Annotated in this window: 57 protein-coding genes (1 of these 57 running past the window's edge); 35 read left to right on the top strand and 22 right to left on the bottom strand. The window is 64.2% G+C overall.

Translation table 11 applies throughout. The annotated features are described in order from the left end of the window. The 4 genes from HUX88_RS14250 to HUX88_RS14235 all read left to right on the top strand — a co-directional run. A protein-coding gene (locus HUX88_RS14250) for a carbon-nitrogen hydrolase family protein (RefSeq protein ID WP_176362204.1) crosses the window boundary here: on the top strand, positions 1-99 show its final stretch. Its footprint begins 642 nt before the window's first position; 99 of the gene's 741 nt are visible here — the last part of the coding sequence; its start codon lies beyond the left edge, outside the window; it ends in the stop codon at positions 97-99. Positions 100-165: 66 nt separating this feature from the next. Beyond that, positions 166-1,086 (top strand): hypothetical protein, encoded by a 921-nt coding sequence (locus HUX88_RS14245; RefSeq protein ID WP_217916331.1) that lies wholly within the window; start codon positions 166-168, stop codon positions 1,084-1,086. Beyond that, positions 1,083-1,517 carry a GNAT family N-acetyltransferase gene (locus HUX88_RS14240; RefSeq protein WP_176362202.1) on the top strand — a complete coding sequence of 145 codons (435 nt, stop codon included), beginning with the start codon at positions 1,083-1,085 and terminating at the stop codon, positions 1,515-1,517. The genes HUX88_RS14245 and HUX88_RS14240 overlap by 4 nt, the downstream gene beginning before the upstream one ends. Positions 1,518-1,528: 11 nt before the next feature. Continuing rightward, entirely contained in the window at positions 1,529-2,011 is a 483-nt protein-coding gene (locus HUX88_RS14235) for an SRPBCC family protein (protein ID WP_117010762.1), read from the top strand. Between the two features lie 24 nt (positions 2,012-2,035). Here HUX88_RS14235 and HUX88_RS14230 read toward each other — a convergent pair whose 3' ends face one another. The 3 genes from HUX88_RS14230 to HUX88_RS14220 are packed head-to-tail and all read right to left on the bottom strand — an operon-like array spanning position 2,036 to position 4,075. Further along, positions 2,036-2,779, bottom strand: coding sequence for an NRDE family protein (locus HUX88_RS14230; protein WP_176362201.1), 744 nt, complete (start codon positions 2,777-2,779; stop codon positions 2,036-2,038). Further along, positions 2,770-3,057: a DUF4936 family protein gene (locus HUX88_RS14225; RefSeq protein ID WP_117010758.1), complete on the bottom strand. Its 288-nt coding sequence runs from the start codon at positions 3,055-3,057 to the stop codon at positions 2,770-2,772. The genes HUX88_RS14230 and HUX88_RS14225 overlap by 10 nt, the downstream gene beginning before the upstream one ends. A gap of 1 nt (position 3,058) precedes the next feature. Next, entirely contained in the window at positions 3,059-4,075 is a 1,017-nt protein-coding gene (locus tag HUX88_RS14220; protein ID WP_117010757.1) for a folate-binding protein YgfZ, read from the bottom strand. 156 nt (positions 4,076-4,231) lie between these two features. On the opposite strand from HUX88_RS14220, the gene mltG reads away from it, so the two are divergent. From mltG to HUX88_RS14195, 5 genes are read left to right on the top strand one after another with little or no spacing between them, the layout of a single operon-like run. Continuing rightward, entirely contained in the window at positions 4,232-5,221 is a 990-nt protein-coding gene (gene mltG, locus HUX88_RS14215) for an endolytic transglycosylase MltG (RefSeq protein WP_176362200.1), read from the top strand. A gap of 14 nt (positions 5,222-5,235) precedes the next feature. Further along, positions 5,236-5,856: a dTMP kinase gene (gene tmk / locus HUX88_RS14210; RefSeq protein ID WP_176362199.1), complete on the top strand. Its 621-nt coding sequence runs from the start codon at positions 5,236-5,238 to the stop codon at positions 5,854-5,856. 5 nt (positions 5,857-5,861) lie between these two features. Next, positions 5,862-6,893 carry a DNA polymerase III subunit delta' gene (locus HUX88_RS14205; RefSeq protein ID WP_176362198.1) on the top strand — a complete coding sequence of 344 codons (1,032 nt, stop codon included), beginning with the start codon at positions 5,862-5,864 and terminating at the stop codon, positions 6,891-6,893. 10 nt (positions 6,894-6,903) lie between these two features. Continuing rightward, positions 6,904-7,284: a PilZ domain-containing protein gene (locus HUX88_RS14200; RefSeq protein ID WP_176362197.1), complete on the top strand. Its 381-nt coding sequence runs from the start codon at positions 6,904-6,906 to the stop codon at positions 7,282-7,284. Positions 7,285-7,303: 19 nt separating this feature from the next. Further along, positions 7,304-7,825 (top strand): GNAT family N-acetyltransferase, encoded by a 522-nt coding sequence (locus tag HUX88_RS14195; RefSeq protein ID WP_176362196.1) that lies wholly within the window; start codon positions 7,304-7,306, stop codon positions 7,823-7,825. A gap of 3 nt (positions 7,826-7,828) precedes the next feature. Here the strand turns inward: HUX88_RS14195 and HUX88_RS14190 are convergent, their stop codons facing one another. Continuing rightward, positions 7,829-8,830: an alpha/beta fold hydrolase gene (locus HUX88_RS14190; protein WP_176362195.1), complete on the bottom strand. Its 1,002-nt coding sequence runs from the start codon at positions 8,828-8,830 to the stop codon at positions 7,829-7,831. 68 nt (positions 8,831-8,898) lie between these two features. Between HUX88_RS14190 and HUX88_RS14185 the strand changes: the two genes are divergently transcribed. The 4 genes from HUX88_RS14185 (at position 8,899) to HUX88_RS14170 (ending at position 11,725) form a co-directional block, all read left to right on the top strand. Beyond that, entirely contained in the window at positions 8,899-9,678 is a 780-nt protein-coding gene (locus HUX88_RS14185) for a TatD family hydrolase (protein ID WP_117011464.1), read from the top strand. Between the two features lie 7 nt (positions 9,679-9,685). Continuing rightward, positions 9,686-10,357 (top strand): ankyrin repeat domain-containing protein, encoded by a 672-nt coding sequence (locus tag HUX88_RS14180; protein ID WP_117010746.1) that lies wholly within the window; start codon positions 9,686-9,688, stop codon positions 10,355-10,357. Between the two features lie 136 nt (positions 10,358-10,493). Beyond that, the gene (locus HUX88_RS14175) at positions 10,494-11,417 is read left to right on the top strand and encodes a methyltransferase domain-containing protein (protein ID WP_117010744.1); all 924 of its coding nucleotides are present in this window, start codon (positions 10,494-10,496) and stop codon (positions 11,415-11,417) included. A gap of 59 nt (positions 11,418-11,476) precedes the next feature. Continuing rightward, positions 11,477-11,725, top strand: coding sequence for a hypothetical protein (locus HUX88_RS14170; protein WP_117010742.1), 249 nt, complete (start codon positions 11,477-11,479; stop codon positions 11,723-11,725). Positions 11,726-11,735: 10 nt separating this feature from the next. Here HUX88_RS14170 and HUX88_RS14165 read toward each other — a convergent pair whose 3' ends face one another. Continuing rightward, positions 11,736-13,463, bottom strand: a complete 1,728-nt coding sequence (locus HUX88_RS14165; RefSeq protein ID WP_176362194.1) for a tetratricopeptide repeat protein — start codon at positions 13,461-13,463, stop codon at positions 11,736-11,738. A gap of 130 nt (positions 13,464-13,593) precedes the next feature. Between HUX88_RS14165 and HUX88_RS14160 the strand changes: the two genes are divergently transcribed. Then, positions 13,594-13,794: a hypothetical protein gene (locus HUX88_RS14160; RefSeq protein ID WP_117010739.1), complete on the top strand. Its 201-nt coding sequence runs from the start codon at positions 13,594-13,596 to the stop codon at positions 13,792-13,794. 18 nt (positions 13,795-13,812) lie between these two features. On the opposite strand, the gene HUX88_RS14155 is transcribed toward HUX88_RS14160, so the two are convergent. From HUX88_RS14155 to HUX88_RS14140, 4 genes are read right to left on the bottom strand one after another with little or no spacing between them, the layout of a single operon-like run. Beyond that, positions 13,813-14,472: a glutathione S-transferase family protein gene (locus HUX88_RS14155; RefSeq protein ID WP_176362193.1), complete on the bottom strand. Its 660-nt coding sequence runs from the start codon at positions 14,470-14,472 to the stop codon at positions 13,813-13,815. Positions 14,473-14,491: 19 nt separating this feature from the next. Then, complete coding sequence (locus HUX88_RS14150; RefSeq protein WP_117010735.1) at positions 14,492-14,950, bottom strand: SRPBCC family protein; 459 nt, start codon at positions 14,948-14,950, stop codon at positions 14,492-14,494. Next, entirely contained in the window at positions 14,937-15,293 is a 357-nt protein-coding gene (locus tag HUX88_RS14145) for a helix-turn-helix transcriptional regulator (protein WP_117010733.1), read from the bottom strand. The genes HUX88_RS14150 and HUX88_RS14145 overlap by 14 nt, the downstream gene beginning before the upstream one ends. A gap of 59 nt (positions 15,294-15,352) precedes the next feature. Further along, positions 15,353-16,495 (bottom strand): phospholipase A, encoded by a 1,143-nt coding sequence (locus HUX88_RS14140; RefSeq protein ID WP_176362192.1) that lies wholly within the window; start codon positions 16,493-16,495, stop codon positions 15,353-15,355. 153 nt (positions 16,496-16,648) lie between these two features. Here HUX88_RS14140 and fusA point away from each other — a divergent pair, with 153 nt between their 5' ends. Further along, positions 16,649-18,760, top strand: a complete 2,112-nt coding sequence (gene fusA / locus HUX88_RS14135) for an elongation factor G (protein WP_176362191.1) — start codon at positions 16,649-16,651, stop codon at positions 18,758-18,760. Here fusA and HUX88_RS14130 read toward each other — a convergent pair whose 3' ends face one another. After that, positions 18,761-19,252 (bottom strand): hypothetical protein, encoded by a 492-nt coding sequence (locus HUX88_RS14130; RefSeq protein WP_117010729.1) that lies wholly within the window; start codon positions 19,250-19,252, stop codon positions 18,761-18,763. 129 nt (positions 19,253-19,381) lie between these two features. On the opposite strand from HUX88_RS14130, the gene HUX88_RS14125 reads away from it, so the two are divergent. Continuing rightward, a complete protein-coding gene (locus HUX88_RS14125) occupies positions 19,382-20,191 on the top strand; it encodes a M48 family metallopeptidase (protein WP_117010727.1) in 810 nt (269 codons plus the stop codon). Here HUX88_RS14125 and HUX88_RS14120 read toward each other — a convergent pair. From HUX88_RS14120 to HUX88_RS14100, 5 genes are all read right to left on the bottom strand, one after another. Continuing rightward, positions 20,160-20,969 (bottom strand): sterol desaturase family protein, encoded by an 810-nt coding sequence (locus HUX88_RS14120; protein ID WP_229219350.1) that lies wholly within the window; start codon positions 20,967-20,969, stop codon positions 20,160-20,162. The two genes, HUX88_RS14125 and HUX88_RS14120, sit on opposite strands and share 32 nt — an antisense overlap. Positions 20,970-21,044: 75 nt before the next feature. Beyond that, positions 21,045-21,773 (bottom strand): PEP-CTERM sorting domain-containing protein, encoded by a 729-nt coding sequence (locus HUX88_RS14115; RefSeq protein ID WP_176362190.1) that lies wholly within the window; start codon positions 21,771-21,773, stop codon positions 21,045-21,047. A gap of 206 nt (positions 21,774-21,979) precedes the next feature. Beyond that, positions 21,980-23,041 (bottom strand): acyltransferase family protein, encoded by a 1,062-nt coding sequence (locus HUX88_RS14110; protein WP_176362189.1) that lies wholly within the window; start codon positions 23,039-23,041, stop codon positions 21,980-21,982. An 11-nt stretch (positions 23,042-23,052) separates the two neighbouring features. Next, the gene (locus tag HUX88_RS14105; protein ID WP_176362188.1) at positions 23,053-24,225 is read right to left on the bottom strand and encodes a DUF5009 domain-containing protein; all 1,173 of its coding nucleotides are present in this window, start codon (positions 24,223-24,225) and stop codon (positions 23,053-23,055) included. Beyond that, a complete protein-coding gene (locus HUX88_RS14100) occupies positions 24,212-26,950 on the bottom strand; it encodes a TonB-dependent receptor (protein WP_176362187.1) in 2,739 nt (912 codons plus the stop codon). The genes HUX88_RS14105 and HUX88_RS14100 overlap by 14 nt, the downstream gene beginning before the upstream one ends. Before the next feature lie 165 nt (positions 26,951-27,115). Here HUX88_RS14100 and HUX88_RS14095 point away from each other — a divergent pair, with 165 nt between their 5' ends. The 3 genes from HUX88_RS14095 to HUX88_RS14085 are packed head-to-tail and all read left to right on the top strand — an operon-like array spanning position 27,116 to position 30,591. Continuing rightward, positions 27,116-27,772, top strand: a complete 657-nt coding sequence (locus HUX88_RS14095) for a response regulator transcription factor (RefSeq protein WP_161083362.1) — start codon at positions 27,116-27,118, stop codon at positions 27,770-27,772. Next, positions 27,769-29,145, top strand: coding sequence for an ATP-binding protein (locus HUX88_RS14090; protein ID WP_176362186.1), 1,377 nt, complete (start codon positions 27,769-27,771; stop codon positions 29,143-29,145). Before HUX88_RS14095 ends, HUX88_RS14090 begins: the two co-directional genes overlap by 4 nt. Positions 29,146-29,196: 51 nt before the next feature. Beyond that, positions 29,197-30,591: a DUF2799 domain-containing protein gene (locus HUX88_RS14085; RefSeq protein ID WP_176362185.1), complete on the top strand. Its 1,395-nt coding sequence runs from the start codon at positions 29,197-29,199 to the stop codon at positions 30,589-30,591. 6 nt (positions 30,592-30,597) lie between these two features. Here the strand turns inward: HUX88_RS14085 and HUX88_RS14080 are convergent, their stop codons facing one another. Next, positions 30,598-32,274, bottom strand: a complete 1,677-nt coding sequence (locus tag HUX88_RS14080) for a protease pro-enzyme activation domain-containing protein (RefSeq protein ID WP_176362184.1) — start codon at positions 32,272-32,274, stop codon at positions 30,598-30,600. A gap of 168 nt (positions 32,275-32,442) precedes the next feature. On the opposite strand from HUX88_RS14080, the gene HUX88_RS14075 reads away from it, so the two are divergent. Together HUX88_RS14075 and HUX88_RS14070 are read left to right on the top strand one after the other, a co-directional pair. Beyond that, positions 32,443-33,027, top strand: a complete 585-nt coding sequence (locus HUX88_RS14075; RefSeq protein ID WP_229219349.1) for a sigma-70 family RNA polymerase sigma factor — start codon at positions 32,443-32,445, stop codon at positions 33,025-33,027. After that, the gene (locus tag HUX88_RS14070; RefSeq protein WP_176362182.1) at positions 33,024-33,911 is read left to right on the top strand and encodes a hypothetical protein; all 888 of its coding nucleotides are present in this window, start codon (positions 33,024-33,026) and stop codon (positions 33,909-33,911) included. Before HUX88_RS14075 ends, HUX88_RS14070 begins: the two co-directional genes overlap by 4 nt. Here HUX88_RS14070 and HUX88_RS14065 read toward each other — a convergent pair. After that, positions 33,904-36,789: a VIT domain-containing protein gene (locus HUX88_RS14065; protein WP_176362181.1), complete on the bottom strand. Its 2,886-nt coding sequence runs from the start codon at positions 36,787-36,789 to the stop codon at positions 33,904-33,906. The two genes, HUX88_RS14070 and HUX88_RS14065, sit on opposite strands and share 8 nt — an antisense overlap. A 165-nt stretch (positions 36,790-36,954) precedes the next feature. On the opposite strand from HUX88_RS14065, the gene HUX88_RS14060 reads away from it, so the two are divergent. The 10 genes from HUX88_RS14060 (at position 36,955) to HUX88_RS14015 (ending at position 45,186) form a co-directional block, all read left to right on the top strand. Further along, entirely contained in the window at positions 36,955-37,905 is a 951-nt protein-coding gene (locus tag HUX88_RS14060) for a phosphate acetyltransferase (protein WP_176362180.1), read from the top strand. Positions 37,906-37,909: 4 nt separating this feature from the next. Next, positions 37,910-39,100 (top strand): acetate/propionate family kinase, encoded by a 1,191-nt coding sequence (locus tag HUX88_RS14055; protein ID WP_176362179.1) that lies wholly within the window; start codon positions 37,910-37,912, stop codon positions 39,098-39,100. Beyond that, positions 39,097-39,876, top strand: coding sequence for an enoyl-ACP reductase FabI (gene fabI, locus HUX88_RS14050; RefSeq protein WP_176362178.1), 780 nt, complete (start codon positions 39,097-39,099; stop codon positions 39,874-39,876). Before HUX88_RS14055 ends, fabI begins: the two co-directional genes overlap by 4 nt. A gap of 15 nt (positions 39,877-39,891) precedes the next feature. Continuing rightward, a complete protein-coding gene (locus HUX88_RS14045; RefSeq protein ID WP_117010697.1) occupies positions 39,892-40,353 on the top strand; it encodes a GNAT family N-acetyltransferase in 462 nt (153 codons plus the stop codon). Between the two features lie 108 nt (positions 40,354-40,461). Then, on the top strand, positions 40,462-40,767 hold the full coding sequence (locus HUX88_RS14040; protein ID WP_176362177.1) for a hypothetical protein: 306 nt from the start codon (positions 40,462-40,464) through the stop codon (positions 40,765-40,767). A gap of 53 nt (positions 40,768-40,820) precedes the next feature. Continuing rightward, positions 40,821-41,147: a hypothetical protein gene (locus HUX88_RS14035; protein ID WP_176362176.1), complete on the top strand. Its 327-nt coding sequence runs from the start codon at positions 40,821-40,823 to the stop codon at positions 41,145-41,147. 43 nt (positions 41,148-41,190) lie between these two features. Continuing rightward, positions 41,191-42,516: a TolC family protein gene (locus HUX88_RS14030; protein ID WP_229219348.1), complete on the top strand. Its 1,326-nt coding sequence runs from the start codon at positions 41,191-41,193 to the stop codon at positions 42,514-42,516. Continuing rightward, a complete protein-coding gene (locus tag HUX88_RS14025) occupies positions 42,513-43,904 on the top strand; it encodes a multicopper oxidase family protein (RefSeq protein ID WP_176362174.1) in 1,392 nt (463 codons plus the stop codon). Before HUX88_RS14030 ends, HUX88_RS14025 begins: the two co-directional genes overlap by 4 nt. 11 nt (positions 43,905-43,915) lie before the next feature. Continuing rightward, positions 43,916-44,287, top strand: coding sequence for a copper homeostasis periplasmic binding protein CopC (copC, locus tag HUX88_RS14020; protein ID WP_176362173.1), 372 nt, complete (start codon positions 43,916-43,918; stop codon positions 44,285-44,287). Beyond that, positions 44,287-45,186: a CopD family protein gene (locus tag HUX88_RS14015; protein WP_176362172.1), complete on the top strand. Its 900-nt coding sequence runs from the start codon at positions 44,287-44,289 to the stop codon at positions 45,184-45,186. Before copC ends, HUX88_RS14015 begins: the two co-directional genes overlap by 1 nt. Positions 45,187-45,201: 15 nt before the next feature. Here the strand turns inward: HUX88_RS14015 and HUX88_RS14010 are convergent, their stop codons facing one another. Further along, positions 45,202-48,399: a di-heme oxidoredictase family protein gene (locus tag HUX88_RS14010; RefSeq protein WP_176362171.1), complete on the bottom strand. Its 3,198-nt coding sequence runs from the start codon at positions 48,397-48,399 to the stop codon at positions 45,202-45,204. Positions 48,400-48,673: 274 nt separating this feature from the next. Here HUX88_RS14010 and HUX88_RS14005 point away from each other — a divergent pair, with 274 nt between their 5' ends. Further along, a complete protein-coding gene (locus tag HUX88_RS14005; protein WP_176362170.1) occupies positions 48,674-48,997 on the top strand; it encodes a helix-turn-helix transcriptional regulator in 324 nt (107 codons plus the stop codon). Then, complete coding sequence (locus HUX88_RS14000) at positions 48,997-49,410, top strand: SRPBCC domain-containing protein (protein ID WP_117010680.1); 414 nt, start codon at positions 48,997-48,999, stop codon at positions 49,408-49,410. The genes HUX88_RS14005 and HUX88_RS14000 overlap by 1 nt, the downstream gene beginning before the upstream one ends. A gap of 52 nt (positions 49,411-49,462) precedes the next feature. Here the strand turns inward: HUX88_RS14000 and HUX88_RS13995 are convergent, their stop codons facing one another. Further along, the gene (locus HUX88_RS13995; RefSeq protein WP_176362169.1) at positions 49,463-49,873 is read right to left on the bottom strand and encodes a hypothetical protein; all 411 of its coding nucleotides are present in this window, start codon (positions 49,871-49,873) and stop codon (positions 49,463-49,465) included. Between the two features lie 113 nt (positions 49,874-49,986). Next, on the bottom strand, positions 49,987-50,907 hold the full coding sequence (locus HUX88_RS13990) for a hypothetical protein (protein ID WP_176362168.1): 921 nt from the start codon (positions 50,905-50,907) through the stop codon (positions 49,987-49,989). A gap of 259 nt (positions 50,908-51,166) precedes the next feature. Between HUX88_RS13990 and HUX88_RS13985 the strand changes: the two genes are divergently transcribed. Both HUX88_RS13985 and HUX88_RS13980 read left to right on the top strand, forming a co-directional pair. Next, positions 51,167-53,368, top strand: coding sequence for an OsmC domain/YcaO domain-containing protein (locus HUX88_RS13985; RefSeq protein ID WP_176362167.1), 2,202 nt, complete (start codon positions 51,167-51,169; stop codon positions 53,366-53,368). Between the two features lie 22 nt (positions 53,369-53,390). After that, the gene (locus HUX88_RS13980) at positions 53,391-54,044 is read left to right on the top strand and encodes a dihydrofolate reductase family protein (protein ID WP_176362166.1); all 654 of its coding nucleotides are present in this window, start codon (positions 53,391-53,393) and stop codon (positions 54,042-54,044) included. Positions 54,045-54,641: 597 nt separating this feature from the next. Here the strand turns inward: HUX88_RS13980 and HUX88_RS13975 are convergent. Beyond that, complete coding sequence (locus HUX88_RS13975) at positions 54,642-55,085, bottom strand: hypothetical protein (protein ID WP_176362165.1); 444 nt, start codon at positions 55,083-55,085, stop codon at positions 54,642-54,644. A 44-nt stretch (positions 55,086-55,129) separates the two neighbouring features. Then, a partial coding sequence (locus tag HUX88_RS13970) for an IS3 family transposase (RefSeq protein ID WP_176362164.1) occupies positions 55,130-55,244 on the bottom strand: 115 nt, incomplete at its 5' end.

The following is a 55,244-nucleotide window of genomic DNA, read 5'->3' as shown; positions in this document are numbered from 1 at the left end:
ACCTGCATCGTCAACCCGCAAGGGACCGTGGTTGCGCGGGTTGCCGAGGGAGCCGAAGGCGTTGCCGTATTCGATATGGATTGTTTCGACGTCCGGTAATTAAGTGTGTATTTTGCGGCGGCTGCGTTATGTTAATGTCATGCTTGGTCAATTCTCCCGCCTCTCATGATATCCGCCAGAAGACTGTATTTTTTGCTGTCATTGATTGTTGCGTCCGCACTCGTCTGGAAGGGCGTCGATTTGTTGACCCGGCCTCCCGTCCAGGCCGCCCCGTCTTCCAGCTTGCCATCCACCGCCCAGCAGCGTGGCGCAGCATTGCGGGAGACCAAGGCGCCGACGGGCCATGCCGCGCCCGACGCGCCAGTCGAAGCGTCGGTCGAGGAAATGGTGCGCGACGCCGCGGGCGATCCCGAGAAGTCCCTTGCCGCCTTCAACAAGATCGACGAGTGCCTGACCCTGGAGAACGACAAGGAACTTGTCGACAGCACGGACCTGAAGATCACCCGGGAGAATGGCGGTATGCAAGTCCAGCTCCTTGCGCACAAGGCCGACGAGAAAGCGTTGCAAGCGCTGCGCCGGGAATGCGCCGGCTTGACCGGCAGGACCAGGCTGGATCGTTTTCAGCTGCTGGAGTACGCCGTCAATCAGCACGAGGCCGGGGCTTTGGCGCGCTACATCTACGCCGGCCCGCAAGGCGACCGCCACGCGCTGAAGGAGCGTCCGGACGATCCCGCCGTGATCGAGTGGCGCCGCGTTGCGCTGAAGCGACTGGACGACAGCATCGCCCAGGGCTATCTCGACGCCTTGACGCTGAATACCTCCGGCCACCTCGAGTTGGGCGTGGCGGTGGGCGCGCCCGAGCTCTACATGGAACAGCTTGCGTTCAACAAAATAGTTGGCGCCATCAATTCCACAGAAGGGCCCTACCCGAAAGAGGTGTTCGAAGGCTGGATCAAGAGCATCAGCGCCCAGCAGCGGGCCGATGCGGAGGCGCAGGCGGAGCGCATCTTCCAGGCGTGGAAGCGCCGCACGACGGCGCCGCATGCGACAATCACGCCTTCCGCAACTAGCCAAGCAAGCCGATGACCCTCACCGCCAAACACGACATCCGCACCGGAGACTGGACCACCCTCAACGCCGACGCAAAGCTGATACGCTTTGAAGTCTTCGTCGAAGAACAGAAAGTCCCCGCCGAGCTGGAGATGGACCACATGGACGCGGTCTGCCTGCACGCGGTGGCCTACGACGCGGACGGCACGCCGGTCGGCACCGGGCGCCTGCTGCCGGACGGCCACATCGGCCGCATGGCGGTGCGCCGGTCCGCGCGCGGCAGCGGCGTCGGCGGCGCCTTGCTGCAAGTGCTGATGGCGCAGGCCCGTGCCCGGGGCGACACGCAAGTGGTGCTGAGCGCGCAATCGCACGCCGCGCCGTTCTATGAGCGCCACGGCTTCGCCATCGACGGCGACGAATTTTTCGAGGCCGGCATCGCGCACATCAATATGCGGTACACCTTTTGAGGAGCACAAGCATGACGCACATCGTCGAGAATTTCGATCCCAAGCTGGACCTGGTGTTTGAACGCGATATCGATATCGCGCCGGAACTGGTGTGGGCCGCGTGGACCAAGCCGGAACATCTGGTGCATTGGTTCACGCCGTCGCCGTGGAAGACGCTGGAAGCGCATTGCGACCTGTGGCCCGGCGGCCTGTTTAGCTCCGTGATGGCGGGTCCGAACGGCGAGCGCCACGACAATCGCGGCTGCTACCTGGAGGTGGTGGAAAATCGCCGCCTGACCTGGACCGACGCGCTGGGGCCCGGCTATCGCCCGACCGGCAACGCCTTCATCACCGCCGTGGTGTCGATGGAGCCGCTGCCCAACGGCGGCACCCGCTACATCGCCTGCGCCCGCCACAAGGACGAGGCCACCGTCGAGGCGCACAAGCAGATGGGTTTCAAGGAGGGTTGGGGCAAGGCGCTCGACCAGCTGATCGCCCACATGAAGCAACTGTAAGGTCGCCAGCGGCCGGCCGCCGGCCTAGTGGATCAGCATCTCCTGCAGCGTGGCCGGAGCCTCCGCGTACAGCTTGACCACGGTCGAGGTGCGCGTGCCGTAGCCCGGGCTTTCGATGCGTACCGCCGACAGCATGCGCTCCAGGTCCAGCGGCACGCCGGTGTCGGGCAGGCGCTGGTCCGGCGCGGGCGTGGTGTCGGCCAGCATTTCGAAGTAGGCGTCGTCCGGCGCGCCCAGGCACAGCAGGCTTGCGAACTGGGCCTTGGTCTTGAGCACCTTGGGCCACGGCGCATCGAGCAGCGCGTTCGACAGGCCGTACACGCCCGGTTCCAGCGGCTTGCCGTTGCGCGGATCGGCGTCGCCACGGTTGGAGAACCAGATCAACGTGTCGCCGTCGCTCAGCACCAGGTTGAAGCCGTTGTAGGCGCCCGCGTCGGCGCGGATGGCGTCGACGTATTCCTGCGGCGTCATGCAGCCGGCCAGGAAGTCGGCCACCAGGCGGCCGCGGGAGGGCGCGTCGTCGCGGTGCTCGGACGGCGCGCGGATGTTGGTGATGGCGGCGAAGCGCGAAGCCTTGCAACCCTCGGCCGGCTGGGCGATGCCCATCCAGCTGCCGCCGGCCTGCAGGTCGCGGCCGGCGAAGATCTGCGGATGCTCGGGCCACGGCGCCGCCGGCGCGGTGGCGCGCTGGTAGTACTCATCGCGGTTGGCGGCGGCCACCAGCGGCACGGCCGGGATCACCCGCCAGGCAAAAACGATCAGGCACATGGGATTAGATCCGTAAAGACTTCGGTGTGGCGCGGGCCGGCGGTCCAGGCGGCCAGGCCGGCCTGGTCGACGGCGGCGTTCAGCGCGGCGGAGAATCCGGCCGGCGTGGCGGCGTAGACTTCCATCCATGTCTGCATGCCGTCCTTGACTTCGGGGCGGCGCTTGAGCTGGCATGCGACGGCGTGCCGTTCGCCCAGCGCGGCCTGCATCGGGACGACCGCCGCCAGCAAGGACGCCGCGTCGGCATCCTTGACCTGATAGTAAATGTAGAAGTCCATGCTAGAGGTCGAGTGGGTCCAGCACGTAGGGCATGTCGAGGAAGGTGAGCGGCACGCCGTCGGCCGAGCCGAGGCGGACCGAGGCCGCCTCGATGGCGGCCAGTTTCATTTCCACCAGCGCGTCGATGCCGCCCTTGCCGTTGGGCGCGGCGTTGACGATCATGCCGCACGGCTGTTCGGGATCGGCCGTGGCGAACACTTCCACGCCGGCCGCGGCGGCCGCGTCGGCGATGCTGACCAGGGTGGTGCGCCGCTTGAGCTTGCCCAGGTACTGGCTGCGGGCGACGATTTCTTGCCCGGGGTAGCAGCCCTTCTTGAAGTTGACACCGCCCAGCAGCTCGAAGTTGATCATCTGCGGCACGAACTGTTCCTGCGTGGCCTTGGTGATCTGCGGGATGCCGGCATGGATTTCGGACAGGTGCCAGGCGTCGGTGCGGCCCACCGACAGCTTGGCGGCCAGTTCCGGCACCACCGTCTGGGCCACCTCGGCCGACATCAGCCACTGGTAGCGCGGCGCGCCGAACACGTCGGCCACGCGGATCAGCGTGCCCAGTGGATGGTCGACCTTGGTGAACGGTTTGGCCGGCAGCGGGTCGAACCAGTTTTGCAGCGCCTCTTCGGCCATGCCGCCGCCCAGGCCGAGCGCGACCTGGCTGGCCGGCAGTTCGGTGGCGTCGCTGAGCTTGGTCTTGGCGCGCAGCACGAACATGCCCAGGCGCTTCTGGACCGGCGCCTGGATCTCACGCGGCAGTTGCAGGAAGATGGTGGTTTCGTTACGCCACATCAGGAACGAGGCCAGCAGGCGGCCCTTCGGCGAACAATACCCGGCCAGCCGGACTTCGCCCAGGCCCAGGTGCTCGACGTCGTTGGTCAGCTGATTGTGCAGGAAACTGGCGGATTCCTCGCCGTCCAGCGCGATCAGGCCCTGGTCGCCAAGCGGGGCGACAAAGCCCACGGCCAGCTGCGTGGTGGTCAGCGCCTGGGCTTGCTGTGCTAAAAGTTCATTCCAAGAAGACATAATTTCCAATAATTTGACGATTAAAGCATTATCATTACGGGCTCATTATAGTGATGTCGGACGGATCGCGTCGGATGCCGCGTAAAACGTGGCACTGGCGGACTGTGCCAAGAAGTGGCAAGCTGTGCGACTTGTTCCAACCCTACGGCTTTAACAATGGCTTTTATTAAAAAAATCATCACCCTGTGCATCTTGCTGGCGATCGCCGGCGGCGCTTATTTCATGTACTGGTCGCAGCATCCGATCATCGGCGATGAGATCGAAGCCATCGAATTCAACATCGCGCCCGGCAGCGGCGCCCATGCCGCCGGCCAGCAGATCGCCGAGGCCGGCGTGCCCATCGAGCCGGTGCTGTTCAACCTGCTCGCGCGCGTGACCGGCAAGAGCGCCAGGCTCAAGGCCGGCACCTACGAGCTCAAGCCGGGCACCACGCCGCTGCGCCTGATCGAACAGCTGGTGCGCGGCGAGTTCGCGCAGGAACAGCTGACCATCATCGAAGGCTGGACCTTCCGCCAGATGCGGGCGGCCATCGCCGCGCACAAGGGCCTGAAGCACGATACGGTCGCCATGTCGGACAAGGAAGTGATGAACGCCATCGCCTCCGAGTACAAGCAGCCCGAGGGCCTGTTCTTCCCGGATACCTATCTGTTCGCCAAGGGCGCCAGCGATTTGCAGATCTACAAGCAGGCGCACGCCATGCTGCTGAGCCGCCTGAACGAGGCCTGGGACAAGCGCGACCCCGCGCTGCCGTACAAGACGCCGTACGAGGCGCTGACCATGGCCTCCATCGTGGAGAAGGAAACCGGGCAGAAGTCCGAGCGCGGCATGATCGCGGGCGTGTTCGTCAACCGCCTGAAGCTGGGCATGTTGCTGCAGACCGACCCGACCGTGATCTACGGCATGGGCAGCAAATACGACGGCAAGATCCACAAATCGGATCTGGAGACCGACACCCCGTACAATACCTACACGCGCACCGGCCTGCCGCCGACCCCGATCGCCTTGCCGGGCGTGCAATCGCTGACGGCCGCGCTGGCCCCGGCCAAGACGCCGGCGCTGTATTTTGTCTCCAAGGGCAACGGCACCAGCCAGTTTTCAGACAATTTGACCGACCATAACCGGGCGGTGAACAAGTTTCAAAGATAAGTTTTAGGCAATTCATGACTCAACACCGCGGTAAATTCATCACCTTCGAAGGCATAGACGGCGCCGGAAAATCGACCCACATCGCCTTTGTCGGCGACTATCTCAAGGCGCGCGGCGTCGACCTGGTGAGCTCGCGTGAGCCGGGCGGCACGCCGCTGGGCGAAAAGCTGCGCGAGCTGGTGCTGCACGAGAAAATGCACCTGGAAACCGAGGCCCTGCTGATGTTCGCCAGCCGCCGCGAGCACATCGCGCAGGTGATCGAGCCGGCGCTGCATCGCGGCGCCTGGGCCATTTCCGACCGTTTCACCGACGCCAGCTTCGCCTACCAGGGCGGCGGGCGCGGCATGGACCTGGCCAAGCTGGAGGCGCTGGAGCACTGGGTGCATCCGCATTTGCAACCGGACCTGACGCTGCTGTTCGACGTGCCGCTGGAAGTGGCGCGCGCGCGGCTGGACGCCACCCGTTCGCTGGACAAGTTCGAGCAGGAGAAGGCCGATTTCTTCGCCTCCACCCGCAACGAGTACCTGCGCCGCGCGACGCAATTCCCGGCCCGTTTCCGTGTGATCGACTCGACCCAGCCCATCGCCGACATCCAGGTCGAGATCGCGGCCATCCTCGACCAATTGCTGGCATGACAACAATGAGCAATTCGATATACCCATGGCAGGAGTCGTCCTGGCAGCAGCTGCAACTGCTGCGCCAGCGCATGCCGCACGCTATCCTGTTCCATGGCGCCGCCGGGATAGGTAAGTCCGACTTCATCGAACGCTTCGCCCAGGGCCTGCTGTGCGAGGCCGTGCTGCCGGACGGCCACGCTTGCGGCCAGTGCGCGTCCTGCGGCTGGTTCTCCCAGCAAAACCACCCGGACTACCGCCGCGTGCGGCCGGAGGCGCTGGAGGACGAGCCCGTCGAAGGCGAGGAGGGCGACGGCGAAGCCAAGAAGACCGCCAAGTCGGCCAAGGCGCCGTCCAAAGAGATCAAGATCGAGCAGATCCGCAACCTGGCGGACTTCATGAACATTTCCACCCACCGCCAGGGGCTGCGGGTGGTGGTGCTGTATCCGGCAGAGGCGCTGAACATGCCGGCCTCCAACGCCTTGCTGAAGACGTTGGAGGAACCGCCTCCGGGCACGGTGTTCCTGCTGGCCTCCAACAGCCTGGACCGGCTGCTGCCGACCATCCTGTCGCGCTGCCGCAAGTTCGCGCTGCCGATGCCGAGCCACGCCGAGGCGCTGGCCTGGTTGAAGACGCAGGGCGTGCCGGACGCCGACAGTTGGTTGCGCGAGCAGGGCGGCGCGCCGCTGGCGGCCATGGCCCAGGCCGAAGTGGGCAACCGCGACGATCTGGAAGTGCTGTTGCAGCTGCTGGCCCATCCGAGCGTCGAAGGCGCGTTGAAAGTTGCCGACAAACTGCAAAAAGTGCCGTTGAGTGCACAAGTTTCTTGGTTGCAGCGCTGGCTTTATGATGTGTTTTCCTACAAACTGGCAGGTAACATCCGTTACTATCCACGCTACCAGAAGGAACTGGCCAGCCTGGCCGGCAAGATTCACGTCAGCCGCCTGCTGTCGGCCATCAAGGGCGCCAACGAGCGGCGGGCGACGGCCGACCATCCCTTGTCGCCCAAGCTGTTTCTGGAGGATATGTTGCTCGAATACGCCGCCTGCTGCGCCTGAAGGGAATTAGATGTCCGCTGCCAGTCCACTCGATCCGAACACCGTGCCCGTTGCGCGGCCGACGGTCTTGTCGCTGGCGATCAAGGAGAAGGCTGCGTTGTACGCGGCCTACATGCCTTTCCTGAAGAACGGCGGCATGTTCGTGCCGACCCAGAAGCCCTACAAAATCGGTGACGAGATCTACCTGATCCTGGCGCTGATGGACGACACCAATAAATACCCGATCGCCGGCAAGGTCGCCTGGATCACGCCGGCCGGCGCGCACAACAACAAGGCGCAGGGCGTGGGCGTGCACTTCCCCGAAGACGAAAGCGGCCAGCGCGCCCGTCAGCGCATCGAAGAAATCCTCGGCGCGGCACTGCGATCCTCGCGCGCCACGCATACGCTTTAATCCCTCACCGCTTCCCGATATGACCACAGCTTTCCGCCATCGCCTCGCCACGCTTGATGATTTGCCCACCATCGTCGCCATCTACAACAGCACCGTCGCCTCGCGCGAAGTCACGGCTGACACCGAGCCGGTGTCGGTGGAATCGCGCCTGGCCTGGTTCCATGAGCACACGCCGGAGAGGCGCCCGCTGTGGATCATCGAGCAGGTAGCCGATACGGTCGGCCAGCCTGAAGTGCTGGGCTGGATGTCGTACTCGAATTTCTACGGCCGTCCCGCGTATTCGGGCACGTCCGAGATTTCCATCTACATCGCCGAGGCCTGGCGCGGCAAGGGCATCGGCGGCTACTGCATCGCGCAGGCCATCGCCCATGCGCCGGCCATCCAGGTCCATACCTTGCTGGGCTTTATCTTCGGCCACAACAAGCCCAGCCTGGGCCTGTTCGCCAAATTCGGCTTCGAGACCTGGGCCAACCTGCCCAAGGTGGCCAACCTGGACGGCATCGAGCGCGACCTGATCATCCTGGGCAAGCGCGTCGGGTAAGCCTTATTTCAGCGCGCGGTCGACGGCCGCGCGGATCTGGCCGGTCGCGCAGACCACCGCCGAATGGCCGCAGTCGCCCTCCAGCACCGTGGCCGTGGCGCGGATGCGGCCCGCAAACGCCAGCGCCGGCGCCGGATTGACGATCAGGTCCTGGCGCGGATTGATGATGTGGACGCGCGCCTTGACCTTGCCGGCGGCGTCGTCGCCGATATCCTGGGTCAGGAAGGCGCGCATTTGCCAGCGCATGTCGTTGGCGTCGGCCGCGTCCGGATCGTCGGCGACGGTCTCGGCGATGAATTTGTCCACCTCGGCCGGTTTGGTCTGCGCCGCGCGGTAGGCCGGCGTGTCGAAGTTCAGCGAGAAGATCTGGTGGTACAGCGGCAGCTTCGGGTTCTGCTTGTACTCGCCGTTGGCGTAGTCGGCATCGGCCAGCATGGCGGCTTCCTCGGTGCGCCAGAACAGCAGGTCGTAGCTAGTCTGGCGCGGCGTGCCGGCGATCGGAACGGCCACGTCCATGTAGCCGGGATGGCTGACCATCCACTGGAAAGTCTGGGTCGCGCCCATCGAGTAGCCGACCATCGCATGGATGTGCTTGAGGCCCAGTTTTTCGGTCAGCAGGCGGTATTCGGATTCCACCATGTCGCGCACCGTGAAGGCCGGGAAGGCCGTGCCATGCTGCGCCGCGCTGTTGGACGGCGAGCAGGCCACGCCGTTGCCGATCGCGTCGACCACGATCACATAGTGGCCGGCGGTGTTGAACAAGCCTTTGGGGCCCAGCAGCGAGACCGCCTCGGCGCTCTTGCCGGTATGCCAGGGCAGGAACACGACCGCGTTCGAGCGGGCTGCGTTCAGGCTGCCGATGGTGCGGTAGCCGAGCTTGCAGTCCTTGATGACGGCGCCGCTTTCCAGGCGCACGTCGCCAAGGTCGGCATATTGCTGGGGAGGCGGTTCGGCGGCGGCAGCGGCCAGCGGCAGGGCAAGCGCGAGGGCAAGGCGGATGGACATCAGGCGGACTCTTGAATTGATTGGGAACGCCGATTCTAGGCCAGGCGCGCTTGGGTTACAATCACGGCATGTTTATCGACTCCCACTGCCACATCAATTTCCCCGAGCTGGCTGCTCGCATGCCCGAAATCCTGGCCAAGATGGCCGACAACAAGGTCACCCACGCGCTGTGCGTGTCGGTCGATTTGCCGGATTTTCCACAAGTGCTGGCGCTGGCCCACGAGTATCCGCACATCTACGCCTCGGTCGGCGTGCATCCGGATTACGAGGACACGCCCGAACCGACCGTCGAACAACTCGTGGCGCTGGCCGACGACCCGAAGATCATCGCCATCGGCGAGACGGGGCTGGATTATTTCCGCCTGCAGGGCGACCTGGAGTGGCAGCGCGAGCGCTTCCGCACCCACATCAAAGCATCAAGAATCACGCGCAAGCCCTTGATTATTCACACCCGCAGCGCCAGCGAAGACACCATCCGCATCATGCGCGAAGAGGGCGCCGGCACGGAGGCGGGCGGCGTGGCCGGCGTGATGCACTGCTTTACCGAATCGCTGGAAGTGGCGCGCGCGGCCATCGAGATGGGTTTCTACATTTCGTTCTCCGGCATCGTGACCTTCAAGAGCGCCAAGGATCTGCAGGCGGTGGCGCTGGAAGTGCCGCTGGAGCGCATCCTGATCGAGACGGATTCGCCCTACCTGGCGCCGATGCCGCATCGCGGCAAGATGAACGAGCCGGGCTTCGTGGCCCACGTCGGCGAGTACATCGCCAAGCTCAAAGGCATCCCGGTGGAGCAGGTCGCCGAACAGACGACCGCCAATTTCTTCAAACTATTCAATGTGGTAGCGTGATTTCCTAATGTCGATTCTCTCCAAACGCCGCTTGCTTCTGACGGCCATTGCCGCCACCCTGACGATCCCCGCGCTGGCGGTCGAGCAGACCGACGACGAGGTCGACCTCTTCCGCGCCATCCAGCTGGACAACGTCTCCGGCGTTAAAAAGCTGCTGGAACGCGGACTGAGCCCCAATCTGCGCGAGCCGGGCGGTGAGACCGCGCTGATTGTGGCGATGCGCTACGAGGCCTATCGCGTCGCCACCTTGCTGATGGATCAGCCCGGCATCGACCTGGAAGCCAAGGCGCCCAACGGCAATACCGCGTTGATGATGGCGGCTTTCCGTCAAAGCAAGGCCACCGTGCTGGACATGATCAAGCGCGGCGCGCAAGTCAACCAAAAGGGCTGGACCGCCTTGCACTACGCGGCGGCGGCCGGCAGCACCGAGATCACCGGCATCCTGCTGGAGCACCATGCCTACATCGACGCCGAAGCCCCATCCGGCATGACGCCGCTGATGATCGCCGCGCGCGAGGGCCAGGAAAAGGTCGTGGAGCTATTGCTGGAGCAGGGCGCCGACGCGACCCTGAAAGACGGCGGCTTCCACCAGACCGCCGCCGAGTTCGCGACCAAGGCCGACAAGCCCTGGATCACGAAAACCATCGAAGCCCACTTGGCCGCGAAGGCAAAGCGCTAACCCGCATGCAGAATTGACAACGCCCGAATTGGCGGGTTTTTGGCGCGTAGTTCCCCGCTTGGTCGGTCGGCATTGTTGACGATAATGGTTCCCATGCATTGCTCCCAGACGCAATGCTCATCAACCAAGGATATCCATGCTGAACGAACGCGAGATTGAAAGCTGCTATCTGGGGCAATTCATTCCAGTCCACTACCATCACAACATGCTGATGGACCAAAACCGCATGCACGGCTTCAAGTCGGCCATCGATTACGCGGTCAAGCCCGGCGCCAAGGTGCTGGAGCTGGGCGGCGGCACCGGCGTGCTGTCATGGTTCGCGGCGGCCAAGGCGGACAAGGTGTATTGCGTCGAGTTCAATCCCGACATGGTCAAGGAAGCGCGCAAGATGCTGGCGCTGAACCCCAACGGCGAAAAGGTCGAGGTGGTCCACGCCGACGCCTTCGAATACCTGCCGCCGGAGCCGGTCGATGTCGTCATCTGCGAGATGATCCACGTCGGCATGTTGCGCGAGAAGCAGGTGGAGGTGATCGAGTCGTTCAAGCGCCGCTATACCGAACGCTTCGGCGGCCCGCTGCCGGTGTTCCTGCCCGAGGCCGTGATCATGGCGGTCCAGCCGCTGCAGCAGGAATATGATTTCGAGGGCTTCTACGCGCCCATCGTGCAGTTCCAGGAAACCAATGTGATTTATCCCGGAACGGTGGAACTGGCGCAGCCGGCCGTGTACAGCATCATCGACTTCAACCAGCCCAACGACCTGACCTATGCGTGGCAGGGCAAGTTCGTGGTCGAGCGCAATGGTGAGATCAACGCCATGCGCTTCGTGACCAAGAACATTTTGGCCGTGGTGTCCGAGCGTTCGACCACCATCGACTGGCTCAACCACTACATGACGCTGCCGCTGGCCAATCCGGTCAAGGCGCGCGAGGGCGACGTGCTGCAAGTGAGCTTCCAGTACCGCGCCGGTGGCTCGATTCCATCGCTGCAGGCCTCGCTGCGCGCGGAGATCCTGTACGAAGCGGCGCTGCAACCGGCCAGCTACGTGCCGGCCTTCGCTTAAATAGCCCTTCACGCGGGTCGTTCCGAAGCGTATATTTCGTCTTTTGCAGAAAGAAATATATGGAAAAGATCGACCAGCGCTACCTCATCCAGCAGAACAAAATCTCCGACGGCGAGACCAAGCCGCCCGTGTTCGCCAAAGTCATGCGCAGCAAGGACGGCGTCTTCGAGGGCGTCTCCTTCATCAAGTCCAAAGAGAAGGCCTCGGTGTTGACCATCGACGAAGCCAATCAGGCGGTGGCGTGGGCCAACAACAAGAAGCCCAACGCCAAAGAGTACGTGACCAAGATTATCTGCGTCGGCCAGTAAGCAGGGCCGCCTAGCGCGTATCGAAGGTCGCTTGCACGGCCTTGTCCGGACTCGAGGGATTGAGGCTTTGCTGGCTGAGGAAGCTGCGCGCATCCTGCAAGCCGGCGTTGTACTCCACATCCTGCATGACCATCGAATTGGCGATGGTCCATTCGCGGAACACCGTGCCTGACGCCGGTTGCAGCCGCATCTCCGCCAGCACCTCGGCTTGGCCTACGCCCGCCGCCAATTTATCCAGCCAGGTTTTCGCCCAGGCCGCCAACTCGGGTTCGCGGATGTTATGCGCCATCAGCTTGAGGGCGTTGCGCGCCTTGGGCAGCTCGCCGGCATAGGCGTAGGCCAGCGCGGCCTGGCGCGCCAGCGTGTTGACCTCGTGCGCGTTCTTCCAGCCCGTGATGGCCGCCTGCAGCGTGGCCTCGTCCGGCGCGGCGCCGGCCTTCATTCCTGCCTGGTACAGCGCGGACGCCGCCTCGGCCGACTTCGGATCCAGCGTCAGCGCGCGGCTCAGGCTGGCGCGTGCGGCTTCCGTCCGGCTCAGGCGCAGCTGAGCCTCTCCCAGCAGATAAAACACTTCCGCGCCGGCCTCCGGCTTGCCCGCCGCCGAGGTCAGGTAGGGCATGGCGTCCTGCGGATTGCCCCAGTCGATCTGCGCGCGGCTGAGCACGCGCTGGACGTAGGCGTTGGCGGGATAGCGCGCGGCCGCCTCGGCGGTCCGGCGCAGCAGCGATTCGCCGGTCTTGCGGTCGGGGCAGGACTTGAGCGCCGCCTCCGTCAGCACGAATTCGCCGGACGACTCCGGCAGGGTGTCGAAGTTCATCACCGCCGCCGGCAGGGTGGGAATGTGCACCGTCAGCACCGCCTGCTTTTGCAGCCGGTAGCGCCACAACGTGGTGCTCAGCTCGCTCACCTTGAGACCGTAGGCCTGCTCGAAGGCTTCGGTGATCGGCACGTCGCGGTAGACCGCGCTCAGGTAGTCGACCATGTGCTTGCGGTTGTCGTCGGTGGACAGCATGTAGTGGGTCAGCAGCCAGGAGCGGGCGGCGAACTCCAGCTTGATGCCGGCGGTGGAGGCATAGTTCTGGCCGCGCGAGTCGTTCTGCTCCAGCACGTCCTTGTATTCCAGGCTGTAGCGGTGGCCGTTCCCCAGGAAGTCCAGGTAGCGGCCCAGGCTGGCCGGCGTGCGGCCGACCACCATCTCGGTGTCGGTGAAGCGCACGCTGGCGAAGTAGTGCGCCATGCCGTCGATGAAGGAGATCGGCGCGCGGATGTCGGTGTAGCGGTACAGGAAGTGGCGGGTGTAGGCCTCGTACAGCGCCGACAGGCCTTCCTCGTCGTCCGGGCTGAGGCGCACGCCGTAGCCCTGCACGCCCGAGGCGCAGCTGTTGTACAGGCCGATGGCGTTGGCCGGCTGCCTGACGCCCAGCGGATTCAGCGCCACCGCGCCGTCGTGATAGTAGAACGTCAGCCGCGGCTCGGCGCCGCTGGACTTGAGGAAGGGCTGGGTGTAAAGGCGCAGCATGTAGTCGAGCTTTTCAAGCTGGTTGAGCAGGTCCGCGACCTGGCTGTTGCTGGTGTTCGAATACACCACCAGGTGCTGGCTCTCGGCGCGGAACCACGGCGAGGCGTGGCGCTGGCCGGCCACCACCACGCTGGGGGCCGTCGCCGGCTGTTGCTGGGCTTGCGCGTTCATCAAAGCGGAGCTGCCGAGCAGGGCCGCCACATACCAGGGTTTGAGCATTATTTTTCCGTTTGTCCCATGAAAGGCGCGGTTGATCGCGGCTATGCGCAGCTGGTCGCACGGGAATTGCGCCCGGCCGGTCGCCAAACTACAGTGGCATTATAGATAATATTCATTCCGGGAGCGTCATATGCTGAGCTTTATTCTTTGGCTGGGTCTGCTTTTCCTGTGCTGGCCGCTGGCCTTGCTGGCGCTGGTGCTGTATCCCCTGTTCTGGCTGCTGACGCTGCCGTTCCGCCTGATCGGCATCGGCGTGGAGGGAGTGTTCGAGCTGTTGCGCGCCATCGTCATGCTGCCGGCGCGCATCCTGCGCGGCTCGCCGAGCCGCTGATGCCCGCCGGCGATCGCGTCAGTCGCGGTCCGGCGCGCCCAGCGGGAAGTGGGGACGGAACCAGCGCGCCTCGTCCACCGCGCGGGCAAACGATGGGCGCGCCAGCAACCGGGCACGGTAGGCGCGCAGCAGCGGGAACTGCGCGGCAATCGGCACGGTCCAGTCGGCGTAGAACAGGGCAGGCGCGGCGGCGCAATCGGCCAGCGTGAAATCCCGGCCTGCGGCCCAGGCCCTGTCGGCCAGATATCCTTCAAGCCAGGCGTAGGCGGCTTCCAGCTTGCCTGCCGCATAGGCAAGTCCTTCCGCCTTCTTCACCGCATCGCCCGTCAGCGCCTCGCCGACCGCGTGCTGCACCGGGCTCATCACATGCAGATCGAAAAAGCGATCCATGAAACGCGCCTCCAGTGCGGCGGCGGGATCCGCCGACAGCAGGCGCACCGGTCCGGGATGGGCGAGCTGCAGGTGCTCGATGATGATGCTGCTTTCGACGACGTTACGTTCGCCATCCACCAGCAGCGGAAATTTGCGCAGCGGCCAGCGCCGTAGCCATTCGGCCGTGTGCTGCGGCGTTTCCGGCCCGATGCTACGGAATTCGAATGGCGTCTCGTTTTCGTAAAGCGCGATCAGCACCTTCTGGGTGTATGCGGAAAACGGATGGCCGTACAGTGCGAGTGACATGGTGAGCGTCTCCGGTGGGTCAGGTCAGGTTTTGTTTGAGATAGGCTTCGAGTTTCGCCAGGTGCTGCTTGCCGCCTTCGACGGCGCCGAACTTTTCGATCACCTCGTCGCGCGATTCCTTGTTCGGGTATAGCTGGCGCAGGGTGAGGAGGGTGCCGCCGCCCACCTCCTGCAGTGTGATGCTGGCTTCGAACCAGATCCGCTTGCCGCAGCCCTGGTCATACACCAGCCTGGACGGTGGCGTAATTTCCTTGAATACCGCATGGTTGGGATAGCGGGTGCCGTCAGGCGCCACCATGTCGAACGTCCAGCTGCCGCCGACGCGGAAGTCCATGCTGACATCTTCGTTCCGGAAGCCGTCCGGCCCCCACCACCGGTTAACATGCTCGGGCTCGGTCATGGCCTTCCAGATCAGCTCCCGGCCAAAAGGCAGCTCGCGCTGCAATACCAGTTCACGTTCGGATTCATTCGTTGCCATCGTCGTTTCCTTTCTGTTTTTCCAGTGTGTGCAGATAATCCTCCAGGCGGTCCAGGCGCGACTCCCAGATCTTGCGCTGCTCGTCTATCCAGCCTGATGCCGTCTCCAGGCTCGCCTTTTCCAGACGACAGGGCCGCCATTGCGCATTCTTGCCGCGACTGATCAAGTTGGCCTTTTCCAGCACTTTCAGATGCTTGGTGATGGCGGGCATGGACATCTCGAACGGCTGCGCCAGTTCGCTCACCGTGGCTTCGCCCCTGCCTAGCCGCGCCAGCATGGCGCGTCGCGCCGGATGGGCCAGGGCGGTGAAGACCGCGTCGAGTTGATGTTCGTATTTAACCATATGGTTAAATTAACGCGAAAAGAACCGCCTGTCAATGGGTGACGGCGGCAGTGCGGGGATTAGAAGTCGACCAGGAAACCGGCGCCCACCGACTTTTGCTTGTAGTTGTAGTCGATCAGGCTTTGGCCGTAACCGTTGAATAATTGCAGGTAGCCCTTCAAGTTGGCGACCACCGGGTAGGCCCAGCCGGCCTGCAGCGCGCCGCGTCCGTTCTTGAAGTTGTGGCGCGCCATCAGCGAGAATTCATGACCGTCGCTGCGGTAGCTCAGGTTCAGGTCGCCATGTCCCAGGTAGTCGACGATGTCGATGTTGTCGTTGTCCGAGCGGGCATTGTCCAGCCGCTTCCAAATGCGCAACTGCGCGGCCAGCTTGCCGTGCTCGGCGCCCACTTCCGCATACACCCGGTTCCAGCTGCGCGACAGCGTCGATGTTTGCCCGTTCGACTGGTGCATCACGGCCAGGGTCAGGTAGCGGATGTCGAGGGCGCTGCCCAGGTTCAGGTTCAGCGGCGTGGTCAGCATCAGCTCGGGCTGGTAGTTGGTCTCGCGGAAGGGGCTGGAGGCGGCGCGGTTGTAGGCCTGCCAGAAGCTGTTCTGGGTGTAGCCGAACCACAGGTCGACCGGGGTTTTGAACGCCTGCTCGATCATCTTCATCTTGAAGCTGAGCTGGTAGGTCAGTTCCGTGTGCTGGGATTTGATGCCAGCCGGCGTGAAATTCTCAAAAGGCGCATCATTGGAGCTGGTGCTGTAATTGGCCAGCAGCAGATAGGTGTCGTGGTGCGGCCGGAAATTGAACACGCCGCGCTTGGACGAGCGGTCCAGCTCCCACCATTGCACCATGCGCGAGACGGCGTCCTCCGGCGGTATGGTGGTGATGGCGGCCACCTTGGGCGGCAGCAGCGGCGCGGCGGGCGGCTCGTCCGGCTGGGTGCTCGACGGCTGGGTCAAGGCGGTGGCCAGCTTGCTGACCTTGCCGGGATCCGGCACGCCGACCGCGGCGCCGCCGACGCTTTTCAGCGCGGGGCCGGTCTTGGCCAGGGCGTCGTAGCACGCCAGGCGGGCGCTGGCGTCCCCCAGCACGGAGCAGCGTTCGATGCGCAGCTCAAGGTCGGTGGCCGCCGGCGGCGCGGCGGATTGGGCTAAAGCCAGAGCCGGGACCAGGCCCAGGGAGAGAAGAAGAGCGTGTTTCGATGGAACAGTCATGGAGCACTTTCGGTTAAACTTGCTTGTTATTCTACAGCCTATATTAATTGCCGTTAGTCATGTCGCACGGCAGGCGCCACGGCGGCACTTGAAATCCGCCGTTATCGCCGCACGTGAGACTTCCTGCATTCACATTGCACCAAGGAGAGAATGATGACCCGCAAGACCCCCATCGAGCGTTACCGCAACATTGGCATCAGCGCGCACATCGACGCTGGCAAGACCACGACCACGGAGCGCATCCTGTTTTATACCGGCGTCAACCACAAAATCGGCGAGGTGCACAACGGCGCTGCGACGATGGACTGGATGGAGCAGGAACAGGAACGCGGGATCACCATCACCTCGGCCGCCACCACCGCCTTCTGGAAAGGCATGGCGGGCAATTTCCCCGAACACCGCATCAACATCATCGACACGCCCGGCCACGTCGACTTCACCATCGAGGTCGAGCGGTCGATGCGCGTGCTGGACGGCGCCGTCATGGTGTACGACGCGGTCGGCGGCGTGCAGCCTCAGTCGGAAACCGTGTGGCGCCAGGCGAACAAGTACGCCGTGCCGCGCATCGCCTTCATCAACAAGATGGACCGCGTCGGCGCGGACTTCTTCCGCGTGCGCGAGCAGATCGCCACGCGGCTGAAGGGCGTCGCCATTCCGATCCAGATTCCGCTGGGCGCCGAGGACAACTTCCACGGCGTGGTGGACCTGGTCAAGATGCGCGCGATTAACTGGGACGACGAGAGCCTGGGCGTCAAGTTCACCTACGAGGACATCCCCGCGCACCTGCAGGGGCTGGCCCAGGAGTGGCACGACAAGATGGTCGAGGCGGCCGCCGAAGGCTCGCCCGAGCTGCTGGAAAAATACCTGGACGGCGGCGTGCTGACCGAGGACGAGATCAAGGCCGGCCTGCGCGCGCGCACCATCCGCAACGAGATCGTGCCGATGCTTGCCGGCAGCGCCTTCAAGAACCGCGGCGTGCAGGCCATGCTGGACGCGGTGGTCGAGTACCTGCCGTCGCCGGTGGACGTGCCGGCGATCGCCGGCCATGACGAGGACGACAATCCGATCGAGCGCCATCCGACCGACAGCGATCCGTTCTCCGCGCTGGCGTTCAAGATCATGACCGACCCGTTCGTCGGCCAGCTGACCTTCTTCCGCGTGTACTCGGGCGTGGTCAATTCCGGCGACACGGTCTATAACCCGACCAAGAGCCAGAAGGAGCGCCTGGGCCGCATCCTGCAGATGCACGCCAACGAGCGCAAGGAGATCAAGGAAGTCTACGCCGGCGACATCGCGGCGGCGGTGGGCCTGAAGGGCGTGACCACCGGCGATACCTTGAGCTCGCCGGACCACGTGATCGTGCTGGAAAAGATGATCTTCCCGGAACCGGTGATCTCGCAGGCGGTCGAACCGAAGACCAAGGCCGACCAGGAAAAGATGGGCATCGCCCTGAACCGGCTGGCGCAGGAGGACCCGTCGTTCCGCGTGCACACGGACGAGGAGTCGGGCCAGACCATCATGTCCGGCATGGGCGAGCTGCACCTGGAGATCCTGGTGGACCGCATGCGGCGCGAGTTCGGCGTCGAGGCGACCGTGGGCAAGCCTCAGGTGGCGTACCGCGAAACCATCCAGCGCGCGGCCAGCGATGTGGAAGGCAAGTTCGTCAAGCAGTCCGGCGGGCGCGGGCAGTACGGCCACGTGGTGCTGACCTTGGAGCCGCTGGAGCCGGGCAAGGGCTACGAGTTCGTCGACGCCATCAAGGGCGGCGTGGTGCCGCGCGAGTTCATCCCGGCGGTCGACAAGGGCGTGCAGGAGACCTTGCGCAGCGGCGTGCTGGCCGGCTATCCGGTGGTCGACGTCAAGGTCACGCTGACCTTCGGCTCCTACCACGACGTCGACTCGAACGAGAACGCCTTCCGCATGGCCGGCTCGATGGCCTTCAAGGACGGCATGCGGCGCGCCGACCCGGTGCTGCTGGAGCCGATGATGCAGGTGGAGGTGGAGACGCCGGAAGAGTTCATGGGCAACGCCATGGGCGACCTGACGGCGCGGCGCGGCATGGTGCAGGGGATGGACGAGATCCCGGGCGGCGGCGGCAAGATCATCCGCGCGCTGGTGCCGCTGGCCGAGATGTTCGGCTACTCCACCACGCTACGTTCGCTGACGCAGGGCCGGGCCACGTACACGATGGAGTTCAAGCACTACGCGGCCGTGCCCAAGCACATCCTCGACCAGATCGCCGTCTCGTCCAAGGCGCGTCACTGATCAGTCGAAGACCTTCAGCTTGAGCTGGACGGAAATGGCGCCATAGAGCCGGTCCTTGTAGGTCGGCACGATGGCGACATTGACGCCCACGCTCTTGTATTCGAAGCTGGCGGTGGGGATGGCCGCCAGGAACCAGCCGCCGTCGCGCATCTTCGGATAGCCGCTGAAGCCGCCCGCCACCGCGCCCAGCCGCACCGGGCCGACCTTCCACGGCTGGTAGTACACGCCGACGTAGTTCGAGTAGGCGCGGTCGCTGTTGTAGAAGCGGCCCGCCGTGGCCGACGCCACCGTCGAGAAGCGGTACTCGCCGCCCAGGCCGGGATTGCTGTCGTTCAGGCCCTTGTCGCGCTGAAAATGGTAGGAGTAGAAACCGCCGTTCAGCCACACTTCCTTCAGCGGCGCCGCCTCGATGGTCTCGAAGGTGTCGGCCGCGGCCGCGCCGGACAGGCAGGCCAGCAGCACCGCGCCGGCAATACGCAAACTTTTGATCATCCGAAGCTTTCTTCGTCATGTTGTGGACGTTGGATTATAGCGAAGGATCGCCCGCTTCTTGATCTGGATTAGACGCTAAATATTTTCCCTGTGGAAAATGTGAGTTCCACGTCCAACAGGGAGAACTCCATGAAACGGTTACGTACACCGGCCTGCAGCCTGGCCATCGCGCTGGCGCTGGGCGCCTGCGCCTCCACCACCAAGCCCGGCGTCGTCGGCGCGCAGCGCCAGCAGTTGATGCTGGTCTCGGCCGACACGGTCGAGAAAATGGCGCTGGTCAATTACACGCAGCAGAACCAGCAGGCCAAGGCGGCCGGGAGGCTGGTCACCGCAGGGCCGGAGTACGAGCGCCTGTCGCGCATCGCGGGCCGGCTGCAGAAGCAGGTCGGTACCTTCCGCGACGACGCCGTCAAATGGCACTGGCAGCTGGTGCTGATCGACGCGCCCATCCTCAACGCCTCGTGCGCGCCGGGCGGCAAGATCACCTTTTACAGCGGGCTGGTGCGCCAACTGAAACTCAGCGACGACGAGATCGCCGTCATCATGGGTCACGAGGTGGCGCACGCGCTGCGCGAGCACGGCCGCGAGCGGGTGTCGAAAGCCTATGCGCAGAACGCGCTGTCGCAGGCGGCGCTGACGGCCGCGCCCAACAGCGCGGCGCAAGTCGAAGCCGCCAATCAGGTGGCGCATTACCTGTACGTGCTGCCGAACTCGCGGCAGAACGAGTCGGAGGCCGATGGCATGGGGCTGGAACTGGCGGCGCGCGCCGGCTACAACCCGAACGCGGCGATCTCGGTGTGGAACAAGATGGCGGCGGCCAACAAGGGCAAGGCGCCGGCCGAGTTCCTGTCCACGCATCCGTCCGACCAGACCCGCATCGCCGAGCTGAGCGCGCTCATGCCCAAGGTCACGCCGCTGTACGAGGCGGCGCGGCGCTAGCTGCGCGGGGCGCCTCGCTGATGCCGTAGGCCGCGGGCCATTCGGCGGGCAGGTGCCAGGTGCCGAACACGCGGTCGAGGAAGGGCAGCGTCGACGAGAAGTTGCGGTCCAGCGGCGCCACGCTGGTGTGGTGCCAGTGATGGAAGGCCGGCGTGGCGATGATCGATTCCAGCGGGCCGAGCCGGACCCGCAGGTTGGAATGGATGAAGAATCCCCAGACGGTGCCGATGACGATCACCAGCGCCGGCGTGGCGCTGCCGCCCGCGCTGGCGCCGGCCAGGCCGAGGATGTACAGCGGCGTCATGCCGAACAGCCGGGTGACGACCATGTCGACCGGATGTGCGTGCGTGTTGACCAGGAAGTACAGGTGCTCGGGCTTGTGGTGTACCGAATGGAAGTGCCACAGCCATGGCAGCTGGTGGCTCAGCCGGTGGCCCCAATAAAAGCCGACCTCGGCGATCAGCAGCGACAGCGGCAGCTTCACCGCCAGCGGCAACGCGCCCACGGCGGCGGGCACGGCGGCCGGCAGCACCGCTTGCGCGGCCACGGCGACCACGGCCATCAGCGCGCCCAGCACGGCGGCCGGCAACAGGCTGTTGAGAAAATACAGGCCCAGATTGATCGCCAGCGCGCGCCGCGACAGGCGCGCCTGGCGCACCGCGAGCCAGCGCTCCAGCGGCACGAACACCAGCGACAGCAGCACCAGCCACACGCACAAGCGCGCGACGTTGACCGCAAAGGTGGGCAGGTAGGCGAGCAGGGCGTTCATCGAAGTCATGGTGCGAATCATAGCGGAAACGGAAACGACAATGCCGGACGCGAACGTCCGGCATTGTTTGAGGCTGGCGGCGAATTAAGCGGCCTTGGCTTTGCGGCGACGTGCGGCGAAACCGACCAGGCCCAGGCCCAGGCCCAGCATGCCCCAGGTTTGCGGCTCAGGTACGGAGGCCACCATCGACACGCCGTCCAGCAGCGAGAACGGCGGCACGCCGGCCGGGGTGCCCACGGCCAGGAAGCTCAGCACTTCGCTGGTGCTGTTGGCGGTGAAGGTGAAGGTTTCCTTTTGCCAGCCGGTGAAGCCGTGGTTGACGTTGTTCTTCACGTCGGTCGACTTGGTCTGGTTGCCCAGCGAGACCTTCCACTGTTCGGTGGTGGCGCCGCTGAAGCCTTGCTGCTGCGCGCCGGCCCAGTAGAAGCTCAGGTTGTATTGCTGGCCGGCGACCAGGCCGTTGACGGTCTGGGTCAGCGGGGCGATCTCGAACGCGCCGTCGGCCGCGACGAAGTTGCCGCCGACCGGGCTGGCGCCCAGGCCGTTGGCGGAGCCGTTATGCGGGCCCCACAGTTGCAGCTTGCCGTAGCTGCCTTGCACGCCGCCCTGGTCCACGTTCGAACCATTGAACAGGAAGTTGTAGCCGTTGCTGTTCCAACCCTGCAGCTGATGGCCGCCCCAGCCGATTTGGCCGTAGTTGCCGGTTTCGAAACCACCGTTGACGATCAACTCGCCAGGTACGGCGGCGTTTGCGACGCTGGCGCTCAGGGCGGCAACGGCGGACAGGGCCAACATAATCGATTTAAGACGCATATAAAAACTCCAGATTTCGTGTTTGAGGCGGACGGCCGGCCGCCGGCGGTGACTTGCGCTGGTTTCAGTGAACTTGCTCTAAAAGCATTATGAATGAACAACATGCAATTTGGAATATTTTTAATTTGTAAAGTAAGTTGAGATAGTCGCAATGGGTGTGCTAGCAATGGAAGCGATCCCGCTCAAAATACGAAAAAAAACCGGCCTCAAATCGTGATGCGCCAGCCTCTTTTTTCAGCGCCGGCCATGGCCAGCCAGAATAGGGCGGTGAAGCAGGCGGCGAACGCCAGCGAGGCCGCCCAGGGGCCCAGCAACGGGGTCAGCGGACGGCTGAAAATCGTCGCGTAAAGTGGCTCCATGATGCCGCTGCCTTCGATCACGCAAGTCGCGATCCAGGACCCGGCGTAGGCGGCGATGGCGTTCAGGCCCATGGCGCGGCCCAACGCCGGCCAACCATGCACGTCGATCAGCTGATGCGCCAGCGCGATGACCAACATGCCGAAACCACCCGTCCACAGCACGAACGACGAAGTCCACAGCTGTTTGTTCAGCGGCAGCACCAGCGACCACAGGCCGCCGGCCAGCATCGCCGCCGCGCCGGCGAGTGCCAGCGTGCGGGTTTGCCCGCGCCGCAGCCAATCGCCGGCGCGCAGGCCGAGGATGACCGTGGCCAGCGACGGCAGCGTGCCCAGGATGCCCTCCGGGTCGTGGCCGATGCCGGTGGCGGCGTCGTACTGGTAGGCCAGGTGGCCGAGCAGCGCGCTGTCGACGCGGTCGGGCAGGTTCAGGCCCGGCTCCAGCGAACCGCCGGCAACCAGCAAGGCCCAATATCCCAGCACGATGGCGGCGAACACCGCCCACTGCGCATGGGCGCTGCGCATGTGGATGGCCAGCAGTCCCGCGACGGCGAAGCAGATGCCGGTCCGTTGCAGCACGCCGAACAGGCGGAAGCCGCGTCCATTCAGCAGCAGCATCGCCACCACATGCAGCGCTATCCCCAGCAGCACGATGCGCGCGGCGCGCAGCAGCACCGGACGCGCAAGGTCCGTCGCATTGGCGCCGGCCTCAAGGCGCGGCCCCAGCGCAAGGTTGATCGAGACGCCGACGATCAACAGAAAGATGGGGAAGATAAAGTCCGGCGGCGTGCAGCCATGCCATTCGGCGTGTTCCAGCCAAGGGTAGACGTGCGACCAGTCGCCGGCGTCGTTCACCAGCAGCATGGCGGCCACCGTCAGGCCGCGTACCGCGTCGATAGAATTGAGGCGCATAGTTTTCGAGGTTAGAGCTGCAATGTGAAATGCAGCCGGTTGAGGCCCGCCGCCAGCGCCATGACGATGATGGCGTAGGCAAGGGCCCATAGGAATCCGGGCCAACCGGCGCCCAGCACGTCCGGCAGCGCCAGGTGCAGCAGCTGAATCAGCGCGAAGACGATGTAGGGAATGATATAAACCAGCAGCGGATTGGCCGCCGCCGGCCGGACCAGCGCCACCCAGCCGTTCATGCGCCGCAGGTCGACCACCCAGTACAGCGCCGCGAACAGCAGCACGCAGATGGCGGCGCTGTAAAGCGCCCAACTCGGCGTGGCATAGATCTTCGAGATCCTGAACCAGGGCCGCAGCGCGAAGGCGATCGCGGTCAGCGCCAGCGCAAGCAGCAGGGCATCGCGGAAGGGCTTCCCGCGCCCCTGGCCGAAGAAAATCAGCGACGTCACCATGCCGCACAGCGCGATCGATGTGTGCACGGCGTTTTCGGCCTGCGCACCCAGCAGCTGCGACAGCGCGGACGATGGCGCCGCATGGGCGGCGGTGTACAGGCCCGTGCAGGCCAGCACCAGCGCGACGAGCGGCAGAATGCGCGCACGCGCAAGCTCCCACGCCACTGCGCTGTACAGGTACGCCCAGCCTATCAATCCCAGTATGCCCCACCATTGTGGCGCGAGCCGCAGGCTGCCATCGGCGCCGCCGCGAAACGCCAGCGCCAACGCCACCAGCCCGCCAACGCCGGCCGCCCGCAAGGCCAGCGACAGCGCCCTGTTCTCGAACCGGTGGACGGCCCATACCAGCATGGCGCAGCCGTAGAACAGCAGCGACCACAGATGGATGGACATGCCCATCGCCGCCTCGTTGTAGCCATCCTCCGCGTTGACCATGAAGACGCCGAGCACCAGCAAGCCGGCGGCACGGGTCAGTACATGCCGCCAGCGCTGGGCCGCCGTATCGCCCGCTGCCTGCCGTTGCGCCATGGCGAACGGTATCGACATGCCGACGATGAACAGGAAGGCCGGGAACACCACGTCCGGGAAGGTCATGGCGTCGGCGTCCGCCGGGGCGTGTTCCATCCAGGCCGGCATGCCGCGCACGCCGGCCAGCGTGTTCACGAAGATCATGACCAGGATGGTGACGCCGCGGAAGGCGTCGATCGCCAGTATCCGCGCCGGCTTAGAGTTTGCCACGCAACCCCAGGTAGTATTGACGGCCGTTCGAATACGAGGCGATAGGCTGGTCCTTGTTGGTGCCGTAGTAGCGCAGCACCGCGTTGTTCAGGTTCAGCGCATCGAAGGTGATCGACAGGTTCTCGTTGATCTTGTAGCTGATCGACGCCGCCAGGTTGCCGGTTCCCGCCATCACCTGCGGGAAGCTGTTGTACAAGCCGCCCGAGAAGCTGGAGCGGTAGGTGTAGGCCAGGCGGGCGCTCAAGCGGTCGTCCTCGTAGTAGGTCTCGGCGTTGTAGGTGTTCTTCGAGTTGCCCACCACCGGCAGGCCGTCGTCCGCCTTGCCGTCGGTGTAGGTGTAGTTGGCCACCACGCCCACGCCGCCGAACAGGTGCTGCTGGTACGCCAGCTCCACGCCCTTGTTCTTGGCCGCGATATTGGTCGGCGACGAAATGGCGTAGCTGTCGAAGCGCTTGAACGAGTTGTTGAAGTAGGTGAGGTTGGCCGTGCCGTAGGTGACGTAGGACGACATGTCCATGTAGAACACGCCGGCCGACAGCAGCGCTTTCGGCGCGAAGTACCATTCCAGCGCGACGTCGTAGTTGGTCGAGCGGACCGGCTTCAGTCGCGGATTGCCGCTGCTGCCGGTCAGGTTGGTGTCGTTGAGCGTCACCGCGCCGACCATCGCGCTGAAGTCGGGACGCGCCATCGTCTTGGCGACCGCCGCGCGGGCCACCAGCTTGGGCGACAGGTCGATCTTGAAGTTCGCGCTCGGCAGGAAGTCGTTGTAGCCGCTCTGGTTCAGCGTCGGCGTGTACGGGCCGTTCACGTTGTCCTGGCCGATGGGATGGTCGCCGCCCGGGATGTTGGTGATGGTGGCCTGGTTGGTGTGCACATAGCGCACGCCCACGTTGCCGCGCCAGCCGTCGCCCGCCAGGTTGACCATGCCGTAGATGGCGCTGGACTTCTCCTTCACGTCCATCTCGCCGGCCCAGTTCTCGGTGGTGGGGCCGCCGGCCAGATCGTATTTGGCGGCCCAGGCGGCGATGTCGGCGGGGTTGATCTGCCAGACGTTGCGCAGGAAGCCGGCGCTGTTGGTGATGCCGTTGCCGAAGTTGGATGGGTAGGTCGAGCCGTTCCACGCCGGCAGCGGCGCCGAGGTGGTGCCGTCGCAGGCCTTGCAGCTGCGGTTCTCCGGCTGGCTCACGCTGCGATGGTGTTCGGCGAAGCGTACGCCGAACTTGGCCGACTCCATGACGCCGCGGTCAAGCCGCAGTTCGGCATCGGCCTGCGCGTACTTTTCGGCGTCCTTGGTGATAACGTGCGAGCCCCAGGCGGAAGCGGTGACGTAGTTGGTGAACTTCGACGTGTCCGCGCCTGGGAAGGACATGGTGGCCGGCGACAGGCCGTTCAGCGTGTAGCTGGAACCGGCGCCGGTCAGGCCGGCCTCGTAGCCGATATCGGCCGGGGTCTTGCCGGTGCCGCGCGTGTAGCCCACGCTGCCGCTGATGCGCAGGTCCTGGTTGACCTTGTAGCTGCCATCGAGATCGATGTAGGCCGACGAGGACGACGAGCCGGGACGGTAGATCTGGTCGCCGAAGGCCGAATACAGCGACGAGTTGTAGGTCTGCGTGGCGCTGACGGCCGGGTACTGCGAGGCTGGTATCGTCGCCGATACCAGCGTGCCGCTCTTGATGGTGTAGGCCGAAGGGACCACGCCGACCGGGGCGCCGGTGTCCGGGTTGGTGGCGTTGATGTTGGCGGCGATGTTGTTGTAGAAGCTGCGGTTGTAGTTGGCCGCGTCCAGCTGCGAGCTGAAACCGTTGATGTCGAAGCTCAGGTCCTTGTTCGGTTTGAACTGAAGGTCGAAGGCGCCGCCGGTGCGCTTGCGGGTTTGCTCGAACAGCGAGGCGCTGATGCCGGCCGGCGCCAGGATCCCCGCCAGCTCGGGATGCGCCTTGGCCGCGTTGCTGTCGGCGGCGATGGCGGTGTAGCCGTAAAACTCCTGGCCGTCGCGGCGCTCGTGGCGCTTTTCCGAGAACAGCTGCACCAGCACGCCGAAGGTCTTGGCATCGTTCTTCCAGCCGATCAGCGCATTCATTTGCGGATCGGTCTTGCTGGGCAGGTCGGCGTGGATGGCCTGGGCCGAAGCCTCCAGCGTCAGCTGCTTCTTGAAGTCCAGCGGCTTGCGGGTTTCGATATTGACCGATCCGGCCACGCCGCCTTCCACCATGTCGGCCTGCTGGCTTTTCTGCACCGTGACCGCGCTGACGATTTCCGACGGCAGCAGCGCGTAGCTCACGCTGCGCCCGACCGCGCCCGCCTGGTCCAGCACGAACCAGTCGCCGGTGCCGATGGTGTGGCCGTTGACCTGCGTCTGCGTCAGGCTGGAGCTCGTGCCGCGGATGCTCACGCGGTCGTTCTCGGCGAAGCCACCTTCGCCGCCGGCGGAGGAGGAGATGTTCACGCCCGGCACGCGCTGGATGGCGTCCGCCACGTTCTTGTCCGGCATTTTGCCGATGTCCTCGGCCGATACCACTTCGGACAGCGTATCGCTATTGCGCTTGCGGGCCAGCGCCTGCTGCAGGGAGGCGCGGATGCCGGTAACCACCACCTGTTCCAGCGGCTGGCCGCTGTCGCCGGCCGTTTGCTGCGCCATTGCGGGCGGCGCCGCGCACGCGAGCATCAATGCCACCGCCGACGCGACAGGCGTTGGCACCGTTTTCATCCCTGCTTTGCTGTCCATCCAAGCTCCCTCGATAATAGTTTTAGTGTGGGCAGATTCTCCCCAGTCTTCCTTAACGCAATCCAAAAGAAACCTTAAGGGTTTCCTAACGCTGTGGCGCGCAGGCGATTGACAGGCGGTCGATAAGATGCGTAGATACGCGCTTCACGAGAGAGGTAGCGACACATGAAGATATGCCTGGTCGAGGACGACCTGGAATTGGGCAAGGCCTTGCAAGCGGCCTTGCAGGATGCGGGACAGGAAGTGGTATGGGTGCGCCGCGCCAGCGATGCGCGCCATTGGGTAGAAAACGAACCGTTCGACGCGGTGCTGCTGGACCTGGGCCTGCCCGACGGGAACGGCATCGACGTGCTGCGCGAGCTGCGGGCGTCCGGCCACACGCTGCCCATCCTGGTCATCACCGCGCGCGACAGCCTGGAAGATCGCCTGAACGGCCTCGATCGCGGCGCCGACGACTATCTGGTCAAGCCCTTCGTGGTCACGGAACTGCTGGCGCGGTTGCGCGCGGTGATGCGGCGCGCCACCGGCTGGAGCGAATCCGGTGAGCCGGTGTGGAAGGTCAAGGACCTGGTGCTGGACGATAAGCGCATGCTGCTGACCCGCGCCGGGGTCAACGTGGTGCTGTCCAAGACCGAATTCGCGCTGCTGCACGCGCTGATGCGCTACCCGGACCGCGTGCTGACCCGGCGCGAGCTCGAATCGCGCGCGCTGCCGCACAGCGAGGGCGCGGCGCTGGACGTGCACATGTCGCACCTGCGGCAGAAAATCGGCGAGGGCTACATCCGCACGGTGCGCGGCGTCGGCTACGTCGTCGACAAATGACGATGCACAATCGCTCGCTGTTCAAGCGCCTGCTGTTCGGCTTCATCGCGGTGATGATGCTGATCTGGCTGGCGAACCTGGCGTTGGATGTGTACGAGACCCGCACCAGCAAGCGCCGCGACATGCAGCGCGAACTGCGCGCCAGCGCCTTGCGCATCATCGTGCTGATGCAAACCATCGGCGAAAGGCCGCCCGAGCAGCTCCAGCCGCTGGTGCGCAAGATGGAACAGCTGCACTACGCCCTGTACACGGAACTGGGCTGGTACATCCCCGCGCTGCAAACGCAGGTCTGGCGGCACGGGCAGCTGGTTTACGCCTCGCCGGATGCCGGCCTGCCGCCCACCGATGCCGCCGCCGGCCCCTACCGGCAGCCGCTCCGGGATGGCTGGGTGGTCTCGGTGGAAGACGATCCCGCAACCGGCGTCACGGTGCGCATGGCGACCGAGGTGATAGGCGAATGGATGCTGCAGGTGTCGAGCATCGGCTACTACTTTGCGCCGCTGCTGTTCAGCATACCGTTCCTGCTGCTGCCGGCCTGGTTCATCATTCGTGTCGGCTTGCGGCCCTTGAAGTCCATCGTCGGCGAGATCGAGGAGCGCTCGGCCACCGATTTGTCGCCGCTGGCGCCGTCGCCATACCTGGAGCTGTCGCCGCTGGTCGGCTCGGTGAACCGCCTGATGGAGCGCCTGACCGAGAGGCTGGAGCGCGAACAGGAATTCCTCGTCGACGCCGCGCATGAACTCAAGACGCCACTGTCCATCATCCAGATCAATGCCGACACATTGGCCACCACGCGCACCGCGCAGCGCGTGGAGGAGGCCGGACTAGGCTTGCGCACCGGCGTGCAGCGCGCCACGCACACGGTGCATCAGTTGCTGGCACTGGCCCGCTCCGGTGGCGACCGCGATCACGCCAGCCTGGTGCCGCGCGACCTGGTCGAACTGGTGGCGGACCGCCTGGCGCTGGCCGGCCAGATCGCCGCCACGCGCCACGTCGAAATTGAACTGCAGGCGCCGGAACGCTGCATTCTGCCGATGCACCTGGAAAGCATGGCGTCGTTGATCGATAACCTGGTCAGCAACGCCGTCAAGTACTCGCCGGAAGGCGGGCGCGTGACGGTCTGCATCCTGGAAGCCGATGGCCGCGTGGACTTCTCGGTGGCCGACCAGGGGCCGGGCATCGCACCGGAAATGCAGCGCAAGGTGTTCGAGCGCTTCTTCCGGCTGCCGGACCAGGACCAGGCGGGCAGCGGTCTTGGCTTGGCGATCGCCGAGCGGGCCGCCGCGCGCAACCAGGGCCGCATCCTGCTGGCGAATCGCGACGAGGGTCCGGGGCTGATGGTGAGGGTGAGCTTTACGCAAAACCCGGCCTGAGCGTGTCAAATTTGCCATATAATCTGGCCGCTGAAACTCTCAAACGCCGCCATGAATTTTCTGACCCGCTTTCGCCCGCTGATCCTCGCCGTGCCGCTGCTGCTGGCCGGCTGCCAATCCACCATGCAGCGCATCGCCGATTGCAAGGTAGGCGACTGGAACGCCATAGGCCATAAGGACGGCTTGCAGGGCGAGCCGGCCAACTACGCGGAGCGCAAGGATTTCTGCGACGATCACGCCGACGCCAAGCAACCCGCCGCCACCGGCGCGGAGGCGCAGTACACGGCCGGCTGGGCGCAAGGGAACTGGGACCTGTGGTCGCAATTTGGCAAGGCCGATGGCGGCAACGGACAGCAACCCCAATTTGACGCCCACGTGGCCAGCGAAGAAGTCCGCAAGCACAATACGCCGCTCAACCGCCCAGCCTACGATGCCGGCTGGGCCATCGGCAATTCCGAATACTGGCGGGGGCTGGGCAAGCGCGCCGGCACCGACGGCCAACCGCTGGCCGCGCAAAAGGACGCCGCGCGCGCCAAGGCCGCCGGCGTGCAGCTGCGCTTCGACGAATCCGCATACTCCGACGGCTGGCAAATCGGCAATCGCACCTTCTGGCAGGATGCCGGCTACACCGACGCGCGCAACGGCACGCCGGACAGCGCCTTCCGCGACCGTGCCGCCGCCGCCCGCAGCGCCGGCGTGCAGGTGCAGGAGGATGCCTACCGCGCCGCCTGGAACGGCGAGATCGTCAACTACTGGCGCAACCTCGGCACGCAGGATGCCGTCAGCGGCAAGGACTTCGCCATGCGCAGCAAGGAGGCACGCGCCAAGGGCCTGAAGATTTTCGAATCCGACTATCGCCAAGCTTGGGAGACGCGTCTTGCCGCCTACTGGAGCCAGGCCGGCGCCGACGATGGCTATGGCAAGCCGTTCATGCTGGACGAGCGCATCGCCAATGCGGGACGCGACGGCGTGTTCGTCACCGCCAAAACCCGCGACCAGTACACGTCGGCATGGGAAGAGCAGAACGCCAAATACTGCCAGCCGGAGAACGCCTTCGAACGTGGCCGCACCAACATCGGCATGATGGTCGAGGTCTGCCGCGTCGAGATGCGCAACCAGTTGAAGCATGCTTACGTGAGCGGGCAGGATTTCGAGATCGCCGCCGCCAAGCACCGCCAGGCGGTTGACGATGCCAATGAAGTGGCGAACCGGCTGAGCGACGCCCGCCATCGGCTGGCCAGGCTGGAACGCGAGATCCGATCGAATCAGGACGCGAAGGACCGCGTGGTCAACGACGAGACGAGGAAGCAGGACGCCCGCCGCGAGCAGGAGCGCCACGATCTATACGAGTACATCCCGCGCCTCGAACGGCAGCTCGATGACGCCCGCCGCTGGGTGGAACGTCATGAGCAGCAAATGCAGCGCCTGCGCCGCGAGATCTACTGACAGGCGTCAGAACCCGCCGCTGGAGGTGACGAAGGCCGCGAAGCTACCGACATTCAGGCTGCCGAAACCTGTGGTGTAGTCCCAACCCTTGGCCGCCGTGTAGCCGCCGTTGGTGCCGGAGACGACATCGTGGAACAGCGTGGTCTGCGCCACGCCATATTTGTACAGAGCGGGAGCGGGGAAGGCCAGGCGGTTGCCATTGGCGGACTGTATCCGCGCCCAGAAGCCGGCGAAGATAGGCGCGGCCAGGCTGGTGCCGCCGTACTGCACATACTTGCCTTTGACGAGCGTGATCGCGCCGGTCGATGGATCGCCGGCGAACGAGATATCAGGCACGCCCCGGCGGGTCGAAGTGCCCAGCACCTTGGACGCCAGTTGCCAGCTTGGTGCGGCTTCGATCAGGCTCACGCCACCGCCCGTGCCGCCACCGGTGGCGCAGGTGCTGTAGTTGGTGCAGGCCCAAACGGTTTCACCGGTCCACGCGCCGGTGGTGCTGGTGGAGACCGAGGTGCCGCCGACCGCGATCACATACGGCGAGACGGCGGGATAGCTTTGCGCGCTGGTCTTGCCGCCGCATTCGTAGGAACCCGCATCGCCGGTGGCGACGACGAAGGTCTGGCCTTGCGCCACGGCGGCTAGGAAGATCTGGTCGTCGGTGGCCTGCGTGCCGCTCAGGCGCGCGTTGGATTCGCACTCGCCCAGCGACACGTTGATCACCTTGGCGACATTGGCCGCGACGGCCGCGTTGTAGGCCGCCGTCAGATCCGCTTCGGACAGCGAGTTCGCCGCATAAAACACCATGGACTTGACGGCGCCGCCGGCCGCGCCAAGCGCGTTCTGGCTGTCGATATTCCACTCCGCCGTATTGTCCGTGGTGGCGGTCGTGCTCACGCGCCGGCTCGCGCTGGCGACGTTGACCACGCTGACCACCGGCTGCGCATAGCCGGCGGTGCGGGCGAAGCTGCTCAGGTCCGTCAACGTCTGTGTCATGCTGCCGGCGGTGATGATGCCGATGGTGGTCTTGGCAGCGGTGGGCAGGGCGGTGGCGTTGTAGATCGCCGGCCAGGCCGTCGGGCTGTGGCCCACCTTGCCGGCGGTGGCGTAGACCGACGCCTGCGCCTCCACCTGCGCGGTGTGCGCCAGATGCACGGTTTGCAGGCCATGCACGCCGAGCACGATGCCGCTCAATGCGCTGGGCACCACCGGATCGTTGGTGTTGGCGTACGCTGTGCGCTCGCCTCTGGAGAAGTGGCGCATCTGGACATTAAAGGCCGAGCGCGCGGTGCCCACCGAACCATCGGCGCTCACCAGCAGGTTGTTGGGACTGACCTCGATATTGACGAAGCCACTCTGGCTCAGGTGCTTGACCACGGCGGCGACATCGGCCGCCGTCGGCGCGTACCGGGACAGGAACTGTTCACTGGTCAGCGGGGTCGCGGTCTGGCCGGACATCAGGCTGGCGGCGAACGCCTCGAGCTGCTCGCGGTTGCGCAGCTGAAGCGAGACCGCGACATGCAGCGTATCGCCGGACCGCATCTCGGCGCCGGGCGTGAAGTCGCTGGCGTCGGGCGCGTGGGAATGCGTGGCGCGCCAGTTCTGCGGCTGCGCCTGGACCGGCGAGGCGAGCGAGAACGCCAGGCCACAGGCCACAGCGAAAGAGATGGGGCGAAGAGTGAAGTGCATGACGTGCTCCTGAGCTTTAGCAGATAAAGTTTATCCCAGGAAATATCTCTTGCGGCGAAATTTACACGTCTTTACAGCCCCGGTTGCGGGAAAGCCTTTATGGCTTGGCAATATTTGGTAACAATACGTGGATGTCCGGGCGGGAGGTGCCTGCGTTATCATTACGCTATGTCCGCGCCACGATCCGATGAAATGCTCATGCTCAGCTATCGCAATGGCGATCTGGCGGCGTTCGAGGAACTGTACCGGCGCCACAGCCAGGGGCTGTATCTATTTCTGGCATGGCGCTCGCCGCGCCGCGAATGGGTCAACGACATCATGCAGGACAGCTGGGCCAATCTGCACCAGGCCCGCGCGCGCTACGAACCGGGCGCCAGCTTCCGCACTTATCTTTTCCAGATCGCGCGCAACCGCCTGATCGACTTGATGCGCCTGAACGAGCGTGTGCTGCTGGCCAGCGACGGCGGCGAGGATGGCTGGTTCGAGCAGGTTGCCGACGGCGCGCATGATAGCCGGGCGCCCGACGGTGAATTGGAACGCAAGCAGCAGACCAGCCGATTGCATGCGATGATACGTTTGCTGCCGGTCGATCAGCGCGAGGCGCTGGTGCTCCAGCAGTTCAACGGCATGAGCCTGGAGGAAATCGCGGAACTGGTGGCGGCGCCGGTGGAGACGGTGAAGAGCCGCCTGCGTTACGCGATGCGCAGGCTGCGACAGGAACTGGCGCCGGCCGCCGAAGAGGCGAGAGCATGAACCCACACGATCACACTGAAGACGCGGAATTCGAAGATTTCCTCAAAGGCGAGGGGGGCCTGGCGCGCCGGTTGCACGACTTGCCGCAACCGCAGCCGCCGGAGGCTTTATCCGCCGCCATCCTGGCCCGGGCGGCTGCCGACATGCGCGGTGCCGGCGCCGAATCGGCAAACGATGCGCTGCACGATGCCGTGCCGGCTGCGCCGCCGGCCCGCCACTATCTGCGGCGCGCGCGCGTTCCGTTGGGACTTGCTGCCAGCGCGGTGTTTGCGTTGTTCGCGGTACGCGTGCTGATGCCGCAGGCGGTTGCGCCGGTGGACAAGGAGCCGGTGGTCGTGGCGGCGGCTCCTGTCGAGAAAGCGCCACCGCCCCCTATTGAAATCGAATCGGCGCCGCCGCCGGCGCCGAAAGCCGTCCAGCGCAAGCGATCCGCAACGCGAACTACGTCGGCCACGGAAATCGCGGCGGCAGCGGACGCCGAACGAGCCGCGCCATCGATCGCGCCGTCGATATTGGCCGCACCGCCGGTTATGGCTGCGCCATTGGCCAAGCGGTCCGCCGTGTTCGCGGCACGAGAGGAATCCAAGCAGCTGGTCCTGCAACCGGAGCCTGGCGCCGAAGGCCCATTGCTGGCGGCGCCGGCCCCACTTGCGCGCGCGCAGGCGCCGATGATGTCTGCCGCCGCATCCAAACCTCGGCCGATGAGCTATTTTGGCGCGGCAGCGGAGGCACCGCCTGCGCAGGAGTGGCTTGATCGCATCGCCGCAATGCTGAAAGCCGGCCAAACGAAAGAAGCGCAGGCGGAATGGCTGAAATTCCGCATGCGCTACCCGGATGCCGAAGTGCCGCCTGAACTTCAGCGGCAACTCCAGGCGATCAATTAACGTCGAACTCTCCAACCAGCACCGTGCTGCCGGTATCGCGCAGCCGTAGCGTGACCATCTGGTCGCGCTGTTTCGCCGTGCCGAAGCCGGTGCTGAGGCGCAGCTGCACAGTCGTCGCGCCGGCCACGATCTGCTGACGGCTGCCAAAGGAGTTGACCTCCACCCGATATTTGCCCGGCTTGGCCACCCGCAGCGAAAATTCCTCCGGCCCGTAGCCGCCGGTGAAGTCGCGCGACATGCGCCCGCCCTGGTAGGTGTAGCGGTTGCCGTAGTAGCACTTCTCTCCGTTCGGATCGGTGACCCATAAATCTATGTCGGTGTTGTCGGCGTCCCAGGTCAACACGGCCCGTAATGCCAGCGGCAGGTTGCGCAGCAGTCGCGGATCGACGCGGCTGGTGTCCGGCTTGACGGTGGCCTTGACGACAATCGCGTTCAGCTCCGCCAGCGTCACCAGCTCGATTTCGGCAAAGCGGCTGTCCCACGGACGGTTAAGCACTTCCGCAAGCTGGTCCACCGCCGCTTGCACCTGTCCGGCGGCGGCATAAGCCAGGCCCAGGTCGCGGTACGACTGCGGCTCTTCTTCCGCCAGCAGCAGCACCTGTTTGAACACGGGGATCGCCAGCGCCGGTTCGCCAGCCTGCAGCAGCCGGTAGCCGAGTATCCGCAATACCTGGCGGTTTTCCAGATTCATCTCCGCCAGGTTGGACAGCACGCGCAAGGCCAGGTCGCGCTGGCCCAATTCGAGCAGCATGTCGGCGCTGTCGAGGAAAAAGGCGCTGCTGTTGGCGTAGTTCGGCTTCTCGTCGAGGTAAATGGCGTACAAGTCGGCGGCCTTGGCGGCCTTCATGCGGGCGCGATAGGGTTCGTCGGGCGACCATTTCTTGAGCTGGATGCCGGCGTTCGGCGTCTCATCGCCGGACGGCGCAGGCGCTTTGGAGACGCGCTGCGCGTTGCGCGTTTCGGCGCGGCCGTATGCCAGCGGCGCCGGTGCTCGCGCTGCCGGTGGCGGCGCGGCCATTTCGGCCACCGCGGCCGGCATCATTCGAGGCTCAAACTCCATCGCGCCATTGCCATCCTTCTTGAACTCGATATGCCGGGGCGGAGCCGATTTTGGATAGGTCTTTTCCCACCACGCCACCTTCTGCTCGAATTCCTGCACGATCTGGTCGCTGTGTTGTGCGGCGATGCGGCGCCGCTGCGCCAGGCGATTCTCCTTGAGCCTGGCGTAGGCTTGCTTGTAGGCTGCGGGCGGTTCGACGTCGTAGCGCAGATAGTCTTCCAGCCGGTCCAGCACCAGCAGCGAGGTCTCGCGCGTGGGGATGCCGAAACGCTGGCCGATACGCCGGATCTCCCCGCGTTTCAGATCGTAGTCCGCTTCCAGCGCGTGCAGGCGGTAGCTGGCCCACGTGCCGGCGGCCAGCGGGTGATACGGCGCCGTGGCGCTGACCGGTACGGTCATTGCGCGGCTCTTGCCTTGCTGCGTCAAGGTCAGCGTCAGTTCCGCATTGGCTTGTGTCAGGCGCCCGGCGATGCGCAATATGCCGTCCTGCGGCTCGCGTGCTTCAACCGAGATATCCTTGGCGCCGCTGGCGGTGACGTCGCTCAATTGCAGCTCGTCGGCCAGCAGCGCTTGCGCGGCCTGCGCTGGCTGGCTCGCCTGCAGTTGCACCAGCCGGCCACCGTTACGCTCCGCCAGCGCCGAGAGGCGCGCGCTGTCCGACACCAGCGCTGAATTCAATGCATACAAACGCTGGCCCCTCGCCAATGTGGGGAAGGGCGCATCGCCATAGTTGGACAGTCCATCGCTAACCAACAGGTATTCGTTGATGTCCGCTTCCGGCTTCCATGCGCCCAGGGCGCTTGCGCCGTCGTAGGCGGTGGCCGCCAGCGCGGCGCGCAAGCCGGTCCAGTTGCCGTTGACGACGCGGTATCGCTGGCTGGCCTCCGCGCGGTCGCGCAGGCGGATCAACCGCACCTCCACATTGCGCACGGTCTTGAAATAGGCGTCCAGCACCGCCAGCTCCGCTTCGGTCTGGCGTTGGGCGCCGGAGCCGGAGCTATCCCACAGCAGTCCAAGCACGGCGGGCGGCACGCGCACCGGGTGATTGCTGTCTCCCGCGACGGCGACCTCGCTCAGGAAGAAGGTCTCGCCGTCGAACTCCTGCACAAAGGTCTGCGGTTCCGTCGCGGCGGCCAGCATCAGCTCCAGCGTGCCGTCGGCGCTGAAGGCATTCCTGGCGACGCGGGCACGATAGCCGTCCTGCCGGCGTTCGAACTGCACGCCGCCCAACGCGCCGCGCGCCTGCGGCGGCGTTACCGCGCCGTGCACATTCAGTTCCAGATCAAATTCCTTGATCCCTTCGCCGTAGGCCAGGGGCAGCCGATACAGCCGCTGCGCCTCCTGGCGCGGCAGCGCCTCGGCATACTTGAGCTGCACGGTGCGGGTGCCGTGCGGCGGTATCGGGTAGACGCGCAGCTTGAAGTTGTTCCCCTGGGTCGTCTCCAACAGCGCGGGATCGACGCGGGTACGTTCAACCTCCTCGAAGATCTTGCGTCCCTTGGCTTTTTCGACCGGCACGGCGGGGCGCAGCGCGCCGTCGATATCCAACGCGAACGCGGTGACGTGCTGCGAGGGCAGCGACGGGAACTGCAGATCGCCTTCCAGCTGTACCGCGTTCGGATTGTAGAACACCATCTCCACGGTGGTCTGGGCCAGGCCGCCGCTGATCTCCGCGCCGATGTGCAGGCTTTGCAGGCGCACGGGCGTCTGCGCGCGCGGGACGATCAGGCGCGGCGGCATGATGGGCGGAAGCGGCGCGATGGCGTTCGCCGTCAACGACAGGCTCAATAAAAATACTGCTAGCAGTGGGCGCAACATGACATCTCCTTGGCCGGAAAAGCCCGGCGTCCCATGTGAAACGGGCCGGCGGGGGAAACGGGGTTAAACCGCGCAAAATAAATCGATGCCGCAGCGCAGCAATATTCGATTGCGTTATCTGGATTTGTTGATATGATTTCCCTGCCCGACCACCAAGGAAACCAGATGAATGCACCGAGTACGCCTCACCCGAACTACGAAATCCTGATCGCTGCGGCGCGCAAAGCCGGGCCGGTCACGGTCGCCGTCGCGCACGCGTGCGACCGCCATGCGCTGGAAGCATCGCTGGATGCCGCCCGCATGGGGTTGATCAATCCGATCCTCGTTGGGCCGCAGGCGCGCATTCGCAAAGCCGCCGAGGAAGCGGGCCTGGACATCTCCGCGCTGCCGCTGGTCGATACGGAGCACAGCCACGCATCGGCCTTCCGCGCGGTGGAGCTGATCCGTGAAGGGCAGGCGTCGGTGCTGATGAAGGGCAGCCTGCACACCGACGAATTGATGGGCGCAGTGGTCGCCGGCGAGACCGGCCTGCGCACCGGGCGCCGCCTGAGCCACTGCTTCGTGATGGACGTGCCGGGCCGCGATGAGCCGTTGATCGTCACCGATGCCGCCGTTAACATCAATCCCACGCTGGACGAAAAGGTCGACATCATCCAGAACGCCATCGACCTGGCGCATGTGCTGAGATTCGATCCGGTCAAGGTGGCCATCCTGGCGGCGGTGGAAACGGTCAGCGCCAAGATGCCGTCCACGATAGACGCGGCTGCGCTATGCAAGATGGCCGATCGTGGCCAGATCACCGGCGCCATTCTGGACGGCCCGCTGGCGATGGACAACGCCATCGATCCCGAGGCCGCGGCGATCAAGCATCTGGTCTCGCCGGTGGCCGGCCAGGCGAACATACTGGTGGCGCCCGATCTGGAAGCCGGCAATATGCTGGCCAAGAGCCTGACCTTCATGGCCGGTGCGGCGGCGGCAGGCATAGTGCTCGGCGCCCGCGTGCCGATCATCCTCACCAGCCGCGCCGACTCGGTCACCGCGCGCCTCGCGTCCTGCGCGGTGGCGGTGCTGGTGGCGCACAGCAAACTGGCCACCGGCCATGCCATGGGAGCTTGAGAACATGGCGCCCAACGATAGCATCGTCGTCATCAATGCCGGCTCGTCGAGCATCAAGTTCTCGCTGTACAGCGGCGCCGAGCTGGCGCTCACGTTCAATGGGAAAATCGAAAACCTCTACAGTGGCGTCACCCGCTTCAGCGCGCGGGATGCGCAGGGCCGGTCCATCGGAGAGCACAGCTGGGCGGACGCTCCGCTGAACCACGAAGGCGGCATGCGCTTCCTGATCGATTTCGCACAATCGCATCTCGACGGCCACCGCGTGGTGGCGGTGGGCCACCGCATTGTTCACGGTGGCGTGGCCTACAGCGGGCCGCGGCGCTTGAATTCCGATGTGCTGGCCGCGCTGGAGAAGCTGATACCGCTGGCGCCCCTGCATCTTCCGCACAACCTGGCGCCGGTGCGCGCCGTGATGGCGATGGCGCCTGGTGTGCCGCAAATGGGGTGCTTCGACACCGCCTTCCACGTCGGCCAGCCGGCGGAGGCCCAAGCGTTCGCGCTGCCGGCGCGGATCACGGAGCAGGGCGTGCGGCGCTACGGCTTCCACGGACTGTCGTATGAATATATCGCCAGCCGGATGCCGGATGCCGATCCATCGCTGGCGAGCGCCAAGGTGGTTGCGGCACACCTGGGCAATGGCGCCAGCATGTGCGCGATGGCCGCGGGACGCAGCGTCGCCAGCACGATGGGCTTTACCGCCGTCGACGGCCTGCCCATGGGTACCCGCTGCGGCGCGCTCGATCCCGGCGTGGTGCTGTACCTGATCGAACAATTGGGCATGGACGTGGGCGCGGTGCAGAAGCTGCTGTACCAGGAGTCCGGCCTGCTGGGCGTCTCCGGCATTTCATCGGACATGCGGACGCTGGAGCAAAGCGACGATCCGCGCGCAAAAGCCGCCATCGCGTTGATGGTCTGCATCGGCCGCGAACTGGGTTCGCTGGCCGCGACCCTGGGAGGGCTGGATGCGTTGGTGTTCTCGGGCGGGATAGGCGAGAACAGCACGGCGCTGCGCGCGGCGGTCTGCCGCGACGCCGCCTGGCTGGGCGTGAAGCTGGACGCCGGCGCCAACGACGCCAATCCCCGTGGCGTGGCCCGCATCAGCGCCGCCGACAGCAGGGTGGCCGTGTGGGTGGTGCCGGCCAACGAGGAACTGATGATCGCCCGTCACACGCAAACACTATTGGAGCTTCCATGAACACCGCCGAAACGATTTATCCTATTTTGTCCGGCAAGCGCGCGCTGGTGGTCGGCGTCGCCAATGAGCATTCCATCGCCTGGGGCTGCGCGCAGGCCTTCCGTAAACTGGGGGCGGAAGTCATCCTCACCTACCTGAACGACAAGGCTATGCCGCATGTGGCGCCGCTGGCGCAGGAAATCGACGCGCAGCTGCTGCCGCTGGACGTGACGATACCGGGCCAGATGGAAGCGCTCTTCGCCACGCTGGCCGAACAGGGCAAGCTGGATATCCTGGTCCACTCGATCGCCTTCGCGCCCAAGGCCGACCTGCAGGGCGGCCTGCTGGATTGTTCGCTGGACGGCTTCCTGCAGGCGATGGACATCTCCTGCCATTCCTTCGTTCGCATGGCCAAGCTGGCGGTGCCGCTGATGACAGAAGGCGGCAGCATGTTCGCCATGAGTTACCATGGCGCGGAGAAGGTCGTCCCGAACTACAACGTCATGGGGCCGGTGAAGGCGGCGCTGGAAGCGTGCTGCCGCTATCTAGCCTATGAACTGGGCCATCGCGGCATCCGGGTCCATGCGATTTCGCCAGGGCCGCTGCAAACGCGGGCCGCCTCCGGCCTGAAGGACTTCGAACTGCTGCTGCGCGACGCCGCCACCCGCGCGCCTGTGGGTGAGCTGGTGGACATCCTTGATGTCGGCAATACTTGCGCCTACCTGGCCTCGCAATATGCGCGCCGCCTCACCGGCAGCACCGTCTATGTCGACGGCGGCCTGAATATCATCGCTTAAGGAACCAGGATTTCAATGACAGCACAGGTTACGCTGCAAGACATCGACGTGGACAATTTCGAGAGCTTCATGGACATGGAGCTTCCGGAACACCAGCGTGATTTTTTGGATAGCAACGCCTATTCGATCGCGCAGTCCAAGTTCTACCCGGACCTCTTCGCACGCGGGATCTACTGTGACGGTGAGCCGGCCGGCTTCCTGCTGTACGACTGCAAGGCCGAGGACATTCCCGGCCTGTACGGCATCTACCGCTTCATGGTCGACTTTCCGCGGCAGGGCAAGGGCATAGGGCGCAAGGCCATGGCGCTGCTGCTGGAGGAGCTGCACGCCAAGCCGGACGTCGAGCGCATCATCATCTACTACAAGCCGGGCAACGCCGTGGCGCAGGCGTTCTACCGCAGCTTCGGCTTTCGCGAATGCGGCATCGACGACCAGGGGGAAATGATCGCCGAGATCATACCCGCATCTTTTTCTTGACCTTACCGCTGTGGGAAGGTGTAAGGTGTGCGCTATTGCCTGTCTCCGAGAGACTGCGGTACCATTGACCTCACTATGCGCCCATTCATCCGTCTACTGCTCTGGATTTTGATAGCAGCCCTGCCGTTGCAAGGGGTGGCCGCCATCTTCATTCCGTGCGTGGCGGCGCAAGCGCAAGTGGCCACCCAGCCGGCTGCGGGCGCGGAACACTGCGCGCCGGCCAAGTCCGACCTGGCATCCAGCGCGCATGGCAAGTGCAGTCATTGCGCCAGTTGCGTGGGGGCGTGCGCGCCGCCCACCGTGCCGGTACTGGTGCTGCCGGCTAGCCTGTCGGACGCCCGCGTCGTCGCTCCCGAACCCGCGATGACCGCCTACATCCCCGCCACACTGGAGCGTCCGCCCCGTCTTTCCTGAAAATGCCGAAGCTGCGGGATCGTCCCGCGTATCCGTCACTTTTTAGGAATCCCATGACTCACACCCGCATATTGATGCTGGCTGCCGCCTGCTTGCCGTTGCTCGCATCGGCTCAGGCCACGTCCGGTGCCGCCGATGCCGACGCCAAGGTCGCGCCGCCAGCCTACCGTTCGGCGTTCGCCGATTTCCGGCCGCTGGAAGAACCGGCCGCCACGCCCGATAAAGCCTGGCTGCAGGCCAACCAGGCATTGGCCGGCCAATCCGGCCACTCCATGCACATGCCGATGCAAATGGAGACGATGGCGCCGGCCGACAAGCCGAAGGCCGAAGCCGCCGAAGACCCGCACAAGGGTCATCACATGCACATGAAAGAGAAATGACATGGCGCGAATATTCAACACCGCGTTAAACACAGCGGCAGGAATGTCCCTGGCGCTGCTGGCTGGTTGCGCCAGCCTTTCCGGCGACGCCGGATTGAACGACGTCTCCCGCCTGACGCAGGATCGCATAGGCCAGCAGGCCAGTTTCTCGCGCGACGCCGACAACGACCAACAGGTGCGCGCGCTGCTGGCGCAGCCGCTGACCGCTGAAACGGCGGTGCAGGTAGCGCTGCTCAACAGCCCTGCGCTGAAAGCTTCGTTCGCCGAGCTGGGAGTGTCGGAGTCCGAGTTCGTCCAATCGGGACGCCTGCGCAATCCGGGATTCAGCTTTGGCCGCATCCGTGGCGGCGGCGAGACCGAGATCGATCGCAGCGTCATGTTCGACATCGCGGGTTTGCTGACCTTGCCGACACGCTCCCGCATCGGACAGCGCCGTTTCGAACAAGCCAAGCTGCAAGCGGCGGCGCAAGCCATTCAGCTGGCGACCGACACCCGGCGCGCCTACTTCACCGCGGTGGCTGCAGCGCAATCGGCCGCGTTCGCGGAGCAGGTTCGCACCGCCGCCGACGCCTCGTCGGAGCTGGCGGACAGAATGGCGAAAGTCGGCAACTGGAGCAAGCTGGATCAGGCGCGCGAACGTGCCTTCTACCAGGACGCGACAACGCAGCTGGCCCGCAGCCGCCACGAGGCGACCGCCTCGCGCGAGCAGCTGGTACGTCTTCTTGGCCTGTGGGGCGAGCAGCAGAACTTCGTGCTGCCGGACCGCCTGCCGGACCTGCCGGCCCAACCGAAGGAGATGAACAACGCCGAAGCACAGGCGCTCTCGCAGCGGCTGGACATGCTCGCCGCCCGACGCGACACCGAAGCCACCGCCGACGCGCTGGGCCTGACAAAGGCCACAGGCTTCATCAACGTGTTCGACGCCGGCTACGCGAACAAGAGCACCAGCGGCCTGCCGCGTGAAAACGGCTATCAAGTCTCGTTCGAGCTGCCGATCTTCGATTGGGGCGGTGCCAAGGTGGCGCGGGCGCAGGCGCAGTACATGCAATCGGTGCACCGCGTGACCGATACGGCGGTACGCGCCCGCTCCGAAGTGCGCGAGGCCTATTCGTCCTACCGCACCACCTACGATATCGCCCGCCATTATCGTGACGAAGTGGTGCCGCTGCGTAAAAAGATCTCCGACGAGGTACTGCTGCGCTACAACGGCATGCTGGCCAGCGTGTTCGAGCTGCTGGCCGACTCGCGCGAACAGCTAAACAGCGTTAACACCGCCATCGAAACACAGCGCGATTTCTGGATCGCCGAGACCAAATTGCAGGCGGCCGTCAACGGCGGTACCGCCAACGAAACAAGGATGACCCCATGATTTCACGTAGAGACTTCTTCAAAGGTGCAGGCGCGGTCGCGGTCAGCGCGGCAGCCGTCAGCAAGGCCGGCGCCGCCACGCTGCCCGAAGCCATGACGATGGATAACGCCAACACCCACGTCCCGCCGCCACCGTCCAACGGCCGTCCATTCAATCCGGTGGTCACGCTCAACGGCTGGTCGCTGCCATGGAGGATGAATAACGGCGTCAAGGAATTCCACCTGATCGCCGAACCGGTGGTGCGCGAGATGGCGCCCGGCATGAAGGCCAACCTGTGGGGCTACAATGGCCAGTCGCCCGGTCCGACCATTGAAGTGGTCGAGGGCGACCGCGTACGCATCTTCGTCACCAACAAGCTGCCGGAGCACACCAGCGTGCACTGGCACGGCCAGCGCCTGCCCAACGGCATGGATGGCGTGACCGGCCTGACGCAGCCCGGCATCGCACCCGGTAAAACCTTTGTGTACGAATTCGTCGCCAAGCGGCCCGGCACTTTCATGTACCACCCGCACGCCGACGAGATGACGCAGATGGCGATGGGCATGATGGGCTTCTGGGTCACGCACCCCAAGGATCACAAGCAGTTCGCGGTGGACCGCGACTTCGTCTTCCTGCTGAACGCCTACGATATCGATCCCGGAAGCTACACGCCCAAGACCAACACCATGTTGGACTTCAACCTGTGGACCTTCAACAGCCGCGTATTCCCCGGCATCGATTCCATGCCAGTGCGGCAGGGCGACAAAGTACGCATCCGCGTCGGCAACCTGACGATGACCAACCATCCGGTGCACATGCACGGGCACGAGTTCTACGTCACCGGCACCGATGGCGGCTGGACGCCGCCGGCATCGCGCTGGCCGGAAGTGACGACCGATATCGCCGTCGGGCAGATGCGGGCGATCGAATTCATCGCCAACGAACCAGGCGACTGGTCCTTCCACTGCCACAAATCGCACCACACCATGAACGCCATGGGCCACAGCCTGCCGACCATGATAGGCGTGGACCACAGCGGCATCGCCGAGAAGATCAACAAGATCGTCCCGGACTACATGACCATGGGCGACAAGGGCGGCTCCATGGGCGGCATGCAAATGGGGCTGCCGGAAAACACGCTGCCGATGATGACGGGCGAAGGGCCGTTCGGCGGCGTGGAAATGGGCGGTATGTTCACCGTGGTCAAAGTGCGCAAGGATCAGAAGCCCGGGGACTATACGGACCCCGGCTGGTACAAGCATCCAGCAGTCACGCTGGCCTATGAATGGACCGGCGCCATGCCGGAGCCAGCCCGCAAATACACCGCCGGCGGCCAGTCCATGCCGGCCTTGAACCAACCAAACGTAGAACTCACCGTCCGCAAGCCGAGCGGCCATAGCGGACATTAAGGAGAAAACCCATGAAACCATTTAAAACCCTCGTAGCATCGGCAATCGTGGCGGCAGCCACGCTGGCATCGCCATTCGCCGCCGCGCACGCAAGCCTGAAGAGTTCCAACCCGGCCGCCAACGCCGTGCTGGATGCGGCGCCAAAAGAGATCGCGCTGACGTTCAATGAAAAAGTGGAACCGGCGTTCAGCAGCATCACGCTGACCGGTGCGGGTGGGACCACGCCCGCCGGCCAAGCCAAGGCCACGGTCGATGATGTCAATCCGACGATCCTCCGTTTGGCTTTACCGCCGCTGCCGGCAGGCGCCTACACGGTAGGCTGGGCTGCCGCCGGCCGTGACGGCCATCGCCGCAAAGGCGAGTTCACGTTCACGGTCAAATAGTGGGCGCTGGATTCGATACCGTCTGGCTGGTGCAGGTCGGCTCGGCGTTTGCGCTGATATGCGGCTTCTGCTGGCTGGTCGGTTCCTGGTGCGCGCGGCGCTGGCTGCCGGGCGACGATGTCATGTCGGCGGCACTTGACGCCCGCCTGCGCATGTTCGACCTGATGGCGGCGGGCATTGCCGTCGTCGCCGCCGGCTGGTCTCTGTTGGCTGCAACGGCCGTCATGGCCGGCTGCACCATGCGCGAGGCGTGCGACATGTTCTGGATGATGGTCAGCGGTACAGCTTATGGGCATGCCAGTTGCCTTGCCCTCGCGGCGCTGGTATTTGTGTTCGCACTGCGCTGCGTCCCGCGCTTGCCGAAGGCTGGAGAGACAGTGGTCCTGCTGGCGTTGGGCGTATTCGCCTTGACCCGGGCGTCGATGGGCCACGCAGGTGAGGAGGGAATCTGGACGCTTCCTTTCGCCGCCGAGGCTATCCACCTGTCGGCGATTTCGGTTTGGACGGGCGTTGTGGCCGTGTCGGGATGGTGCGTGCTGTCCGCGCGGCTGCCGCCGGCGGCGAGGACCCGCTATCTGGACTTGATGTCGCATACAGCGATGGCGGCTGTCGCCGCCATCGGTGCGACGGGCGTCTATAGCGGCTGGCATCGCGTCGGCAGCACCGGGAATTTGATGAATACCGTTTACGGCTTTACCTTGCTGGTCAAGGTGGCGCTGGTGGCGCTAGCCGTCGGCATCGGCGGCTACAACAAATTCATCGGTTTGCCGGCCGCATCGCGTTCGCTGAAAGGCGTTGCGGTGGTGCGGCTGGCGCTGCGGATTGAAACGGTGCTGCTGCTCGGCGCCGTGCTGGCCGCCGCCATGCTGACATCCCAACAACCGCCGACAGCTACCTGACGGCGGCCGTCGGGGCTACAGGGATTTCAAGAACGCCAGCAATGCGTCGCGGTCAGGCTTGGACAGCGCTTCGAAACGCTGGCGTGACTTGTCCGCCTCGCCCGCGTGCCACATGATCGCCTCGGTCAGGTTGCGCGCGCGGCCATCGTGCAGGTAGCCGACCTTGCTGGCGTTGCCCATCACCTTGTCCGTGTAGCCGATGCCCCACAGTGGCGAGGTGCGCCACATGCCGCCCTTGGCCTGGCCTTCGACGAACTTGTCGGCCAGGCCAGCGCCCATGTCGTGCAGCAGCAGGTCGGAGTACGGGCGGATGGTCTGATTGCGCAGTTCCGCAAACAGGTGGCCGGAGCCGGTCTTCATCTCGGCGGTGTGGCAGGCCACGCAGCGCATGCCCTGGAACAGTTTCGCGCCGGCGGCGACTTGCTGCGCATCGACGCGATGTTCATCCAGCGGCGCCACACCTTTCGGGAAGCCGCTCGGAATGCTGCGCTGCGCCGGCACCGCCACCAGCGACAGGTAGCGGGAGATCGATTGCAGGTCGGCTTCCGAGATGCCTTTCTGCGTTCCGCCCGCCGCGCAGCCGGTCGGGCCGGTGGCGCAGGCGCGGTTCGGATAGACCGGCGAGGTGACCGACATGTCGAGCAGCAGTGCTTCGCTGGCTTGATGGCGCAGCGTCGCCTTGCCGGCCTTCCACCCGAAGCGGCCCAGGCGCACGGCGCCGGTCTCCGGCTCGTAGACATAATTGGCCACGCCGACGACGCCGTCCGCATCTGGCGTCGTGCGGGCGCGGGCCAGGATGTCCGCTTCCGGAATGGCTTCCAGCAGGCCGGTGCCGATCATCGGCTGGGCGGCGCGCAGCGAGTAGATGGCCGGCGCCGGGCCTTCGAAGGCCGGCGGCGGCTTGCGCAGCTCCACGGCCGTGCCGTCGGCCAGCTTCACGGTGCGCGACTCGAAGCCGCCCACGCTGACGGTGCTGCCCCAGTTCTGCGGTGTGCCGCTCGCCGATACGGCGTTCATCTGGATCGCCGTGCCGTACAGCGCGTGCGGCAGTTGCTGGCCTTGCGCGTCGGCCGTCGCCACTCGGATGGCCATGTTGTCCAGCTTCTGGTTGACGGCGACCGGTGCGGGACTGCGGCCGTTGTTGACGTGGCAGCCGATGCAGGCCGACTGGTTGTAGCGCTGTCCCTGCAAGCCCACCGCCGGCAGATAGCGGTCGTTGCCCGGCTCATTGTGGTCGCCGGTGGTGAAGTTGGTGTGCACCAGGCGCCGGCCTTCGACAAAGCGCTGCATGTTCTGCATGCCGATGTTGTTGTGCGGCTGCTGGAACATGAACAGGCCGTTGTCTGAATAGTTGTACGACACCGAGCCCTGGCCGCCGGACAGCGTCTCTTCCGGCAGCGGCACGGAGTTCAGGCGCGGCTGCACGCCATACCACGGCTTGAGTCCCGCGCCGACCACATACACCCACTCGTAGGAGTAGTAGCGGATGCCGCCGGTGTCGCCGTTGGCGGTCATCGATGCGGTGGTGGAGAACATTGACGGCGAGACTTCGATGACGTCGCCGGCGACCAGCGCGCGCGACTTCACATCCTGGCCGTTCGGCATGCCGTTGGCATCGAGGCCGCAGTGGCCCGGGTAATCCTTGATGCGCAGTGTGCAGGCGCCGTTGATGCCGTCGGCGGCGGCCAGCTTGCCGGCGGCGGGGAAGGCCACCGGTTTGCAGAGCGTTACGCTGCGGTCCACCAGTTCCCCCGGCGCCATCCAGCCGTAGCCGGTCACGCCCGGACGGTCGTAGGCGCGGAAGAAGGCTATGCCGCCCGGCAGGAAGTCCACCGTCGTGTACTGGTTGACGACCAGCGTGGGCTTGGTCACGCCGGGCACGCGGCTGTTGTCGATGATCTCGACGCCCCAGGTGCGGTTCTTGAAGTAGTTCGATACAAAGGTCAGGTAATTGCCCGGACCTTTATCGAGCGGGAGGCCGGTGACTGGATCGACGGTGTCGTTCGGCCCGTAGCCGATTTCGTTCCACTCCTCGCCGCGCTCGCGGCCGTGGCGCGCAAGGCCGCGCGCGCCGAAGCGGGTGACCAGCGTGCCGTCGGCCAGCGTGAATTGCAGCGTCTCCAGCGGCTGCGCGGCGGCGGGCAAGGGCGCCCAGCCGGCGCCACTGGCCGGATATTTCAGAGCCGAGGTGCTGGTCGTGGCCAGCGTGTTGTCGCTGCCCGGCGTCTTGAACTCCACCTCATACAGCGAGTAGCCGTACTGCGTGGCGCGGGCCACACCCTGCAGGCGCACGTAGCGGGAATTGATGCCGAGGTTGTAGAACTCTTCGGTCCCACCCTGGCCCGCGCCGACGTAGCGCACCTGCGACCAGGTCTGGCCGTCGTCGGAAACGCGCAGCGCGTATTGCTTGCCGTAGGCGTTCTCCCACAGGAGTTTCATGTAGCCGATCTGGGTCTTGGCGCCGAAGTCGAACTGTATCCACGCGCCGTCCTCGGCGGTGCTGGCCCAGCGGGTCGAGGTCTTGCCGTCGATCGCCATGGCTGCCGACAGGCCGCCGTTTTCCACCGCCGACGAAGTCGCCGCCACCGGCTTGACGATCACACCAGGCTTGGTCGGGTCGATCACCACGGGCGGCCGCGTGTCCACCGGCGGCGTGCCGACCGGAGTGCCGGTGAAGGCCTGGATCTCGAAGATCGAATAGCCGTATTGCGTCGAGCGCTTGATGCCCTTCATGCGCAGGTAGCGGCCCTGGCCCGACAGGCCGCTCCAGTCCTCGCTGCCGCCCTGGCTGTTGTCGACGGCCTTGATCGTGGTCCAGGTCGCGTTGTCGTCGGACACTTGCAGCAGGTACTGGGCGGCATGGGCATTTTCCCATTCGATGTGGACGCGGGTGATCGACTGCGACGTGCCGAAATCCAGCGTCAGGTACTGGTCGTCGCTGAAGCCGCTGCCCCAGCGGCTGGCGTCGTTGTGGTCGATGGCGGCGGCTGCGGACAAGTCGCCCCGCTCGGACGAGCTGGCTGTGGCGCTGAGCGGCGTCAGCGCGGTTTCCGCCGATACCGACGTCCCGGACTGGACCTTCATCACGCCCAGCATGCGCGTGGCGGGCGGCCCGGCGGCCTGGTCGCCACCACCGCCGCCGCAAGCGGCCAGCAGCAATGGCAAGAGCAGGGGCAGGGCCTGCGGCGGTAGATTTCTGCGGCGTCTAGTCATGATGCATCCTTCATTCCTGTTGATGTGGGAACGCTTCCATCCCCAGCTCCGGCGTTTGCGGCGCGTGCTCGTTTAAGTAAGGTATGGATTGCCTGGGTGAGGAGGTGACAACTGCCCAGCGTGAAAGCTTTCGATTGGGCAATAGTTGCGACGATAGCCGGGGCGGTCATGCATGTCAAGACGCGCACGATTGCCGTCCGCATAAAATTTTCGCTTGACGAACCCATAACCAGCTGGCTATAGTTAACCCATAACTCTGTGGCTATGGATTCAAATGACAAATTCTCATGACGAGCTGTTTCGGGCGCTTGCCGATCCCACCCGGCGGGCAATCTTCGAAAAGCTATGCACTGGCGGCGAACAAACCGTCGGGGTGCTGACGGCGCAGGCCCGGGTGTCGCAACCGGCCGTGTCCAAGCACCTTGCCGTGTTGAAGCAGGCCGGGCTCGTGCTGGATAGGCATGAAGGACGCCAAACCCACTACAGCGCTCAACCCAAGGCGCTGACTCCGCTGTTGGACTGGACCAACCAGATGGCACGCTTCTGGGACCGCCGGTTCGACGATCTTGATGACCTGTTGAAAAGGATGGACCAATAATGAACGCTATCGCCGAACAAATCCGTACCGTCGTAGTCGAACGGGAGTTTCCACACCCGCAGGAAAAGCTCTGGCGGGCGCTGACCCAGCCGCACCTGATCGAGGCCTGGCTGATGAAGAGCGATTTCCAGCCCGTGTCGGGCCACCACTTTAACTTCCGCGCGGAATGGGGCTCGGTCGATTGCCAGGTGACGGAAGTCGAACCGATCCGCACGCTTGCCTACACCTGGAACGCCATGGGACTGGAAAGCGTCGTCACCTGGACGCTGGAGCCGACCGCCGGCGGAACGCATCTGCGCATGGAGCAGACCGGCTTCCGGCCGGACCAGGAACAGGCCTACCAGGGCGCCAAGCATGGCTGGCAGCATTTCTTCAACACACTGGAGCAGGTGGTGGCGAAGGAAGCGAACTAGAAACAAAAGTGGGGAGCGACGAATTGCTGCGCTCCATCGGCACGGTCAAGGCTTACTTGGAGTTTTCGATAAACTCCAGCACTTTCTCGTCAACCAGGCCGTTGTCCTTCACATGCGACAGCAGCTTGTTTTCCAGCGTGGCGCCGGGATCGATGCCTTCGGCATGCACGACGGTCGATTTGCCGGCCTGCTTGCTGCCGCTGACCAGCGCCAGGTGAACGTCGGACCCATGCACCTCGAACGATTTGATGTCGGAAGAAATATCCGAATTGTTCGTCACGATAAAGCCCTGGTAGCCCAGTTTGGGTTCCGGCTGGACGGTCTCGCTGGTGTCCACGCCTTTCTTCTGCGGCAGGTTCTTCGCCAGCGCCAGGATCTCCTTGATCTGGGCCGGATCGGTGACCACGAAGGTCGGGTTGGGGCGGCCGGAGAACACCAGCAGTTCGACTTTCAGCGACTTCACGATTTCCCCCGCTTGCGCACCGGCCAGAACGCAAAATGAGCCGGCAACCAAGAGCGCGTGCTTGATAAAAGATTGCTTCATTTGGAATGTCCTATTCTATGTGGGTAATCGGATTAGCGGATGTCCGCCTTGCCCTGGCCTTGGACCGCGTCCGACGGCGTGAAGAAATAGCCCACGAACAAAGTGTACATGCCTCGATTGGCCGTTTCCGGATTGGAGATCGTCACGCCGCTGTTGTCGACGTTGGTTGCGCGCGTCTGGCCGGGCTTGTGGGTCCAGCGGCCGTCGGCGTCCTGACGGTACCAATGGTAGTCAACGCCGGGGGCGACCACCAGCGCGATCTTGGTTTTGCCCTCGGGCGAGGTGCCGGTGGCGGTGGTCGGCACCAGGCCGTCCGCCACGGCGGCGTTGTACACGGCCGGGCCGGTCATCGCGTAGCCGCTCACGCCGTGCGCGCGGCCAGGCTGGGCAAAGGTGTCGGTGCGCTTGTTGTTGGCGTAGTTGTAGCAGTTGTTGTTGCGCTGGATGGTGGCGCCATCGTTCCAGAACGTCGGCTGATACGACGGCGTGGAATAGATCGGCGGCGGCTGGACCGAGGTGTTGCTTGCCCACAGGACGGTGTTGCTGGCCGATTTGACCACCAGGTTGCCGCTCGACAGCAGTTGCAGGTAGGAGCCTGGATTGTTCCAGGTGTTGGTGTGGAACAGGACGTCTGTGCCATTCGGGCCGTAGACGACCAGGTTGCCGTCACCCTGCATCACCGTCACCGCGCCGGGATGTCCCCAGCTGTTGGTATGCCACAGGGGCACGCTGTCCGACATGCGGTACAGCACCAGGTTGCCGTCGCCTTGCATGATCAGGTTGACCAGGTTGTTATCGGTAGGCTTCAGGAATTCATTGGCCTGCAGGGTTTCCCCTGCGACCAGTTTGTCCGTGTAGCTGTGCGCCGCCGAGGCTTGCAGCGCGACGCTGCAGGCGAGGAGAGCGGCCGCGAAATGTAGCGGTTTGAAGCTTTGAGAAAGTGTTGATGCCATTATTTTTCCTATTTTGTGGAGTTGATTTGCAAGATCACCAAAAATACGGCCATGGTCATTACGTTTCCTGAATGCGTCGCTCGCTGGCTTCGGGCTTGCGAAGATTGGCGCCCAAAAAGTATATGCCTGGCATGTCTTTTTGTAAACGTTATATTCGGCGCAATCTTTCCGCCGGAATGGGACCGGTTGCCAGCCTTTGTTGTTCGGCTAAAAGGGCGGATAATGGTGGATTATTTTGAGCAAAAAATGGAATTCAGCTATGGAAATCAAGGTCAACTTTCTCGATAAGCTACGTCTCGAAGCCAAGTTCGACGACTTCACGGTGATCGCCGACCAGCCTATCCGCTACAAGGGCGACGGCTCGGCCCCTGGTCCGTTCGACTACTTCCTGGCGTCGTCGGCCTTGTGCGCGGCCTATTTCGTGAAGCTGTACTGCACCACCCGCAATATCCCCACCGAAAATATCCGCCTGTCGCAGAACAATATCGTGGACCCGGAGAACCGCTACCAGCAAATCTTCAAGATCCAGGTCGAGCTGCCGGCGGATATCTCCGAGAAGGATCGCCAGGGCATTCTGCGTTCCATCGACCGTTGTACCGTGAAAAAAGTGGTCCAGGAGGGGCCGGAGTTTGTGATCGAGGAAGTCGAGAACCTCGATGCGGACGCCCAGTCCCTGTTGACGCTGAATCCCGCGCCTGGCGCGAACACCTACATCACCGGCAAGGACCTGCCGCTGGAGCAGACCATCGCCAATATGTCGGGGCTGCTGGCGGGCCTGGGCATCAAGATCGAGATCGCTTCCTGGCGCAATATTGTTCCCAACGTGTGGTCGCTGCACATCCGCGACGCGCACTCGCCGATGTGCTTCACCAACGGCAAGGGCGCGACCAAGGAAAGCGCGCTGGCATCGGCGCTGGGTGAGTATATTGAACGCCTCAGCAACAACCATTTCTACGCCGGCACGTATTGGGGCGAGGAGGTCGGCAGCGCGGCGTTTGTCCATTACCCGAACGAGCGCTGGTTCAAGCCGGGCCGCAAGGATGCGCTGCCGGCCAAAATCCTGGACGAGTACTGCCTGGACATCTACAACCCGGATGGCGAGCTGCGCGGCTCGCATCTGTACGACACCAACTCCGGCAACGTGGAGCGCGGCATCTGTTCGCTGCCGTTCGTGCGGCAGTCGGACGGCGAGGTGGTGTATTTCCCGTCCAACCTGGTCGAGAACCTGTTCGTCAGCAACGGCATGAGCGCCGGCAATACGCTGGTTGAAGCCCAAGTGCAATGCCTGTCGGAGATTTTCGAAAGGGCGGTCAAGCGCGAGATTCTCGAAGGCGAGCTCGCCTTGCCCGATGTGCCGCAGGAAGTGCTGGCCAAATACCCCGGCATTGTGGCCGGCATCAAGGGCCTGGAAGAGCAGGGCTTCCCGGTGCTGGTGAAAGACGCGTCGCTGGGCGGGCAGTATCCGGTGATGTGCGTGACCTTGATGAATCCGCGCACCGGCGGCGTGTTCGCATCGTTCGGCGCCCACCCGAGCCTGGAAGTGGCGCTGGAACGCAGCCTTACCGAATTGCTCCAGGGCCGCAGCTTCGAGGGCCTGAACGATTTGCCGCGCCCGACCTTTGTCAGCAACGCCGTGACCGAGCCGAATAACTTTGTCGAGCACTTCATCGATTCCAGCGGCATCGTCTCGTGGCGCTTCTTCAGCGCCAAAGCCGACTACGATTTTGTCGAGTGGGATTTCTCCGGCCAGGGCGAAAACTCCAATGCCGAGGAGGCCGCGACGTTGTTCGGCATTCTCGAAGACATGGGCAAAGAGGTGTACGTGGCGGTCTTCGATCAGCTGGGCGCGGCCGCCTGCCGCATCCTCGTGCCGGGCTATTCGGAAGTCTATCCGGTGGAAGACCTGATCTGGGATAACACCAACAAGGCGCTGTTGTTCCGTGCCGATATCCTGAACCTGCATAAGCTGGAAGACTCCAGCCTGGAGGCGCTGCTTGAGCGTCTGGAAAACAGCGAGCTGGATGAATACTCCGACATCGCCACCCTGATCGGCGTCGAATTCGACGAAAATACGGTCTGGGGCCAGTTGACGGTCCTGGAGTTGAAGCTGCTGATCCAGCTCGCGCTGCGGCAGTTCGAGGAGGCTCAGGAATTGGTGGAAGCCTTCCTGCAGTACAACGACAACACGGTCGAACGCGGCTTGTTCTATCAGGCCCTGAACGTGGTGCTGGAAGTGATGCTGGACGACGATCTGGAACTGGAAGATTACGTTGTCAATTTCCGCCGCATGTATGGCGACACCCGGATGGATGCGGTGATAGGATCTGTTGAAGGCAACGTGCGTTTTTACGGCCTGACGCCGACCAGCATGAAGCTGGAGGGCCTCGACCGGCACCAGCGCCTGATCGACAGCTACAAGAAACTGCACGTGGCGCGCGCCAAGGCTGCCGCGTCCAACTAAGATTCCTGACCTGGGAGGTTTGATGTCCGAACTTAAAGTACAGTGCTTTTCCATATCGATCGATGGTTTCGGGGCGGGGCCGAACCAGAGCTTGCAGAGTCCATTGGGCGAGCGTGGCGAGGGACTGCACAAGTGGTTCTTCGGCACCCGGACCTTCCAGCGCATGATGGGCGACGAAAGCAAGGGAGCGGATGGACCGGACGAAGACTTCGCGGCCCGCAGTTTCGCGAACATCGGCGCGTGGATACTTGGCCGGAATATGTTCGGTCCGGTTCGCGGGCCTTGGCCGGACGAGAGCTGGAAGGGCTGGTGGGGCGAGGAGCCTCCTTACCACGTGCCCGTGTACGTGCTGACCCATCATCCCCGCGCGCCGCTGGAGATGAAGGGCGGCACGACGTTCCACTTCGTGACCGACGGCATCGAATCCGCGCTGGCCCAGGCAAGGAAGGCCGCAAATGGCAAGGATGTGCGCCTGGGCGGCGGCGTCGCGACCATTCATGAATATCTGAAGGCCGGCCTGGTCGATGAGATGCACCTGGCAATCTCCCCGGTGGTGCTTGGTTCGGGAGAGTCATTGTTCGCCGGAGTGGACCTGGTGAGCCTGGGATTCCAGTGCGTCGAGCATGTTCCCACTTCAGCGGCAACGCATGTCGTGCTGCGCAAGAATCCCCGCTAATGCCGCTAAACCCGGCTGAGTGCAGCGGTCTGGCGATGCGTCAGCAACGTCTAAAGCATCTGTCGTTAGCTACCGGCGCACGCATGCGGCCAAGCTTTGGCGATGCTGGGCGAAGACCAATTCGCGCTCGCTATTCAGCTGCACTAGCTCAAACTTGAGCTGACAACTGCTGTCAGCTAGGTTGTGATTGTCCAGAGTCAGCTGCCGCCCCTAAGCCGACAGACAGCTTAATCTTTAATATGATTACCCGTCCACCAGCCCAGTTTTGACTCAGTCCCGTTAGGAGAATCTGCATTCTCAACACGCAAATCAGGTCTATATGGAGCCACCTTTACAAACGCTATTCCCACTATTAGCGTGCACAGAGCTGTGAGGAGATAATCGGTTGCGTCCATATTCGAGACACTGGTTCCTGCGTTTGTAGCCTGAACAAATGCCGAATACAGAAATCCTAAAGTTGCGAGTAAAGCCATCAGCCCCACTAGCCTAGCGAGAATGTTGAATACGCACCAATGGAAAGTTTCATATCTCATCACGTCTCCTAAAATTGTGTGGCTGCTTCTGGCTGGAATCTGCCAATTGTCTCAACCTGTCAATTTAGCGTGGCTGCAGGGCATTCGCCCGAATGTTTGGCCCCGTTTTGATAGTAGCCACGTAGTACAGGATGTAACCCGAGTAAACTAATGAACCAGTCTCGACCTCCAATTTAAAGCTAGCTTTTAAAGCGGCATCATCATCGAAGCCATATTCGGATAGCTTTGTTCCCGCATATGACAACAATCGCCAAGAATCGAACCCATCGATTTCGCCATTGGGACCGAAGTCAAAGTCCACAGCACCATCAGGAAGGTGAACAGCGCAGCCATACCCATGTTTAAAGTAAGGTACCCCGCCATCCAACACTCCACGCGACGGAATGTCTACACCAGTCCACTCAGTGTTTGAAGTTGGCAGAGGAATGCCCGACTTCTTCAATAGCGTCACGGCATCAGACACGCTCGTTTGATAGTCGGCAATTAATCTAGCGAGACCGGAGTTCATAGTACCTAAAGTGGGTTATATCGAAATGAATCGCCACGAGTTCACTAGACGCTCGCGAGCCGCTCAAAATACTGCTTTTCGTAGTTGACCGGGGACAGCTTGTTGTTGAAGCCATGTCGGCGCTTCGGATTGTAGAACATCTCGATGTAGTCGAAGATA

The organism is Duganella sp. BJB1802, from assembly GCF_013369445.1.
Classification (GTDB): domain Bacteria; phylum Pseudomonadota; class Gammaproteobacteria; order Burkholderiales; family Burkholderiaceae_D; genus Rugamonas; species Rugamonas vulcania_A.
The sequence above is the reverse complement of the archived record's forward strand: the minus strand, read 5'-3'. Positions and strand labels throughout refer to the sequence as shown.

Excerpts from the sequence above, each read along its gene's own strand:
- HUX88_RS14175 (WP_117010744.1), top strand. The coding sequence starts at position 10,494 with ATGCTGAACGAACGCGAGATTGAAAGCTGCTATCTGGGGCAATTCATT.
- HUX88_RS14165 (WP_176362194.1), bottom strand. The coding sequence starts at position 13,463 with ATGCTCAAACCCTGGTATGTGGCGGCCCTGCTCGGCAGCTCCGCTTTG.
- fabI (WP_176362178.1), top strand. The coding sequence starts at position 39,097 with ATGAACACCGCCGAAACGATTTATCCTATTTTGTCCGGCAAGCGCGCG.
- HUX88_RS14085 (WP_176362185.1), top strand. The coding sequence starts at position 29,197 with ATGAATTTTCTGACCCGCTTTCGCCCGCTGATCCTCGCCGTGCCGCTG.
- HUX88_RS14070 (WP_176362182.1), top strand. The coding sequence starts at position 33,024 with ATGAACCCACACGATCACACTGAAGACGCGGAATTCGAAGATTTCCTC.
- HUX88_RS14160 (WP_117010739.1), top strand. The coding sequence starts at position 13,594 with ATGCTGAGCTTTATTCTTTGGCTGGGTCTGCTTTTCCTGTGCTGGCCG.
- HUX88_RS14155 (WP_176362193.1), bottom strand. The coding sequence starts at position 14,472 with ATGTCACTCGCACTGTACGGCCATCCGTTTTCCGCATACACCCAGAAG.
- mltG (WP_176362200.1), top strand. The coding sequence starts at position 4,232 with ATGGCTTTTATTAAAAAAATCATCACCCTGTGCATCTTGCTGGCGATC.
- HUX88_RS13990 (WP_176362168.1), bottom strand. The coding sequence starts at position 50,907 with ATGGCATCAACACTTTCTCAAAGCTTCAAACCGCTACATTTCGCGGCC.
- fusA (WP_176362191.1), top strand. The coding sequence starts at position 16,649 with ATGACCCGCAAGACCCCCATCGAGCGTTACCGCAACATTGGCATCAGC.
- HUX88_RS14110 (WP_176362189.1), bottom strand. The coding sequence starts at position 23,041 with ATGCGCCTCAATTCTATCGACGCGGTACGCGGCCTGACGGTGGCCGCC.
- HUX88_RS14170 (WP_117010742.1), top strand. The coding sequence starts at position 11,477 with ATGGAAAAGATCGACCAGCGCTACCTCATCCAGCAGAACAAAATCTCC.
- HUX88_RS14145 (WP_117010733.1), bottom strand. The coding sequence starts at position 15,293 with ATGGTTAAATACGAACATCAACTCGACGCGGTCTTCACCGCCCTGGCC.
- HUX88_RS14055 (WP_176362179.1), top strand. The coding sequence starts at position 37,910 with ATGGCGCCCAACGATAGCATCGTCGTCATCAATGCCGGCTCGTCGAGC.
- HUX88_RS14205 (WP_176362198.1), top strand. The coding sequence starts at position 5,862 with ATGAGCAATTCGATATACCCATGGCAGGAGTCGTCCTGGCAGCAGCTG.
- HUX88_RS14075 (WP_229219349.1), top strand. The coding sequence starts at position 32,443 with ATGTCCGCGCCACGATCCGATGAAATGCTCATGCTCAGCTATCGCAAT.
- HUX88_RS14065 (WP_176362181.1), bottom strand. The coding sequence starts at position 36,789 with ATGTTGCGCCCACTGCTAGCAGTATTTTTATTGAGCCTGTCGTTGACG.
- HUX88_RS14045 (WP_117010697.1), top strand. The coding sequence starts at position 39,892 with ATGACAGCACAGGTTACGCTGCAAGACATCGACGTGGACAATTTCGAG.
- HUX88_RS14220 (WP_117010757.1), bottom strand. The coding sequence starts at position 4,075 with ATGTCTTCTTGGAATGAACTTTTAGCACAGCAAGCCCAGGCGCTGACC.
- HUX88_RS14010 (WP_176362171.1), bottom strand. The coding sequence starts at position 48,399 with ATGACTAGACGCCGCAGAAATCTACCGCCGCAGGCCCTGCCCCTGCTC.
- HUX88_RS13975 (WP_176362165.1), bottom strand. The coding sequence starts at position 55,085 with ATGAACTCCGGTCTCGCTAGATTAATTGCCGACTATCAAACGAGCGTG.
- HUX88_RS14005 (WP_176362170.1), top strand. The coding sequence starts at position 48,674 with ATGACAAATTCTCATGACGAGCTGTTTCGGGCGCTTGCCGATCCCACC.
- HUX88_RS14025 (WP_176362174.1), top strand. The coding sequence starts at position 42,513 with ATGATTTCACGTAGAGACTTCTTCAAAGGTGCAGGCGCGGTCGCGGTC.
- copC (WP_176362173.1), top strand. The coding sequence starts at position 43,916 with ATGAAACCATTTAAAACCCTCGTAGCATCGGCAATCGTGGCGGCAGCC.
- HUX88_RS14190 (WP_176362195.1), bottom strand. The coding sequence starts at position 8,830 with ATGTCCATCCGCCTTGCCCTCGCGCTTGCCCTGCCGCTGGCCGCTGCC.
- HUX88_RS14100 (WP_176362187.1), bottom strand. The coding sequence starts at position 26,950 with ATGGACAGCAAAGCAGGGATGAAAACGGTGCCAACGCCTGTCGCGTCG.
- HUX88_RS14035 (WP_176362176.1), top strand. The coding sequence starts at position 40,821 with ATGACTCACACCCGCATATTGATGCTGGCTGCCGCCTGCTTGCCGTTG.
- HUX88_RS14130 (WP_117010729.1), bottom strand. The coding sequence starts at position 19,252 with ATGATCAAAAGTTTGCGTATTGCCGGCGCGGTGCTGCTGGCCTGCCTG.
- HUX88_RS14125 (WP_117010727.1), top strand. The coding sequence starts at position 19,382 with ATGAAACGGTTACGTACACCGGCCTGCAGCCTGGCCATCGCGCTGGCG.
- HUX88_RS14230 (WP_176362201.1), bottom strand. The coding sequence starts at position 2,779 with ATGTGCCTGATCGTTTTTGCCTGGCGGGTGATCCCGGCCGTGCCGCTG.
- HUX88_RS14140 (WP_176362192.1), bottom strand. The coding sequence starts at position 16,495 with ATGACTGTTCCATCGAAACACGCTCTTCTTCTCTCCCTGGGCCTGGTC.
- HUX88_RS14095 (WP_161083362.1), top strand. The coding sequence starts at position 27,116 with ATGAAGATATGCCTGGTCGAGGACGACCTGGAATTGGGCAAGGCCTTG.
- HUX88_RS14200 (WP_176362197.1), top strand. The coding sequence starts at position 6,904 with ATGTCCGCTGCCAGTCCACTCGATCCGAACACCGTGCCCGTTGCGCGG.
- HUX88_RS14090 (WP_176362186.1), top strand. The coding sequence starts at position 27,769 with ATGACGATGCACAATCGCTCGCTGTTCAAGCGCCTGCTGTTCGGCTTC.
- HUX88_RS14060 (WP_176362180.1), top strand. The coding sequence starts at position 36,955 with ATGAATGCACCGAGTACGCCTCACCCGAACTACGAAATCCTGATCGCT.
- HUX88_RS14180 (WP_117010746.1), top strand. The coding sequence starts at position 9,686 with ATGTCGATTCTCTCCAAACGCCGCTTGCTTCTGACGGCCATTGCCGCC.
- HUX88_RS14120 (WP_229219350.1), bottom strand. The coding sequence starts at position 20,969 with ATGACTTCGATGAACGCCCTGCTCGCCTACCTGCCCACCTTTGCGGTC.
- HUX88_RS14225 (WP_117010758.1), bottom strand. The coding sequence starts at position 3,057 with ATGGACTTCTACATTTACTATCAGGTCAAGGATGCCGACGCGGCGTCC.
- HUX88_RS14235 (WP_117010762.1), top strand. The coding sequence starts at position 1,529 with ATGACGCACATCGTCGAGAATTTCGATCCCAAGCTGGACCTGGTGTTT.
- HUX88_RS14030 (WP_229219348.1), top strand. The coding sequence starts at position 41,191 with ATGTCCCTGGCGCTGCTGGCTGGTTGCGCCAGCCTTTCCGGCGACGCC.
- HUX88_RS13985 (WP_176362167.1), top strand. The coding sequence starts at position 51,167 with ATGGAAATCAAGGTCAACTTTCTCGATAAGCTACGTCTCGAAGCCAAG.
- HUX88_RS14245 (WP_217916331.1), top strand. The coding sequence starts at position 166 with ATGATATCCGCCAGAAGACTGTATTTTTTGCTGTCATTGATTGTTGCG.
- HUX88_RS13980 (WP_176362166.1), top strand. The coding sequence starts at position 53,391 with ATGTCCGAACTTAAAGTACAGTGCTTTTCCATATCGATCGATGGTTTC.
- tmk (WP_176362199.1), top strand. The coding sequence starts at position 5,236 with ATGACTCAACACCGCGGTAAATTCATCACCTTCGAAGGCATAGACGGC.
- HUX88_RS14080 (WP_176362184.1), bottom strand. The coding sequence starts at position 32,274 with ATGCACTTCACTCTTCGCCCCATCTCTTTCGCTGTGGCCTGTGGCCTG.
- HUX88_RS14185 (WP_117011464.1), top strand. The coding sequence starts at position 8,899 with ATGTTTATCGACTCCCACTGCCACATCAATTTCCCCGAGCTGGCTGCT.
- HUX88_RS14150 (WP_117010735.1), bottom strand. The coding sequence starts at position 14,950 with ATGGCAACGAATGAATCCGAACGTGAACTGGTATTGCAGCGCGAGCTG.
- HUX88_RS14000 (WP_117010680.1), top strand. The coding sequence starts at position 48,997 with ATGAACGCTATCGCCGAACAAATCCGTACCGTCGTAGTCGAACGGGAG.
- HUX88_RS14195 (WP_176362196.1), top strand. The coding sequence starts at position 7,304 with ATGACCACAGCTTTCCGCCATCGCCTCGCCACGCTTGATGATTTGCCC.
- HUX88_RS14240 (WP_176362202.1), top strand. The coding sequence starts at position 1,083 with ATGACCCTCACCGCCAAACACGACATCCGCACCGGAGACTGGACCACC.
- HUX88_RS14115 (WP_176362190.1), bottom strand. The coding sequence starts at position 21,773 with ATGCGTCTTAAATCGATTATGTTGGCCCTGTCCGCCGTTGCCGCCCTG.